This is a genomic window from Salmonella sp. HY31 (assembly GCF_042604575.1).
Taxonomy (GTDB): Bacteria; Pseudomonadota; Gammaproteobacteria; order Enterobacterales; family Enterobacteriaceae; genus Salmonella; species Salmonella diarizonae.
This window is the reverse complement of the sequence record NZ_CP170479.1, coordinates 2010831-2068501: the sequence shown is the minus strand read 5'-3', so window position 1 is coordinate 2068501 and position 57671 is coordinate 2010831. Positions and strand designations below refer to the sequence as shown.

56 protein-coding genes, 1 other RNA gene, 1 pseudogene and 1 other annotated feature (2 of these 59 cut by a window edge) are annotated in these 57671 nt (G+C 50.4%); of the genes and pseudogenes, 20 read left to right on the top strand and 38 right to left on the bottom strand.

Translation table 11 applies throughout. The annotated features are described in order from the left end of the window. The 5 genes in view from sufS to sufA are tightly spaced (at most 16 nt apart) and all read right to left on the bottom strand, a layout consistent with a single transcriptional unit that may run on beyond the window. Positions 1-623, bottom strand: the 5' portion of a protein-coding gene (gene sufS / locus ACE15A_RS09730; protein WP_053508099.1) for a cysteine desulfurase SufS. It extends 598 nt beyond the left edge of the window; the window shows 623 of its 1221 coding nt (coding positions 1-623); it begins with the start codon at positions 621-623; its stop codon lies beyond the left edge, outside the window. Beyond that, a complete protein-coding gene (gene sufD / locus ACE15A_RS09725) occupies positions 620-1891 on the bottom strand; it encodes a Fe-S cluster assembly protein SufD (protein WP_053508100.1) in 1272 nt (423 codons plus the stop codon). Before sufD ends, sufS begins: the two co-directional genes overlap by 4 nt. Continuing rightward, complete coding sequence (sufC, locus tag ACE15A_RS09720; protein ID WP_053508101.1) at positions 1866-2612, bottom strand: Fe-S cluster assembly ATPase SufC; 747 nt, start codon at positions 2610-2612, stop codon at positions 1866-1868. Before sufC ends, sufD begins: the two co-directional genes overlap by 26 nt. A 16-nt stretch (positions 2613-2628) precedes the next feature. Further along, the gene (gene sufB / locus ACE15A_RS09715) at positions 2629-4116 is read right to left on the bottom strand and encodes a Fe-S cluster assembly protein SufB (protein WP_053508102.1); all 1488 of its coding nucleotides are present in this window, start codon (positions 4114-4116) and stop codon (positions 2629-2631) included. A gap of 8 nt (positions 4117-4124) precedes the next feature. Beyond that, on the bottom strand, positions 4125-4493 hold the full coding sequence (gene sufA, locus ACE15A_RS09710; protein WP_023248045.1) for a Fe-S cluster assembly scaffold SufA: 369 nt from the start codon (positions 4491-4493) through the stop codon (positions 4125-4127). Between the two features lie 426 nt (positions 4494-4919). Here sufA and ACE15A_RS09705 point away from each other — a divergent pair, with 426 nt between their 5' ends. Then, positions 4920-6266, top strand: a complete 1347-nt coding sequence (locus ACE15A_RS09705; RefSeq protein ID WP_023248044.1) for an L-cystine transporter — start codon at positions 4920-4922, stop codon at positions 6264-6266. Between the two features lie 287 nt (positions 6267-6553). Here the strand turns inward: ACE15A_RS09705 and ACE15A_RS09700 are convergent, their stop codons facing one another. The 3 genes from ACE15A_RS09700 to ACE15A_RS09690 form a co-directional block, all read right to left on the bottom strand. Continuing rightward, a complete protein-coding gene (locus ACE15A_RS09700) occupies positions 6554-6742 on the bottom strand; it encodes a YdiH family protein (protein ID WP_001537749.1) in 189 nt (62 codons plus the stop codon). A gap of 98 nt (positions 6743-6840) precedes the next feature. Then, positions 6841-7251 (bottom strand): 1,4-dihydroxy-2-naphthoyl-CoA hydrolase, encoded by a 411-nt coding sequence (gene menI / locus ACE15A_RS09695; RefSeq protein WP_053508104.1) that lies wholly within the window; start codon positions 7249-7251, stop codon positions 6841-6843. After that, a complete protein-coding gene (locus ACE15A_RS09690; RefSeq protein WP_129382409.1) occupies positions 7248-10304 on the bottom strand; it encodes an FAD-binding and (Fe-S)-binding domain-containing protein in 3057 nt (1018 codons plus the stop codon). The genes menI and ACE15A_RS09690 overlap by 4 nt, the downstream gene beginning before the upstream one ends. A 264-nt stretch (positions 10305-10568) precedes the next feature. Between ACE15A_RS09690 and ydiK the strand changes: the two genes are divergently transcribed. From ydiK to aroD, 3 genes are all read left to right on the top strand, one after another. Continuing rightward, positions 10569-11687 (top strand): AI-2E family transporter YdiK, encoded by a 1119-nt coding sequence (ydiK, locus tag ACE15A_RS09685; protein ID WP_053508107.1) that lies wholly within the window; start codon positions 10569-10571, stop codon positions 11685-11687. A 182-nt stretch (positions 11688-11869) separates the two neighbouring features. Beyond that, positions 11870-11977: antisense sRNA RprA (gene rprA / locus ACE15A_RS09680), an RNA gene on the top strand. Positions 11978-12038: 61 nt separating this feature from the next. Then, on the top strand, positions 12039-12797 hold the full coding sequence (aroD, locus tag ACE15A_RS09675; protein ID WP_053508108.1) for a type I 3-dehydroquinate dehydratase: 759 nt from the start codon (positions 12039-12041) through the stop codon (positions 12795-12797). Between the two features lie 99 nt (positions 12798-12896). On the opposite strand, the gene ppsA is transcribed toward aroD, so the two are convergent. Beyond that, positions 12897-15275, bottom strand: a complete 2379-nt coding sequence (ppsA, locus tag ACE15A_RS09670) for a phosphoenolpyruvate synthase (protein ID WP_023248039.1) — start codon at positions 15273-15275, stop codon at positions 12897-12899. A gap of 336 nt (positions 15276-15611) precedes the next feature. Between ppsA and ppsR the strand changes: the two genes are divergently transcribed. The 3 genes from ppsR (at position 15612) to hemP (ending at position 17994) form a co-directional block, all read left to right on the top strand. Continuing rightward, positions 15612-16445: a posphoenolpyruvate synthetase regulatory kinase/phosphorylase PpsR gene (gene ppsR / locus ACE15A_RS09665; protein WP_023248038.1), complete on the top strand. Its 834-nt coding sequence runs from the start codon at positions 15612-15614 to the stop codon at positions 16443-16445. A gap of 155 nt (positions 16446-16600) precedes the next feature. Continuing rightward, positions 16601-17647: a 3-deoxy-7-phosphoheptulonate synthase AroH gene (gene aroH / locus ACE15A_RS09660; RefSeq protein ID WP_023248037.1), complete on the top strand. Its 1047-nt coding sequence runs from the start codon at positions 16601-16603 to the stop codon at positions 17645-17647. 155 nt (positions 17648-17802) lie between these two features. Continuing rightward, positions 17803-17994, top strand: coding sequence for a hemin uptake protein HemP (gene hemP / locus ACE15A_RS09655; protein WP_023248036.1), 192 nt, complete (start codon positions 17803-17805; stop codon positions 17992-17994). A 35-nt stretch (positions 17995-18029) separates the two neighbouring features. Here the strand turns inward: hemP and selO are convergent, their stop codons facing one another. From selO to btuC, 6 genes are all read right to left on the bottom strand, one after another. Further along, positions 18030-19472 (bottom strand): protein adenylyltransferase SelO, encoded by a 1443-nt coding sequence (gene selO, locus ACE15A_RS09650; RefSeq protein ID WP_023248035.1) that lies wholly within the window; start codon positions 19470-19472, stop codon positions 18030-18032. A 65-nt stretch (positions 19473-19537) separates the two neighbouring features. Continuing rightward, a complete protein-coding gene (gene ydiV / locus ACE15A_RS09645) occupies positions 19538-20248 on the bottom strand; it encodes an anti-FlhDC factor YdiV (protein ID WP_023248034.1) in 711 nt (236 codons plus the stop codon). Between the two features lie 311 nt (positions 20249-20559). Beyond that, entirely contained in the window at positions 20560-21024 is a 465-nt protein-coding gene (locus ACE15A_RS09640; RefSeq protein WP_023186823.1) for a C40 family peptidase, read from the bottom strand. Positions 21025-21100: 76 nt separating this feature from the next. Further along, positions 21101-21850 carry a vitamin B12 ABC transporter ATP-binding protein BtuD gene (gene btuD / locus ACE15A_RS09635; RefSeq protein ID WP_053508110.1) on the bottom strand — a complete coding sequence of 250 codons (750 nt, stop codon included), beginning with the start codon at positions 21848-21850 and terminating at the stop codon, positions 21101-21103. Then, the gene (locus ACE15A_RS09630) at positions 21850-22401 is read right to left on the bottom strand and encodes a glutathione peroxidase (RefSeq protein WP_023248032.1); all 552 of its coding nucleotides are present in this window, start codon (positions 22399-22401) and stop codon (positions 21850-21852) included. The genes btuD and ACE15A_RS09630 overlap by 1 nt, the downstream gene beginning before the upstream one ends. Before the next feature lie 91 nt (positions 22402-22492). Further along, the gene (btuC, locus tag ACE15A_RS09625; protein WP_023248031.1) at positions 22493-23473 is read right to left on the bottom strand and encodes a vitamin B12 ABC transporter permease BtuC; all 981 of its coding nucleotides are present in this window, start codon (positions 23471-23473) and stop codon (positions 22493-22495) included. A gap of 680 nt (positions 23474-24153) precedes the next feature. On the opposite strand from btuC, the gene ACE15A_RS09620 reads away from it, so the two are divergent. Both ACE15A_RS09620 and ACE15A_RS09615 read left to right on the top strand, forming a co-directional pair. Continuing rightward, a complete protein-coding gene (locus ACE15A_RS09620) occupies positions 24154-25512 on the top strand; it encodes a hypothetical protein (RefSeq protein WP_053508111.1) in 1359 nt (452 codons plus the stop codon). A gap of 14 nt (positions 25513-25526) precedes the next feature. Next, the gene (locus ACE15A_RS09615) at positions 25527-25751 is read left to right on the top strand and encodes a hypothetical protein (protein WP_129382408.1); all 225 of its coding nucleotides are present in this window, start codon (positions 25527-25529) and stop codon (positions 25749-25751) included. Between the two features lie 595 nt (positions 25752-26346). On the opposite strand, the pseudogene ACE15A_RS09610 reads toward ACE15A_RS09615, so the two are convergent. Next, positions 26347-26933: pseudogene (locus tag ACE15A_RS09610) on the bottom strand (phage portal protein); the annotation flags it as partial. Positions 26934-27087: 154 nt separating this feature from the next. Here ACE15A_RS09610 and ACE15A_RS09605 point away from each other — a divergent pair. After that, positions 27088-27228, top strand: coding sequence for a Hok/Gef family protein (locus tag ACE15A_RS09605; protein ID WP_023248028.1), 141 nt, complete (start codon positions 27088-27090; stop codon positions 27226-27228). A gap of 352 nt (positions 27229-27580) precedes the next feature. Here the strand turns inward: ACE15A_RS09605 and ihfA are convergent, their stop codons facing one another. The 9 genes from ihfA to ACE15A_RS09560 all read right to left on the bottom strand — a co-directional run bounded on the left by ihfA (position 27581) and on the right by ACE15A_RS09560 (position 35862). Continuing rightward, positions 27581-27880, bottom strand: coding sequence for an integration host factor subunit alpha (gene ihfA / locus ACE15A_RS09600; protein ID WP_001229266.1), 300 nt, complete (start codon positions 27878-27880; stop codon positions 27581-27583). 4 nt (positions 27881-27884) lie between these two features. Continuing rightward, positions 27885-30272, bottom strand: coding sequence for a phenylalanine--tRNA ligase subunit beta (gene pheT, locus ACE15A_RS09595; protein WP_053509385.1), 2388 nt, complete (start codon positions 30270-30272; stop codon positions 27885-27887). A 15-nt stretch (positions 30273-30287) separates the two neighbouring features. Then, positions 30288-31271 carry a phenylalanine--tRNA ligase subunit alpha gene (gene pheS, locus ACE15A_RS09590; protein ID WP_000018570.1) on the bottom strand — a complete coding sequence of 328 codons (984 nt, stop codon included), beginning with the start codon at positions 31269-31271 and terminating at the stop codon, positions 30288-30290. A 62-nt stretch (positions 31272-31333) separates the two neighbouring features. Then, positions 31334-31458 (bottom strand) — a sequence feature (Phe leader region). Further along, positions 31409-31453, bottom strand: a complete 45-nt coding sequence (pheM, locus tag ACE15A_RS09585) for a pheST operon leader peptide PheM (RefSeq protein ID WP_001386830.1) — start codon at positions 31451-31453, stop codon at positions 31409-31411. Its footprint overlaps the feature before it by 45 nt. Positions 31459-31573: 115 nt before the next feature. Further along, entirely contained in the window at positions 31574-31930 is a 357-nt protein-coding gene (gene rplT, locus ACE15A_RS09580; protein WP_000124850.1) for a 50S ribosomal protein L20, read from the bottom strand. A gap of 50 nt (positions 31931-31980) precedes the next feature. After that, a complete protein-coding gene (gene rpmI / locus ACE15A_RS09575) occupies positions 31981-32178 on the bottom strand; it encodes a 50S ribosomal protein L35 (protein WP_001124225.1) in 198 nt (65 codons plus the stop codon). A 95-nt stretch (positions 32179-32273) separates the two neighbouring features. Then, positions 32274-32816, bottom strand: coding sequence for a translation initiation factor IF-3 (gene infC / locus ACE15A_RS09570; protein ID WP_001574431.1), 543 nt, complete (start codon positions 32814-32816; stop codon positions 32274-32276). A gap of 3 nt (positions 32817-32819) precedes the next feature. Next, positions 32820-34748 carry a threonine--tRNA ligase gene (gene thrS, locus ACE15A_RS09565; RefSeq protein WP_053509387.1) on the bottom strand — a complete coding sequence of 643 codons (1929 nt, stop codon included), beginning with the start codon at positions 34746-34748 and terminating at the stop codon, positions 32820-32822. 259 nt (positions 34749-35007) lie between these two features. Then, positions 35008-35862, bottom strand: a complete 855-nt coding sequence (locus ACE15A_RS09560) for a DNA/RNA non-specific endonuclease (protein ID WP_053509389.1) — start codon at positions 35860-35862, stop codon at positions 35008-35010. Positions 35863-36315: 453 nt separating this feature from the next. Between ACE15A_RS09560 and ACE15A_RS09555 the strand changes: the two genes are divergently transcribed. Continuing rightward, positions 36316-37275 carry a lipid A deacylase LpxR family protein gene (locus ACE15A_RS09555; RefSeq protein WP_023248023.1) on the top strand — a complete coding sequence of 320 codons (960 nt, stop codon included), beginning with the start codon at positions 36316-36318 and terminating at the stop codon, positions 37273-37275. A gap of 48 nt (positions 37276-37323) precedes the next feature. Here ACE15A_RS09555 and ACE15A_RS09550 read toward each other — a convergent pair whose 3' ends face one another. Next, positions 37324-38082 (bottom strand): YdiY family protein, encoded by a 759-nt coding sequence (locus tag ACE15A_RS09550; protein ID WP_023248022.1) that lies wholly within the window; start codon positions 38080-38082, stop codon positions 37324-37326. 288 nt (positions 38083-38370) lie between these two features. Here ACE15A_RS09550 and pfkB point away from each other — a divergent pair, with 288 nt between their 5' ends. The 3 genes from pfkB to ACE15A_RS09535 all read left to right on the top strand — a co-directional run bounded on the left by pfkB (position 38371) and on the right by ACE15A_RS09535 (position 40657). Next, entirely contained in the window at positions 38371-39303 is a 933-nt protein-coding gene (gene pfkB / locus ACE15A_RS09545; protein ID WP_053509391.1) for a 6-phosphofructokinase II, read from the top strand. 96 nt (positions 39304-39399) lie between these two features. Further along, positions 39400-39690 carry a type V toxin-antitoxin system endoribonuclease antitoxin GhoS gene (ghoS, locus tag ACE15A_RS09540; protein ID WP_053509393.1) on the top strand — a complete coding sequence of 97 codons (291 nt, stop codon included), beginning with the start codon at positions 39400-39402 and terminating at the stop codon, positions 39688-39690. 106 nt (positions 39691-39796) lie between these two features. Beyond that, complete coding sequence (locus tag ACE15A_RS09535; protein ID WP_053509395.1) at positions 39797-40657, top strand: fructosamine kinase family protein; 861 nt, start codon at positions 39797-39799, stop codon at positions 40655-40657. 57 nt (positions 40658-40714) lie between these two features. Here ACE15A_RS09535 and ACE15A_RS09530 read toward each other — a convergent pair whose 3' ends face one another. Continuing rightward, the gene (locus ACE15A_RS09530) at positions 40715-41251 is read right to left on the bottom strand and encodes a YniB family protein (RefSeq protein WP_000222158.1); all 537 of its coding nucleotides are present in this window, start codon (positions 41249-41251) and stop codon (positions 40715-40717) included. A gap of 148 nt (positions 41252-41399) precedes the next feature. Here ACE15A_RS09530 and hxpB point away from each other — a divergent pair, with 148 nt between their 5' ends. From hxpB to tcyP, 3 genes are all read left to right on the top strand, one after another. Continuing rightward, positions 41400-42068, top strand: a complete 669-nt coding sequence (gene hxpB / locus ACE15A_RS09525; protein ID WP_053509397.1) for a hexitol phosphatase HxpB — start codon at positions 41400-41402, stop codon at positions 42066-42068. Between the two features lie 137 nt (positions 42069-42205). Beyond that, positions 42206-42805 (top strand): metal-dependent hydrolase, encoded by a 600-nt coding sequence (locus ACE15A_RS09520; RefSeq protein WP_024149668.1) that lies wholly within the window; start codon positions 42206-42208, stop codon positions 42803-42805. A gap of 136 nt (positions 42806-42941) precedes the next feature. Then, positions 42942-44333: a cystine/sulfocysteine:cation symporter gene (tcyP, locus tag ACE15A_RS09515; RefSeq protein ID WP_001010654.1), complete on the top strand. Its 1392-nt coding sequence runs from the start codon at positions 42942-42944 to the stop codon at positions 44331-44333. 102 nt (positions 44334-44435) lie between these two features. On the opposite strand, the gene cedA is transcribed toward tcyP, so the two are convergent. After that, complete coding sequence (gene cedA, locus ACE15A_RS09510; protein ID WP_053509399.1) at positions 44436-44678, bottom strand: cell division activator CedA; 243 nt, start codon at positions 44676-44678, stop codon at positions 44436-44438. A 217-nt stretch (positions 44679-44895) separates the two neighbouring features. On the opposite strand from cedA, the gene katE reads away from it, so the two are divergent. After that, positions 44896-47148, top strand: a complete 2253-nt coding sequence (katE, locus tag ACE15A_RS09505) for a catalase HPII (RefSeq protein WP_053509401.1) — start codon at positions 44896-44898, stop codon at positions 47146-47148. A gap of 43 nt (positions 47149-47191) precedes the next feature. Here katE and chbG read toward each other — a convergent pair whose 3' ends face one another. The 7 genes from chbG to osmE form a co-directional block, all read right to left on the bottom strand. Next, positions 47192-47950: a chitin disaccharide deacetylase gene (gene chbG, locus ACE15A_RS09500; protein WP_064055914.1), complete on the bottom strand. Its 759-nt coding sequence runs from the start codon at positions 47948-47950 to the stop codon at positions 47192-47194. A 12-nt stretch (positions 47951-47962) separates the two neighbouring features. Beyond that, the gene (locus ACE15A_RS09495; RefSeq protein ID WP_053509405.1) at positions 47963-49318 is read right to left on the bottom strand and encodes a 6-phospho-beta-glucosidase; all 1356 of its coding nucleotides are present in this window, start codon (positions 49316-49318) and stop codon (positions 47963-47965) included. 124 nt (positions 49319-49442) lie between these two features. After that, entirely contained in the window at positions 49443-50285 is an 843-nt protein-coding gene (chbR, locus tag ACE15A_RS09490) for a transcriptional regulator ChbR (RefSeq protein ID WP_023248012.1), read from the bottom strand. Between the two features lie 10 nt (positions 50286-50295). Next, on the bottom strand, positions 50296-50643 hold the full coding sequence (gene chbA / locus ACE15A_RS09485; protein WP_000459884.1) for a PTS N,N'-diacetylchitobiose transporter subunit IIA: 348 nt from the start codon (positions 50641-50643) through the stop codon (positions 50296-50298). A 50-nt stretch (positions 50644-50693) separates the two neighbouring features. Beyond that, a complete protein-coding gene (gene chbC / locus ACE15A_RS09480) occupies positions 50694-52052 on the bottom strand; it encodes a PTS N,N'-diacetylchitobiose transporter subunit IIC (protein ID WP_053529803.1) in 1359 nt (452 codons plus the stop codon). Positions 52053-52134: 82 nt separating this feature from the next. Next, the gene (chbB, locus tag ACE15A_RS09475; protein WP_000412161.1) at positions 52135-52455 is read right to left on the bottom strand and encodes a PTS N,N'-diacetylchitobiose transporter subunit IIB; all 321 of its coding nucleotides are present in this window, start codon (positions 52453-52455) and stop codon (positions 52135-52137) included. 300 nt (positions 52456-52755) lie between these two features. Further along, the gene (gene osmE, locus ACE15A_RS09470) at positions 52756-53097 is read right to left on the bottom strand and encodes an osmotically-inducible lipoprotein OsmE (protein WP_001039301.1); all 342 of its coding nucleotides are present in this window, start codon (positions 53095-53097) and stop codon (positions 52756-52758) included. A gap of 216 nt (positions 53098-53313) precedes the next feature. Between osmE and nadE the strand changes: the two genes are divergently transcribed. Further along, positions 53314-54141 (top strand): ammonia-dependent NAD(+) synthetase, encoded by an 828-nt coding sequence (gene nadE, locus ACE15A_RS09465; RefSeq protein ID WP_023248010.1) that lies wholly within the window; start codon positions 53314-53316, stop codon positions 54139-54141. Positions 54142-54261: 120 nt separating this feature from the next. Continuing rightward, positions 54262-55143, top strand: a complete 882-nt coding sequence (gene cho, locus ACE15A_RS09460; RefSeq protein ID WP_053509407.1) for an excinuclease Cho — start codon at positions 54262-54264, stop codon at positions 55141-55143. Between the two features lie 74 nt (positions 55144-55217). Here the strand turns inward: cho and spy are convergent, their stop codons facing one another. From spy to astB, 3 genes are all read right to left on the bottom strand, one after another. Further along, positions 55218-55703, bottom strand: coding sequence for an ATP-independent periplasmic protein-refolding chaperone Spy (gene spy / locus ACE15A_RS09455; protein WP_053509412.1), 486 nt, complete (start codon positions 55701-55703; stop codon positions 55218-55220). Between the two features lie 335 nt (positions 55704-56038). Continuing rightward, positions 56039-57007: a succinylglutamate desuccinylase gene (gene astE, locus ACE15A_RS09450; protein ID WP_023248008.1), complete on the bottom strand. Its 969-nt coding sequence runs from the start codon at positions 57005-57007 to the stop codon at positions 56039-56041. Next, positions 57000-57671, bottom strand: partial view of an N-succinylarginine dihydrolase gene (gene astB, locus ACE15A_RS09445; RefSeq protein WP_053509414.1) — the final stretch only. 672 nt of this gene lie beyond the right edge of the window; the window shows 672 of its 1344 coding nt (coding positions 673-1344); its start codon lies off the right edge, out of view; it ends in the stop codon at positions 57000-57002. Before astB ends, astE begins: the two co-directional genes overlap by 8 nt.

The window sequence follows — 57671 nt, the reverse complement described above, 5'->3', positions numbered from 1 at the left end:
TGATGCATCACAGCCTGTGCGCCATCCACCAGCACTTTCGCCCCATGCTGGCGCGCCAGCGCAATCATGTCCGGCAGCGGGTTTTCCGTCCCCAGCACGTTGGAAACATGGGTAATGGCCAACAGCCGGGTTCGGTCATCGAACAGCGTTGCTAAAATCTCCAGCCGTAGCGTACCGTCAGGATTCAATGGGATCACGCGCAGTTCAGCGCCTTTGCGCTCGCACAGCATCTGCCAGGGAACGATGTTAGCGTGATGCTCCATCTCGCTGATAATAATGTTATCCCCGGCGCGAATATTTTCCGTTCCCCAACTGTTGGCGACAAGGTTAATGCCCTCCGTCGTACCGCGCACGAAAACCAGTTCTTCTGCGGAGCGGGCGTTAATAAACCGCGACGCCTGCTTACGCACATTCTCCATGCTTTCGGTCGCCTGCGCGCTTAACGTATGGATACCACGATGTACCGCAGCGTAGCCGTGACGGTAGAAGGCAGATTCAGCGTCAATCACCTGATTGGGTTTTTGGGCGCTGGCTGCGCTGTCCAGGTAAGCCAGCGGCAGGCCGTTAATTTCACGTTGCAATATGGGAAAATCCGCCCGTACCTTTTCAACAGAAAATGTCATGCTAAGCCTCCGGGCAGTCGCTGGCCAATTCGCGCCAGTACCTGCTGTTTAAGGGCGCTATCATGGATAGCTTCCGTTAACTCTGCGGCAAACGCGTAAAGAATCATGTGCCGCGCCTCCTGCTGCCTGATGCCGCGTGATTGCAGATAAAACATCTGCTCATCGTCAATACGCCCGATCGTCGCGCCGTGGCTGCACTTCACGTCATCGGCATAGATCTCTAATTGCGGTTTGGTATCGACTTCGGCCAGTTTCCCTAATAGCAGGTTATTATTGGTCATCTGACCATCGGTTTTAATGGCGTGTTGTGCCACGTTGATCAGACCATTAAAGACCGCGCGTCCTTTGTCGCTGACGATGGTCTTGTGCAACTGGCGGCTGTTACAGTAGCCTTTGTTATGTTCCAGCCATGTCCGCGTATCGCAGACTTCATTTTTTACCGGCATCGCCAGGCTATTAAGTCGAAGCGTCGCGTTTTCGCCATTCAGTTGTGTGCTGGTGTGGTGACGTAGTACTGCGGCGCCCAGCAGAAAACTGTGGCTAAACGCCGAGGCGTCTGTCGCCAGCAGAAGATCGTTATGCGCAAAGTGATAGCTGGACGCATTTTCAAACGCCAGTTTGATATGGCGCAGTTGCGCATTCCCTGCAACTTTCATCGTCAGACGCGCGCCGGTAAAATGTTTTGCCTCTGTAAGGCTGACATAATGCTCAATAACCGTCGCCTCCGCGCCCTCCGCCAGCGCCAGATGGTGGCGATAATGCGCAGTGTTTAGCTCGTCGCCAGCCACGCCCTGGGTGATATGCATTAACAGTAGCGGTCTGGTCGGACGCTGATTTTGCCGTACCTGTATATACGTAACACATTGCGCCAGGCTTTCCGTCAGATGCAGAAAAACCTCGGGCTGTACCGGCGCGGCAAGCGTCTGGCGCTCATCCATGACGCTAACGTCAAATCCGCTGTTTTGCGTGCTATCACTGAGCTCTGGCATAAACCGCCCGTCGACAAACACCAGCCGCACGGCATCGATTTGCAACGCCAACGCATCACGCTGTACGGCGCTGATAGTCGCAAACTGCTGGATAAACTGGCTATGAGTTAAGCCCTCCAGCGGTGTGTATTTCCAGTCTTCATGTTTACGCGTTGGCAATCCCAGACGCAACATCTGTTGTAAATGTTGTCTTGCCTGCTCAGTTCGACTTTCTCCTTTCTCTTCAAAGAGATGCTGCCATTGTTGTAGCGCTTTACTGCTGTTCGGTAAGCCAGCCATAACCCTGCTCCTCCAGTTGTTTGACCAGAGTAAAATCGCCGGATCGGACAATTCGCCCCTGATAGAGGACATGGACGTAATCGGGCTTGATGTAGTCCAGTATGCGCTGATAGTGGGTCACGATAATAAAAGCGCGTTTATCGTCGCGTAGCGCGTTGACGCCTTCCGCCACAATTTTCAACGCATCGATGTCCAGTCCGGAGTCAGACTCATCAAGGATGCACAGTTCCGGCTCCAGCACCGCCATTTGCAAAATATCATTGCGCTTTTTCTCCCCGCCGGAAAAACCGACGTTTACCGAACGGGTCAGTAAATCTTCCGGCATTTTCAGCAATGCGATCTTTTCTTCCATCAGATCCTGAAAATCAAAGCGATCCAACGACGCCTGCCCTCGGTAGACGCGCACGGCATTCAGCGCGGTTTGCAGGAAAAACTGGTTACTGACGCCGGGGATTTCTACCGGGTACTGGAAGGCCATAAAAATCCCTTCGCCCGCCCGTTCTTCCGGCGACAGTTCAAGCAGATCTTTACCTTTGAACGTAACCGAGCCGCCAGTGACCTCATAATCTTCACGTCCCGCCAGAGTAGCGGAGAGCGTGCTTTTTCCGGAACCGTTCGGCCCCATAATGGCGTGAACTTCGCCGGGGCGAATCTCCAGATTCAGGCCACGCAAAATTGCTTTTTCTTCCACACTGACCTGTAACTCTTTGATGCTTAACATGGGTTTTCCTTAATCATTAACCGACGCTGTGCTCAAGACTAATCGCCAGCAGTTTTTGCGCTTCAACGGCAAACTCCAGCGGCAGTTCCGAGAAAACGTCTTTACAGAAACCGTTGACGATCATCGAAATAGCGTCTTCTTCGCTGATGCCGCGTTGCAGGCAATAGAAAAGCTGATCTTCACCGATGCGTGATGTTGTCGCCTCGTGCTCTAGCTGCGCGCTGTTATTACGGCATTCAACATACGGGAACGTATGCGCGCCGCAGTCCGCGCCAATCAACATGGAGTCGCATTGTGTGAAATTTCGGGCGTTGGTCGCCGTCGGCATAATTTTTACCAGCCCACGGTAGCTGTTCTGGCTGTGCCCGGCGGAAATGCCTTTTGAGATAATGGTCGAGCGCGTGTTTTTACCGATATGGATCATTTTGGTGCCGGTGTCAGCCTGCTGATGTCCGCTGGTCAGCGCCACGGAATAGAACTCGCCGATAGAATTATCACCGCGCAGAATACAGCTCGGGTATTTCCAGGTAATCGCCGAACCGGTTTCCGACTGAGTCCAGGACATCTTGCTGTTTTCCCCTTCGCACAACGCACGCTTGGTCACAAAGTTCAGAATGCCGCCCGTGTTGTTGTCGCCCGGGAACCAGTTTTGTACGGTGGAGTATTTTACTTCAGCGTCTTTATGGATGATGACTTCCACTACCGCGGCGTGGAGTTGATAACTGTCGCGTACGGGCGCGGAGCATCCTTCGATATAACTCACATAGCTGCCTTCATCTGCCACCAGAATCGTGCGCTCAAACTGACCGGTTTTCTCGGCGTTAATGCGAAAATAAGTGGATAGCTCCATTGGGCAACGCACGCCTTTGGGAACATAGATAAACGTCCCATCGGAAGCGACCGCCGCATTCAGCGCGGCAAAAAAGTTATCGTTCCCCGGAACGACGGTGCCAAGATATTTCCTGACCAGGTCAGGGTGATCGTGTATCGCTTCACCAAAAGAACAGAAAATAATGCCCTGCTCCGCCAGTTTTTCACGGTATGTGGTCGCCACGGAGACAGAGTCAAAAATCGCATCTACGGCGACCTCTTTCCCTTCGCGAACGGGAACGCCAAGCTGCTCGAAGGCGTCTTCAACCTCTTTACTCAGAAAAGTATTCGCGCCTGTTTGCTGTACGGCTCCCGGCTGGGAAACGCAGCTATCGTCGCAGTTTCCGCATGATGGCGCAGAGTAATAGCTGTAGTCCTGATAGTTCAGTTTATCGTAGTGCGCCTTCAGCCAGTGCGGTTCATCCATTTCCAGCCAGGCTCTATAGGCATTGAGACGAAATTCCAGCATCCACTCAGGTTCGTTACGCTTTGCGGAAATCGCACGCACCACCTCTTCGCTGATGCCTTTTGCCAGTTCATCAGTGGGTAATTGCGTGAAAAATCCTTCTTTGTAATTAAGGCGTCCGCCTGTCCAGATGCCGACCTCTTCCGTTGCTTCAGTATTACGAGACATAGTACCGCCTATACCCCAAAACTTTCGCCGCAGCCGCATTCATTCTGGGCTTTGGGGTTATGAAATTTAAATAACTGGTTCAGCCCTTCCTGTACGTAATCCACTTCTGTTCCGTCAATAAAAGGCATCGCCTGTAACGGCGCGAAGAGCTTTGCACCTTCGACTTCAAAAACCAGATCGTCTTTATCCGGTTCCCGAACGGTATCCAGAACATAGCCGAATCCGGCACATCCCGTCTGTTTTACGCTTAACCGCACGCCCAACATGCCCGGCTGCTTTGCCGCCAGTTCACGTATGTGCGTCGCCGCCGCTGGCGTTAACGTCAGCCCTTGCCAGGGGAAGTCCTCCGGGTTAAACGTTCCTGAATGCAATTCCATAGGGTTACCTCGCGTTCTTAATCACCAGGATATAACAGCATGTTAGTGATAATGATTATCACTTCAACCCCTTAACCACAGGGGCTTTCCGACAAACGGTCAGATTGAGCGCCTTTTATTAAGCATAGACCCTGTCCGCCAGGCCATAAGACAGACAAAAATTCATTTAATATGTTGATATTTAATGAGTTAAAAGATATTGACCGTTCTGACAGGTCAAAAACGAAAAGATGTATAGAAAATGACTATTTAATTAATAGGCTGTCGACGTTGTTGGGCTGCGAGGTCAGAACCCCATTTTTTGTATGGATACCTGGCGTTCCACTCTTTATAATCCGCAACGGTTCTATAACTCAGTTTGGGCTATAGGTTTATGTTAACTCTTTCCGGCATTTCAGGTGCTGAATGAGGCAAGAGGCTTAAAATATGGTTGTCACGCTCGCGTATATCGCACTTTTTTTGGTTTTCTCGTGGGTCATCTTCAGAATTAATCAAAAAAGCGACTCCCTGTCGAAAAGCGTTTTTATCGCTATCTTTTTAGGGGCTGTTATTGGTTTATCCCTGCATTTTATTTCAGCAAATCACACTAAAACTATTATCGAATGGTACAGCATCGTCGGCAATGGTTACGTCAACCTGTTAAAACTGGTCGCTATACCGCTAATTTTTATTTCTATTATTTCTGCCATCAATAAACTGGAAAATAGCGCCGGCATCGGAAAAATGTCGCTGACGATCGTCGGGTGCATGTTATGCCTGGTGATGATTGCCGGTTTTATCGGATTACTGACCGCTCATATACTGGGACTTGACGCCAGCGCTTTTGTGCACATGCCGTCAACATTGACCACCGAAGAAGTCAACAAAACTGCCGCCGTGTCGATTCCCCAGTTGATAACATCGCTGATCCCGACGAATATTTTTCTTGATCTTACGGGGGCCAGAAGTGTTTCCGTTATCGGAATCGTTATCTTCACGCTAATAGCGGGGATCGCCCTGTTAAAAGTCAAAAAAGAGGCGCCGCAAGAAGGTCAGAAATTAAGCGCAGGCATTAACGCTATTCAGATCTGGGTGATGAAGATGGTACGTATCGTTATTGCATTAACGCCCTATGGCGTCATGGCATTAATGACTACCGTATTTTCATCATACCGCCTTGAACAATTCGCCAGCTTACTTGGTTTTATCGGCGCCTGTTATATTGCGATTTTAATGATGTTTATCGTGCACGCCATTTTGCTGGTCCTCAGCGGTAATAATCCAGCACGTTATTTCAGAATGGTCTGGCCTGTCTTAACCTTTGCGTTTGTTTCCCGCAGCAGCGCAGCCTCTATTCCGCTGGCCATTTCCGCTCAGGAAAAATTTGGCGTACAAAGCACCATTGCCAATATTTCCGCTTCGTTTGGCTCCAGTATGGGACAAAATGGCTGTGCCGGGATTTATCCGGCTATTATGGTGGCGATGATTGCGCCCACCATCGGCATTGATCCGCTCTCGCTGCATTTTCTGGTCGCGATGTTGCCCGCTATTGCGCTGGGGTCCATTGGCGTAGCCGGCGTCGGCGGCGGCGGTACGTTCGCGGCGCTGATTGTCCTGTCGACGTTGAATTTTCCCGTTGCGCTGGTCGGTATTTTTATTGCCATCGAACCTATCGTTGATATGGCCCGCACGGCACTGAACGTTAACGGATCGATGATGTCAGGTGTGCTGGCTAACCGTATTTTGAACAATAACACGGCTGACGACATGCCAGCGGTTATTGATAGACCTTAGTTTTTTGCGCGCCCGGGAAAAGAAAAACCCTTAAGTCTGTTCAATACAGGCTTAAGGGTTCCGGCCCCATCCGGCGCTTATCTCCGGCACTCTTAATGGCTTAGCTCTTGAAGGGGCATAAGAATAATCTCATAAAGAGAGCACGCCTTTTTAGCACAAATGGCGATCTGTGTTTTTTTAAACAAAATCAAGGGGATTGCATATTACCAGATGAAATTGTCTGGTGAGATTGCCTGGCAACATAGCCGGATGGCGGCGAACGCCTTATCCGGCCTACACAGACTTTATTAATGCACGCCCAACCGCCAGGCGAAATAGATCTCTTCTTTCAGTTCGGTTGCAGAGAGGGTGAGGAGATCGGCAAACTCTAACTCCAGCTGTTTTAAACGTTTCAGATACTGCGCGGGAGAAAGTTCGGTTTTATCACGGCGTAAGAATTCAATCGCCAGTTGGGTTGGGTCTAAATCAGTAGACATATCATCCTCGCTTATGTGTAAACGTGCACAGTATATCACCTTTTTCTGCGCACATTTTGACCAAAAGCAATATGCATCACACTTTTACGGTGACAACGTCACACAATCGCTGTAGTAAGACGCGAAGAACAGCACAGACGTCCCTGTTCATCAAAGATGTCTATCTGCCAGACCTGATGGCGAGCCCCGATATGCAACGCTTTACAGACGCCCCGCACGCGCCCCTGACGTGTCGACCGTACATGGTTGGCATTCACCTCCAGACCCACCACCTTTTGCTCCCCCTGCGTACACAGATAGCCTGCGACCGAACCGATACTTTCCGCCAGTACCACAGACGCTCCGCCATGCAGCAAGCCGAACGGTTGTTTGGTGCGATGATCGACGGGCATTGTCGCTTCCAGCGTATCATCCCCAATATGCTCAAAGTGGATATCAAGCAGGCCAACCATATTCCCTTCCCCCATCGCATTTAGCGCATCGAGGGTCACTTCTCGTTTCCAGATCATCCCATAATCTCCAGTAATGCCTGCAACGGGTGACGCACGCCCGTACCTTCAATGCGTTTGACCTGGCTTCGGCAGGAATAACCGGTTGCCAGGCAACGGTTTCGCGGTAGACGTTGCATCGCCTGATGCCAGGATAGCTCATAAATTCCCAGCGAATTTTGATGATTGGTTACTTCATGTCCATAAGTACCCGCCATACCGCAACAGCCTACGCTGACATTTTCCATCTTCGCGCCAAAATGGGCGAAGATGGCGGCCCACTGCGCAGGCGCGCCGGGTAAAGCCGTGACTTCCGTACAATGGCCAAAAAAGTACCACGGTTCGCCGCTCACCTTGACGGACAGTCTTGTATTTATTTCCTGCGCCAACCATTCATTCACCAGCAACACATGAAAATCGCCGCGCTGTTCGCCCAGCGCCAGTTTGTATTCGTCGCGATAACATAGCACCAGCGCCGGTTCGACGCCCACCATCGGCATCCCCAACGCGGCGATCCGATTAAGAAATTCAGAGGTTTTTTTCGCCGTTTTCGCAAAGCGATTAAGAAAACCTTTAATATGCTGCGCCTTACCATTCGGCGAGAACGGCAACAATACCGGTCTCCTGCCCAGTTTTTCCGCCAGGCGGATAAAATCCGCCACGACCCGAGCATCGTAGTAGCTGGTAAACGGGTCCTGAACCACCAGTACCGTTTTCGCTTTTTGCTCAGCGCTCATGCGCTCCAGTTGTTCAAGCGTCATATTGGCGGACGGATGGCCCACCAGTTGCTGTTGCAACGAAGGGGCGGAAAGCAGCGGTAAGTCCACCATACCGATATGTTTTTTCGCCAGATTACGAACCATCGGTTGGTTAATAAAAAAGTTAAAGGTCTTTGGCGCACGCGCCATCAGCGGCGCATAGGTCTCGACCGTCGCCACCAGATGATCGCGTACCGGACGCAGATAACGCGTATGGTAAAGCTGTAAGAAACGTGAACGAAACTCCGGAACATCGATTTTAATCGGACACTGGGTCGAGCAGGCTTTACACGCCAGACAGCCGGACATGGCCTCTTTAACTTCATGGGAAAAGTCATACTCGCCTTTGCGTCTGTGCCAACTATTCCGGGTACGGGCAATCAGCGTGCGCAAGCTGGCGCGTTTTTCCGGCAGATCCTTTTCCAGCTTCAACGGATCGACGCCGCGATCGGCCAATAGACGGAGCCATTCCCGCACCAGCGTCGCCCGCCCTTTCGGCGAGTGGATTCGGTTAAGGCTAATTTTCATCGACGGGCACATCGGGCTTTTCGCATCGAAATTAAAACACAGGCCGTTACCATTACACTCCATAGCGCCGCGCCAGGTCTGCCGTACCGCCAGCGGGATTTGACGATCCCAGGTGCCGCGTTTTACCGCATCCACCTTCATCATCGGCGCCTCTATCCCCTGCGGCGGACAAATTTTACCCGGGTTAAGTCGATTGTGCGGATCAAAAGCCGCTTTTATTTTGCGCAGCTCGCCATACAGGACTTCCCCGAAAAAGGCCGGGCTGTATTCCGCACGGAAGCCTTTTCCATGCTCGCCCCACAACAGCCCGCCGTATCTGGCGGTCAGCGCGACGACCTCATCGGAGATCTGTTTCATCAACAGTTCCTGCTGCGGATCGCACATATCCAGCGCCGGACGCACATGCAGCACCCCGGCATCCACGTGACCGAACATGCCGTAACTTAATCCATGACCATCCAGCAGGGCGCGAAATTCGGCGATGTAATCGGCCAGATGTTCAGGCGGCACGCAGGTATCTTCCGCAAAAGGAATCGGTTTAGCAGCACCTTTCGCATTACCCAGCAGCCCTACCGCTTTTTTACGCATCGCGTAAATACGCTCAATACCCGTCAAATCGGTACAAAGTTGCCAGCCGATCACACCCGCTTCCGCACGCGCCATCAGGCCATCCAGCCGGTGGCACAGCGCCTCGATCTGTCCGTCAATAAGCGCTTCATCGTCACCCGCGAATTCCACGATATTCAGGCCAAGCATCTCTTTATCCGGCACATCGGTAATCAATTCGCTAACGGAGTGCCAGACAATATCTTCCCGCGCGAGGTTAAGGACTTTAGAATCGACCGTCTCGACGGATAAGGCGCGCGCGTCAACCATAAAAGGGGCATTACGCAGCGCGGAATCAAAGGAGTCGTATTTTACATTCACCAGACGGCGGACTTTGGGTATCGGGGTAATATCCAGCCGGGCTTCAGTAATAAACGCCAGCGTCCCTTCCGACCCTGTTAAGATGCGGGTGAGATCGAAGCGGGTCATGTCATCGTTAAAGACGTGGCGTAAATCGTAGCCTGTCAGGAAGCGATTGAGCTTTGGAAAGCTATCGAGGATAAGTTGACGATTTTCCAGGCAGGACTGATAGACGGTCTGATAGATGCGGCCTGGCGTCGTCGTGTTTTCACCCAGCGTCTGGGCAAGCTCTACGGGCATCGATTGCGTGTCAAGGATATCGCCCCCCAACAATACGGCCCGTATGCCTAAGACGTGATCTGACGTTTTTCCATAGACCAGCGAGCCCTGACCGGAAGCATCGGTATTAATCATACCGCCCAGCGTTGCGCGATTACTGGTGGAAAGCTCCGGCGCAAAAAAATAGCCATACGGCTTTAGCGCCTGATTAAGCTGATCTTTTATAACTCCCGCCTCTACCCGCACCCATCCCTCTTCAGGATTAATTTCAATAATGCGGTTCATATAGCGGGACATATCAACAATAATGCCCTGGTTTAGCGCCTGGCCATTAGTGCCAGTACCGCCGCCTCGCGGGGTAAATATCAGCGACGTAAAGCGCGGCTCCGCCGCCAGACGGGCAAGAAGCGCGACATCCGCCGTAGAACGAGGAAACACAACAGCATCGGGAAGAAGCTGGTAGATACTGTTATCGGTCGACATTGTCAGACGGTCGGCATAGCTGGTTGCCGTATCGCCCGTAAACCCTTGCTGCTCCAGCGCCTGCAAAAAATTGAGCACCAGCTGAACGACGCCGGGTGCCTGAGAAATTTGTGGAATCATTATACTGACCCTTTCCTGCGGTCTATGTTGTGAACGGTGGCGCCCAACCCGGCGAGCGCGAGCGGTCTACGCACAGGAAGGGATGCTTAATCGTTTGCGTGTTGCGTTATTTGTTGTATCACATTTTTTTCCTGTGCGCCCAACAGAATTACATGCAGAATCGGCCTGTTAAAAACCGCTGAAATTGCTCATCATTATAGGGTGTGGTTTGCATGTTCACGTCGCGCCAACGTTCTGGCGCAAAGACAAAGGTGAAAAGTATTTATGGTAAATGTTCGTCAGCCCAGGGATATTGCGCAAGTGCTGCTATCGGTGCTGTTTTTAGCCATCATGATTGTGGCCTGTTTGTGGATAGTACAGCCTTTTATTTTAGGGTTTGCATGGGCAGGTACGATTGTTATCGCGACCTGGCCCGTTTTGCTGAAATTACAAAAAATATTGTGGGGCCGCCGCTCGCTTGCCGTACTGGTCATGACGTTGCTGTTAGTGCTGCTCTTCGTTATTCCCGTCGCCTTGCTGGTTAACAGCATTGTCGATGGTAGCGGCCCGCTCATCCATGCAGTGACTGGCGGCGATATGACGCTACCCGATCTTGCATGGTTAAATAATATTCCGTTGGTTGGCGCCAAACTGTATGCCGGATGGCATAGTCTGCTGGATATGGGCGGTAGCGCTATTATGGCGAAAGTGCGTCCTTATATCGGCACAACCACGACCTGGTTTGTCGGTCAGGCGGCGCATATAGGACGCTTTATGATGCACTGCGCCCTGATGCTGTTGTTTAGCGCCCTGCTTTACTGGCGCGGCGAACAAGTGGCGATGGGAATACGCCATTTTGCCTGTCGTCTCGCGGCTAAACGCGGCGATGCGGCGGTTCTGCTGGCTGCCCAGGCGATCCGTGCCGTGGCGCTTGGCGTGGTTGTCACCGCGCTGGTACAGGCAGTACTTGGCGGCGTCGGGCTGGCGATTTCCGGCGTGCCTTACGCTACCCTGTTGACGGTAGTGATGATCCTTTCGTGTCTGGTTCAATTAGGGCCGTTGCCGGTACTGATTCCAGCCATTATCTGGCTTTACTGGACAGGCGACACCACCTGGGGCACCGTACTGCTGGTATGGAGCGCCGTCGTCGGCACTCTGGATAACGTGATTCGCCCGGTACTCATCCGCATGGGCGCCGATTTACCGCTGCTTCTGATCCTTTCCGGAGTGATCGGCGGCCTGATTGCATTCGGCATGATTGGTCTGTTTATTGGACCGGTGCTTCTGGCCGTGACCTGGCGTTTGTTCTCCGCGTGGGTAAATGAAATTCCGGTGCCAACGAATGAACCAGAGGAGATCCTTGAAGAGCTGGATGAAATCGAGGAAGCCAACAAACAGTCATAATCCAGTCGGGCGGCATCGCCGCCCGATGCTTTAGCGACGTTTATCAATTCAACGCACTCCCCATTTTGATTCGCCTGTCTGCTCCCCACCACATCTCATTTCTGTCTCAAATTCGTTACAGTTTTTAAACTATTGAGACGAATCTGATCGACGCAAAAAGTGCTCATGCCTACTATTAGCACACGGTTATAAATCAACGCATTGATTTATAAGCATGGAAATCCCCTGAGTGAAACAACGAATTGCTGTGTGTAGTCTTTGCCCGTCTCCCACGATGGGCTTTTTTTTTACTTCAAGCGGCCAGCCTCACCGTTCATAATGGCGAGAAGAAAAAAAACCGACAGGACACGCATGAAAACCGTCACCGTAAAAAATCTTATCATTGGCGAAGGGATGCCCAAAATTATCGTGTCGTTGATGGGGAGAGACATCAACAGCGTGAAAGCGGAAGCGCTGGCCTACCGCGAAGCCACATTCGATATTCTGGAGTGGCGCGTGGATCACTTTATGGATATCGCATCGACTCAATCCGTTCTTACCGCTGCGCGTGCTATCCGCGATGCGATGCCTGACATTCCGTTACTGTTTACTTTCCGCAGCGCCAAAGAAGGCGGCGAGCAGACGATAACCACTCAGCATTATCTCGCGCTTAATCGTGCCGCAATCGACAGCGGCCTGGTCGATATGATCGATCTTGAGCTATTTACCGGTGATGCTGACGTTAAAGCCACTGTCGATTATGCCCACGCGCATAATGTTTATGTCGTGATGTCTAACCACGATTTTCACCAGACGCCGTCCGCAGAGGAAATGGTTCGGCGGCTACGTAAAATGCAAGCGCTCGGCGCGGATATTCCCAAGATTGCCGTTATGCCGCAAAGCAAGCATGATGTATTAACGTTACTCACTGCCACGCTGGAGATGCAGCAACGCTACGCCGACCGTCCGGTAATTACTATGTCGATGGCGAAAGAGGGTGTCATTTCACGTCTGGCAGGGGAAGTGTTTGGCTCTGCCGCCACGTTTGGCGCGGTGAAGCAGGCTTCGGCGCCGGGGCAAATCGCCGTTAATGATCTACGCAGCGTATTAATGATTCTGCACAACGCCTGACCCGGCATAATGCCGGCGTCGAGCGGCATACGCCCTATCCGGCCTACACAACATGTTTCTTGTGCAGGCCGGATAAGCATAGCGTTATCTGGCCGCGGTTTACTTCTTCAGTTCCGCCAGACTCAGCCAAGTCTGAACCACGGTATCCGGGTTCAGCGACAGGCTGTCGATCCCCTCTTCCATCAGCCAGGCTGCAAAGTCTTCATGGTCAGACGGCCCCTGACCGCAAATTCCAACATATTTGCCCTGTTTTTTTGCCGCGCGAATCGCCATCGACAGCAGCGCTTTCACCGCGTCATTACGCTCGTCAAACAGTTCGGAAACCACGCCGGAATCGCGATCCAACCCCAGCGCCAGTTGTGTCATGTCGTTAGAACCAATCGAGAATCCATCAAAATATTCGAGGAACTGTTCAGCCAGCAAGGCATTGGACGGAATCTCGCACATCATGATGATCTTCAACCCATTCTCGCCGCGTTTGAGCCCCTGACGCGCCAGCTCTTCGACGACCGCTTTCGCCTGGTCGACCGTCCGCACGAACGGGATCATGATTTCGACGTTGGTAAGGCCCATATCGTTGCGCACGCGTTTCACCGCTTCACATTCCAGCGCAAAACAATCGCGGAAACTTTCTGCGACGTAACGACCCGCGCCGCGGAAGCCCAGCATCGGGTTTTCTTCATGCGGCTCATAGCGTTCGCCGCCGACCAGGTTGGCGTATTCGTTGGACTTAAAGTCAGACAGGCGAACGATGACGCGTTTCGGGTAGAAGGCCGCGCCTAACGTCGCGATCCCTTCCGTCAGTCGACCAACGTAAAATTCACGCGGCGAGTCAAACCCCTTCATCATCTCACGAATGTCGTTTTGCAGCGCGGCATCCTGGTCGTCAAACTCCAGCAGCGCGCGCGGGTGAACGCCAATCATACGGTTAATGATGAATTCCAGTCGCGCCAGACCTACACCTTCATTCGGCAGGCAGGCAAAGTCAAATGCCCTGTCCGGGTTGCCAACGTTCATCATTACCTTCAGCGGTAGCTCTGGCATGGTATCTACGCTGGAGCTTTTTACGCTGAAATCCAACATGTCAGCATAAACATAACCGGTATCACCTTCCGCGCAGGAGACGGTCACTTTTTCGCCATCTTTCATGCGTTCGGTGGCGTCGCCACAGCCGACTACCGCCGGAATGCCCAATTCGCGGGCGATAATCGCCGCGTGACAGGTTCGCCCGCCACGGTTAGTGACAATCGCCGCCGCTTTTTTCATGATCGGTTCCCAGTCCGGGTCGGTCATGTCGGTGACAAGGACATCACCAGGCTCAATACGGTTCATTTCGCCGATATCATGAATAACTTTCACCGTACCCGCGCCGATACGATGACCAATGGCGCGACCTTCGGCAATGATTTTCCCCTGCGCATGTAGCGTATAACGCTCCATCACCTGGCCGCGAGAGCGCACGGTTTCCGGACGTGCCTGCACAATAAAGAGCTTACCGGTATGACCGTCTTTCGCCCATTCGATATCCATCGGACGACCATAGTGCTGCTCAATCTGCACCGCCTGTTTCGCCAGTTCCTGCACTTCTCCGTTGGTGAGCGAGAAAATGTCGCGCTGTTCCTGCGGCACATCTTCAATCTTCACTTGCTTGCCGTGTTCCTGAGTGGCGGCGTAAACCATGCGGATTTTTTTCGACCCCATGGTGCGCCGCACGATGGCCGGACGGCCTGCCGCCAGGGTTGGCTTATGCACATAAAATTCATCCGGGTTAACCGCGCCCTGCACCACCATTTCACCCAAACCCCATGCCGAGGTGATAAAGACCACCTGGTCAAAGCCGGATTCGGTATCGATAGAGAACATCACCCCTGACGAGGCGAGATCGGAGCGAACCATTCGCTGCACGCCAGCGGAAAGCGCTACGCCGCGATGATCATATCCCTGGTGAACGCGATAAGAGATGGCACGATCGTTAAACAGAGAAGCAAATACGTGTTTCACTGCTACCAGTACCGCATCGAAGCCCTGAACGTTAAGAAACGTTTCTTGCTGACCCGCAAACGAAGCATCTGGCATATCTTCCGCCGTAGCGGAGGAGCGTACGGCAAAAGAGGCATTTTCATCATCCGACGAAAGTTGCGCATAGGCATCGCGGATGGCGTTTTCCAGCGTCGGCTGGAAAGGAGTGTCGATAATCCACTGGCGGATCTGCGCGCCCGCTTTCGCCAACTGGGAGACATCATCAATATCCGTCTTATCCAGCAGTTCATAAATGCGCTGGTTTACGCCGCTTTGATCCAAAAACTGGTTAAACGCATCAGCAGTGGTTGCAAAACCATTCGGTACGGATACGCCCATGCCGGAAAGGTTAGTAATCATTTCACCCAGGGAGGCATTTTTGCCCCCAACTCTGTCTACATCATTCATGCCGAGTTGGTTATACCAAAGCACCAGCGGTGACGAGCCATTGTTGGACATCGAACAATCCTTTTGTGATAAATGAACGAGTTTAAGAAACACATAATTGCGTATTTATCCTGGCATACTTAAACCCGCGAAAAAAACGGTGAATCGTTCAAGCAAATTTATTTTTTCATTTTTTCAGATTGTTTACGTATTTGCGCAAACCCACGCATGGCGCGGCATTCCCTTAATAACCCTCGGTATAAACTGCGTTTCCAGGAAATGAAACGCACTTTTCATTAATTATAAAAAGCATATGTCATTTTATAAAATAAGCGACAAATTATACGTTTCCCGTTACTTTTAATTTATGCTTTCAGATAATTATGTTTACTCTTCAGGATGAACAGAATGGATAATGTTGTTGATCGCCATGTTTTCTATATTTCTGATGGTACCGCCATCACCGCCGAGGTTCTGGGTCACGCGGTTATGTCGCAGTTTCCGGTGACGATCAGCAGCATCACGCTGCCATTCGTGGAAAACGAAAGTCGCGCCCGCGCCGTCAAAGACCAAATTGACGCCATTTATCAACAAACCGGCGTTCGCCCGCTGGTGTTTTACTCGATTGTTTTACCTGAAATTCGCGCCATCATCTTACAGAGCGAAGGGTTCTGCCAGGATATCGTCCAGGCGCTGGTGGCGCCGCTTCAGCAGGAGATGAAACTGGACCCGACGCCGATCGCTCATCGTACTCATGGGCTTAATCCGGGTAATCTGAACAAGTATGACGCCCGTATTGCCGCTATCGATTATACCCTGGCGCATGATGATGGCATTTCGTTGCGCAACCTCGATCAAGCCCAGGTGATTTTACTTGGCGTTTCGCGCTGTGGAAAAACGCCCACCAGCCTCTATCTGGCGATGCAATTTGGTATTCGCGCGGCTAACTACCCTTTTATCGCCGATGACATGGATAATCTGACGCTGCCGACATCGTTAAAACCTTTGCAACATAAACTGTTCGGACTGACGATTAACCCTGAACGCCTGGCGGCTATTCGCGAAGAACGCCGTGAAAACAGTCGCTACGCCTCGTTGCGTCAGTGCCGCATGGAAGTGGCGGAAGTCGAAGCGCTGTATCGCAAAAATCAGATCCCCTGCCTGAACAGTACCAATTATTCCGTTGAAGAGATAGCCACCAAAATTCTCGACATTATGGGGCTTAATCGCAGAATGTACTAATAAACTAGTTCAATGGATTGTTTTTTGTTATCATGCCGTTCTGCCTACGGGGTGTGACACGCCTCGCACTTGAAATCAGCAGGGATTGGTTTATCGTGATGCCCATCACTTCCCGGTAGTCCTGCCGTTGAAGCAACAAATTTCTGAGACTTGTAATGAACAGAACCGACGAACTCCGTACTGCGCGTATCGACAGCCTGGTGACACCGACCGAACTCGCGCAGCGGTATCCTGTATCTACCTCCGTCGCCAGTCACGTCACCGACTCCCGACGCCGGATAGAAAAAATTTTAAATGGTGAAGATCCACGGCTACTGGTCATTATTGGCCCCTGTTCGATTCACGATCTGAATGCTGCCATGGAATACGCAACGCAGCTCCAGGCGCAACGCCAAAAGCATCAGGCACGTCTGGAGATCGTAATGCGCACCTATTTTGAAAAACCGCGCACCGTAGTGGGATGGAAAGGCCTGATTTCCGATCCCGACTTGAATGGAAGTTACCGCGTCAATCATGGGCTTGAACTGGCGCGTCGCTTGCTATTGCAGGTGAACGAACTGGGAGTACCGACCGCCACAGAATTTCTTGATATGGTCACCGGGCAGTTTATTGCCGATCTGATCAGTTGGGGAGCGATTGGCGCGCGTACCACCGAAAGCCAGATCCATCGGGAAATGGCCTCTGCGCTCTCTTGCCCGGTCGGCTTTAAAAATGGTACGGATGGCAACACTCGCATTGCCGTTGACGCCATTCGCGCCTCCCGCGCCAGCCATATGTTTCTCTCGCCGGATAAAGACGGACAGATGACTATCTACCAGACGAGTGGAAATCCGTATGGGCACATCATCATGCGCGGCGGTAAAAAACCGAACTACCACGCTGAAGATATTGCCGCCGCCTGCGATACGTTGCATGAATTTGATCTGCCGGAACATCTGGTCGTCGACTTCAGCCACGGCAACTGTCAAAAACAGCATCGCCGCCAGTTGGACGTATGTGATGATATTTGCCAGCAGATTCGTAATGGTTCCACGGGGATTGCCGGGATTATGGCAGAGAGTTTTTTGCGGGAAGGCACGCAAAAAATTATCAGCGGCCAACCATTAGTGTATGGTCAGTCCATTACCGATCCCTGCCTGAACTGGGAAGATACGGAAGTTCTGTTGGAAAAGCTCGCCGCTGCGGTAGACAGCCGCTTTTAATACCCCGCCCATCCTGCCGGGATGGGCATTTCTTCGACGCTTTGCCTGCCCTTTTCTCTACGCGCGTACGCTTCCCTCACAGAATTAGCACTTGCTGTTACCGCATTAATTATTGATAATAATAATCATTGTGAGTTTGATTATTGATAAACATCATGCCGCGTATGGATAACACCGAATTGCCCCACCCTAAGGAAATAGCCAATGAAACGCTTCTCCCTGCCGCTGAACGGCGCGTCAACAGTCAGGCGCTATTAGGTCCGGACGGCAAAGTCATTATCGATCACAACGGTCAGGAGTATCTGTTGCGCAAAACTCAGGCCGGCAAGCTACTGTTAACCAAATAACGCTCCCGCCAGCAGACTATTCTGCTGGCGTCAGGCTAACTTGAACAACTGACCTCCAGCCGCTTTCCCCACTCCGGCGGTCGGCTGGCATAGTCATCATCTCGATCGGTAAAAGGCTGTCGTAAAACTTCATGCAACCGATGCAGTTCCGCCATGTCTCCCTGTTCAGCCGCATCTATCGCGCGTTGCGCCAGCCAGTTGCGCAATACTACCGCGGGATTCACGCTTTGCATCTGCTGTTGACGCAGCGCGTCATCCACCGCCTCTGTGCGCAATCGCGCCCGGTAGCGGTCGAACCAGGCATCGAACGCCGCGCGATCGATAAACGTATCCCGCAACGGCGATGAGGCGCTCTGTTGCTCCGTATGGCTTAACATCCGAAATGTACGGGTATAATCACTCCCTTCGCGCGCCATCAGGCTAAACAATTCATTCAGTAAAACGTTATCGTCTTTTTGCCCGGTAAAGAAGCCCAGCTTCTGTCGCATTCGCTGCCCGTAGTGCGTTAACAACGCATCCTGGTAGCGATCCAGCGCTCTGTTTAAAGCGTCGATCTCAATAAAAGGGGTTAACGTCTGCGCCAGACGTTGTAAATTCCACAGCGCCACCGCCGGTTGATTATCGAAGCGGTAACGTCCCTGATGATCGGAATGGTTACCAATGAAGCCAGGATCGTAGTCGTCGAGAAAACCAAAGGGACCATAGTCGATAGTCAGCCCCAGAATCGACATGTTATCCGTATTCATAACGCCGTGCGCAAAACCGACGGTTTGCCACTCGGCGATGAGTCTTCCGGTACGCGCCGCCACCTCTTCAAACCACAAATCATACTTTTCCGGCGCATCCTGCCATTGCGGCCAGTAATGACGAAGAGCGAAATCGGCCAGTTGCTGAACTTTTTCCGGCTCACGGCGGTAGTAGAAATGTTCGAAATGACCAAAACGCATATGACTTTGCGCCAATCGCATTAACATCGCGCCCGCTTCCTGCGTCTCTCGCTGAACAGGCGTATCGCTGGTTACGATAGATAACGCGCGTGTAGTGGGGATACCCAGATAATGCATGGCTTCGCTGGCAAGGCTTTCTCGTATGGTTGAACGCAGGACGGCACGTCCATCCCCCATTCGCGAATAGGGTGTTAATCCGGCGCCTTTCAGATGCCAGTCGAGGGCCGAGCCATCCGCCAGGAGCTGTTCGCCCAGCAAAATACCGCGTCCATCACCGAGTTGCCCGGCCCAGACGCCGAACTGATGCCCGCTATATACCTGCGCGACAGGCGACATGCCGGGCAATAAGATTTCACCGCCCCAAACGCCAGCGCCGTTTGTAACGTCAAATAGCGAAGCGGGAATGGCTAACTGCTGCGCCAGTTTGTCATTATACCAAATCAGACGCGCATTTTTTAACGGTGTGGGTAAAAGCGCGGTATACGTTGCTGGCAGTTCATCGCGCCAACGGGCAGTAAAAGACAGGGTCATAGGGCCTCCTGTCTCCAGTGTAGACTGGTTGATCACCGGTTAAACACCGGCAAACAGAAAGGTTATCACTGAACGAGTTTAATTAGCTGGCTTACCGGCACCGGAGGCCATAGTCCTCCCTGAAATGCGCTAAATCCCAATGGCGCAGCGCGTGCAAACATCGCCTCATTATCAATGCCGGCAATCATCAGAGATTCGCAGCTAGAGGAGATCTGTGCAACTATAGCGTGCATGAACGGTTCGAATGAGATCATTTCAGCACGCTGCTGAATAAAATTTTTATCCAACATGACTCGCTTGAAAAGCCCATCGAAAATAGCTTTAGTTGACGCTTCTCCTGCCCCAAAATTTGCCAGCATTAATGGGAAATGCATTGCCAGATTGGCTAACGTTTCATTCTCTTTACCCTGGTTTAATCCAGGATAATTCTCATTTATAGCCAATTCAAGAAACGGAAAACGCGCCGCCCTGGAAAAAAGTTCGCTATCTAATAATAATAAGCCACTAATTGCGGGGGGTAAATTAAGCCATGCAATAAGTTTATGCTGAATAAAAAAGTGTTGGCACGTTTCTAACAGTGCAAGTTTTTCAACAAACAGACAGTATTGTTCCTCCACCGAAAGGCGTGGCACTACCAACTCAGTCGGCATCCGCACAGCACCGTCTTCAGTAGCAAACGTCGCAATAATTTCTAAGCCAGCAAGCCGAGCGTTTTTATCCATTGCAGGAAGGAAAAAGAGTTCGGAATGGTAAAGCTCATCAAGTGAAGCAATCATTACGCCAGTCCCATAGTTAGGGCGTTATTCGCCATCCAGTCACTACGGACGGAAACAGACGTAACTTCAGATACTAATTGAAGCGTCATCATTTTTCTTTTTACCGGTAAACCGGTTCCTTTTTTAACTTACTCTGATTATAAACCAATATCCAACGTTGTACTTTTAACAGGGCGTGAACATGCCCATTTTTAATAGAAGTATGTTTGTAAATGCTACGGTTATATCATTATATAGGATGACAGCAGACGTCATAAGTTCAACCAGCGATATGCTAAAAATAGACCATAAAAATTATGTCGTCTGCGAGATTAAATTCGTCGTGCCTGCCAGAAGCTTTTCCGCCAGTACACATTATCCAGCGATGAACGCATCACGCCACGGCTGGTAGAGGCATGAATAAACTCATTATTTGTATCGTAAATACCAACGTGTAAACCACTTTCGCCTGAACCGGTTTTAAAGAAAACCAAATCTCCGGGAAGCAATTCATCTTTATCGATTCTGGTGCCAATTTTTGATTGTTCACGCGTATCGCGCGGCAACTGCAAATCAAACTTGTCGCGCATAGTGACGACCACAAAACCGGAACAGTCCACGCCTCTGCGACTCATACCACCATAGCGATATGGCGTGCCGCGCCAGGACTGCAACTGATCGTTAAGACCTGCAATGACGGTAATCGAGTCTGATAACCTGGCATTTGGTGCCGGTGCCTGATGAGTACTGCATCCTGCCAGGAATAATGCTGTGATAACAAGAAGCCAAAAACGCATGCCGCAACAATCCTCTGTTTTTATTCTGGTATTAATTTAGCGTCGAAATTACCTGCTTTTCAAGAAACGATTTCACTTAAGTGGCCGATATGAGTATTTGATGCCCCTCGACGTCGAGTCGTCGAAAACACATTCCGTAAGCTTGCGCCAGATAAGAGGGGGTGAGCACCTCCTCCCGGCGGCCGCAGGCAATGAGTTTACCGCGCTTTAGTAACCAGGCTTTATGCGCATGGCGCAGCGTGTGGTTCAGATCATGACTGCTCATTACAATCGCGATTCCAGCCTGACACAATTGATGCAATACCCGGTCCAGAGCGTTTTGTTGCGCAACATCAAGGCTATTCATCGGCTCATCAAGTAACAATAACTGGCCGACCGGATTAGCGTCGGGATGAATTTGTAGTACGACAGCAGCAAGGCGAACACGCTGCCACTCGCCGCCGGAAAGCTGATTGACGCTTCGCCCCAGTTTGTCGCCCAATCCAAGCATATCGGCCACCTCGTTAAGCTGCCCGGTTCGCATTTTGTCAGGTTGATGCAATGTCAGGTAATGCCAGACTGGCATGGCGAACGGCGGATTTTGCTGTTGCGCAAGATAAGCACGGTGTTGGGCAAGCTTTGCCGCCGCCCATGTATCCAGCAACGCTCCGCCAAATCTAATACTCCCCTCACCGGAGGTTAACCCCGCCATACGCGCCAGCAGAGTACTTTTCCCGGCACCGTTCGGCCCAACAAGGTGAAGAATCTCTCCTGCGCTTACTTCGCCGGAAAGCGGCCCCAGGCGGGTGCTCTCGGCGACATCCTTTAATTGCATCAATTGAGACATTATTTTGCCAACGCGATTTTTATACTTTCCATCACAATGGGATCTTCAGGCGTCATATCCGGTGAGAAACGCTGTACCACCTGACCATCCCGGCCTACCAAAAATTTTTCAAAATTCCACAGAATATCATCCGGATAGAGTGGCGTACGCCCTTTGCTCACCATCCGTTCGTAAAAACCACTCTTCTCCGGCGCAACGGCCGTTGGCGCAGCGGCTATCAGTTTTTGATACAGAGGATGGCGTGTTTCGCCATTCACATCGATTTTGCTGAACATCGGGAATGTTACGCCCCAGGTGCTGGCGCAGTAGGTTTTAATCTCTTCTTCGCTGCCTGGCTCCTGCCCCATAAACTGGTTGCAGGGGAAGCCCAACACAACAAACCCCTGATCTGCCCACGCTTTCTGGATATTTTCCAACTGTTCATATTGTGGCGTCAAACCGCATCTGGAGGCGACATTCACAATGAGCAGCACTTTTCCGGCGTATTTTTCAAGCGTAGTGGCCTCTCCATCAATCGTCGTAACGTGAGTATTAAGAAGCGAGTTTTGCATGGTGTCTCCCTGATGTCGGTAAAATAGTGGGTTTCATCGTTAGCCTTTAATCATAGACTGCGAATGATGAAAACAGTTGTTTACCAATGCGCTAACGCGCGGATTTGAGCAACAGCCAGATAAACACCGGCGCGCCCAACGTGGCGGTGACAACTCCGATAGGCAGTTCAGCCGACGCCAGCGCCAGCCGGGCGACCACATCAGCTAATAGCAGGGCGATAGCCCCGGCCAGCGCACAGCCGGGAAGTAAAACCCGATGATCGGTTAAACCGCATAAACGCAGGATATGCGGAATAACCAGGCCAATAAATCCAATCGCCCCCGCCATCGCCACGCTAACGCCCACCATCCAGCCGGTAGCGACGACCAACAAATTGCGCCAGAACCACAGCGGCAGGCCGAGCTGACGGGCCGAGGTTTCCCCTAGCACCAGCATATTCATCGGTTGCGACTGGCAACATATCCAGATCAGCACCGGGATGAGCGCAATCATCAGCCAGCTCTGCTGCCAGTCAACGCCGCCAAATCCTCCCATCATCCAGTACATTAATTGCCGCAGATCGAAAGAGGTGGAAAAATAGATAGCCCATGTCATCAGAGCGCTACAGATAATGCCCAGCGCGACGCCCGCCAACAGCAAGCGGCTGGTAGAGAGATGGCGGCGCGCAAAACGCAGCAGAATTAACGTAATAGTGAGCGCGCCGGCTATGGCGCACAGCCCCAGCGACCATCCTGGCAGTTGCCCCTGCCCCAACAAGACGGCGGCAATAAGCCCAACACCAGCCCCATTCGAAACGCCGAGCAGGCCCGGTTCGGCAAGCGGGTTTTCAAACAGCGCCTGCATCACGGCGCCAGATAGCGCCAGCGCAGCGCCAACCAGTAGTACCGCAAGCGTACGGGGAAGACGAATTTGCCAGACAAACAGTTCTCCCCGGGCGCTTAACCAGTCACCTGGAGCAATCCACTGTTCGCCTGCGCATAAGCTCAGCAGTGTAGCCAGTAGCACCAGCAGTGACAGGCTCAGAAGCCAGCGAAGGTTTCGTCGCTGTTGTTGGCGGGCAAAAGTCAGCATGTTATCCATTTAGCTGAAAAGAGGTAGCGTGATTTTACGGTGGGTATTCCCTACTTGAAAGAAAAAAGGCCGTAATGCTGCCATATTAGTCCCGGTAAAATCAATAATTTACATTTAAAACAACCACTTACTTAAACAACAAACCACACATAAACACGGATTGTACTATAGAAGCGGTCACTTTGTGGATCAATGCGAAACATATTTTGCTATCAGAAAAGCAACAACAGTGGTCACAATGACGGAACCTACAGGAATAATAATCGCACTCCATTTCCATTTTGTATTGTCATCAACTCTATCGAACCGCCTGTTCACGTCCTCCGCAATCCGCTCGCAGCGCTTGTCCATTTGTGGACTGACCCTACTACAGTCAGTATCCAGCTTTCAGGAGAAAATTCACAGCATAAAAATCTTCAGTAAATTTCAATCCTGCAAATCGTGGCAGGTAACAATAATGCCTCGATATTATTAAACATCTCTTTTTATATGTTATTTAAGCATTATTTAGTTAATCCAGATGATAATACCAATTAGCTCATAATCGTAATAGTTTGTTTGATCATTGAAGTTTTCAAATGCTTTGCTCGCTCAATCAAGACAAGGTTTCATGATGGCAACTCAAAATTTTGTAAGATGATTAACCATGTGTTTTAACGCGTTCACTCAGGAGGTATAAAATGACAACAACACTTAATAACAATATAAAAGAATATTTCATAAAAAATAATTGTACATATGAATTGCAACCCGACGTTACTTTTCCAGTAACAATTCCTGCAAACCAGGACATTCTTATCAAGGTTGCCGGCAATGACACTACCCTTGTTGACGAAGAGCGGTGGAGTTCTCACGAAAAAACTTTACTCCCCTCGCTTATAACAAGTATAGGAAATAATGCAAAAGTTAAAATAGAAATAACACAATGTTCAAATGTCATCATTAACAAAAGATTATCGTTAGGTTCCTCCATTAATCAAAATGGAAGCAAGTCACAAGCTGCCCTTATTGATTCAGTCATTACTGGAACCATAGGACGTAATGTAACTTTAAAAATATTAATTGTAGACTCGGCCAATATCATACTCAATGCGCAAGATAGCAGCTTAATTATTAATGACGCCGAGCTAATTAAAGAAATAATTAATATAGATGATGGGGACAACCCTCTTGATAATTTTAAACTAGATGTAGAATTAATAAATTGCGCTAACATTCATTGTCCAGAAGATAATAAGGAGTGTGGAGTTGTTTCTATAAATGATGGTCAGTTAATAGACGAAATACTTGATTGTGGGGAAATAAAAAACAAGAGTAATATAAATATCAAAATAAAAGACAGTGCAAACGCACATGTCAACTCTATAAATATAGTTGAAGGAGAGTTAGTGGATGAGTTAATAGATTGTTTATCCATTGCAGATAGCTCTGTTGAAATCAAAATATCATCATCTGTATCAACATCTGCAAATACAATTTCTATTACAGAAGGGGAGTTGCTCGATGAAACAATGGACGTTAAAAACCATATCAGAAACAGTAAAATTGATGCAACAATCACCAATTCCGCAAATGCTTTCTACTCGGCGACAATGACTATTACAGGAGGGGAATTAATAGATGAGATAATAGACACTAATGAGATAACAAATTCAAAAATTGAAATAAAATTAACCACTAGTGGCTGTGCATCATACATTGGAAATAACGCAGGTCACACTTTTACCTTAACAAATGGTGAGTTGATCGATGAGATTATCGACTGTTCCAATAATATTAGTGATAATAACCCTATATCAATCACTGTAGAAAACAGCGCCAATCTAATAACACAAAACTCTTCAAACCACGTTCCAGTCTTGAATATAACTAATAGTCAACTATTGGATGAGTTAGTCGACTGCCCAAATATCAACAATAACTCTATAACTGTTGAAATATCATCTTCAGGAAACATTGCATTAGCGAATTCAATTTTAAATTCTTCTAATATGAATTTAATAGAACGTATAATTGATACAGAAAACACTACGAAATGACTAAGGAGATTGAAATGGCTATTAGCATCGGAAACACTGTAACTACGAATGTTTGTAAGAGTTTTAATTTACTCTGCATTTTTTCTGTCCCGTTAGGAGAACTAATAAATACAAATAATTTATTTGATAGTAATTTTTTAAAAAACAACAATATCTACCCCACAATTTCTTCCTCAGGTGAACCCCCCATTTCAGATGATTTTATCCAAGCCAAACCATGCTTCCCGCTATCGACCTAAGCAGACGGAGAAACCACGTAAAAACAATAAATTAGCAATAAGAAGTAATATGATAAATATCAGAAAGGAAGCCATTGACAATGAAAATAATAATTCAAATAATACTTCCACCAACTTTTATTTTTTCGTTCGTCAATGGTTCCTCTTTATGAATACACAGGATCGGTTCACTGATCCGCTCGCCGCAAGCCCAGATTAGCGAACCACGCAGCGGTGAGTCTGCCAGGGCGAGGAAGCGGAATTACTGATGACCTGAACATTTACGCGCCGCAACCTGAATAAAAGCGTTTGCCGCGCGCAGGTGACGGGGGAACAGCCTACGCAACGGCGGCTGGAAGGCAACCCGTCGAAAACATAGCTAAATCGCCGTGTGAGCGCCTTTGTGTACGACGAACTGGCTCGCATTCGATTGCTAAGGCGTGCACCTGTCTGCGTGATGCTGAGGCGTTATTTTTAAAGAGAGATTAAGTGAAGGCGTGGCCGCTAACGTGCTGAGATCCGGCAGGTTAATAAGCAGAAAGCAGGCAGGGATAGTGAAAAAAATTGATGCTGTATAGTGTGGCAGGTCATGGTCAGCGATAACCTACCAGAGGTATCAGGCGCTGTTCTGTTCCAGTAGTGCGTAAGGGTTAAACCGTACCACCTCTTCGCCAGGCCAGTCATTGATATATTTGAGGGCTTCCATTGCCGGATTAAGTTCATTGATAGCGAAGACGCGCACTGCTTTTTCAATGTCGCCAAACATCCCTTCTCGCCCGGCATAGCACCCAGCAATTGCGGCGGTACGCGATGAAAGGTCGGCACATCATCACGCGAAGACGCTTTGATATTCATAAACTCATCTTTGGCGGTGATTTGCTGGAATGGCAGGATCTACACCCCGTCTTTGCCCCCGCCAGTGATCGGGATCAGCAGGTTTTTAAACGCGCCGCCACCCCGCGATTCCGTTAACGTTTTTTTCAGCGCTTCCATGCTCTCGCGGTTAACGGCGGCTGTTCCGATGTGGCTAATGCAGCCCGCGTGTGAGCCGTTGTCATAGTAGTATTTGCGAAACTGATCCGCAGAACGTGAGAGACTGGCCGACAGCAACGCCCCGATATATTCAAGCATTCCGTAGATCTCCTGACTGATATCGGGATTAATGATGTGGCAGACCTCCCCGCACCGGAAGGCATAAACATCCCTACCGGATTCAGTGTACCAAGTCGCGGGTGCCTTCGATGCTGGTCGGAGGTCCACTGGAAAGGCCCCGGAAACATTACTGTTAACCGAGGCCCTAACCGTCTACCCTAAGCAAGTGATAGGTTAGTGCCTCTCCGAAAAACGAGCAAGCGCCATGCTGCAAAAACCGTTACTGGTCATCACAATTTTTGTGGTGATAGTCCTCACATTCTCCATGCTGCATGGATCGTTATGTGAAGTGCGTATGAAGTTTTGGGGAGCGGAGTTTGCGGCGTTCTTACAATGTAAGCAGTAAGGAAACCGCGACGGGGGTGCAATCCCTCGTCATTCGGTTGTTTAAGGTGACAATCATAAGGCACCCTTTCTCTACCGGGTATGTACGAAGTCAAAAAGTCGAAGCCCACGACGTCAAACCGTGGGCTTTTTTTGTATTCTGAATTTAAAAACGTGGTCACCTTGAGGATTATTCAAGCAAAAAAAATTAAGAATCAATAAGTTACATGAATAAAAAAGGCCGCAATGCGGCCTTTTTAGTTATACGCGTCATCTTTCAGGCTGACAGATACGCTGTCATCCCGCTGATCTACTTTCGGAATGGCAGCGTATCTGCCGCAATGCACCCTGATGGATGTTATGCCTGGATCTGATTACTCTTCTTTGGGCGAAGCGTTTTCGACCCGGCTCTTTAACTTCTGTCCGGGTCTGAAGGTCACCACGCGCCGTGCTGTAATAGGAATATCTTCACCCGTTTTCGGGTTACGCCCCGGACGTTGATTTTTATCACGCAGATCGAAGTTACCAAAACCAGAGAGTTTCACCTGCTCACCGTTTTCCAGAGCACGACGGATCTCTTCGAAAAACAGTTCAACCAGTTCTTTGGCATCCCGCTTGCTAAGCCCAAGCTTATCAAACAGATATTCTGACATTTCAGCTTTTGTAAGCGCCATAGGTTCAATCCCTCAATGATGCCTGGAATCGCTCTTTTAATGCCTCTACACATTTGGCGACGGTAGCGGCAATCTCCTCTTCTTCGAGTGTACGGTTGGTATCCTGAAGGATCAGGCTGATAGCGAGGCTCTTATAACCCTCCGCAACACCCTTACCGCGGTACACGTCAAACAAGTTTACGCCAACTACCTGATTTACGCCAACTTTCTTACATTCGGATAAAATATCCGCTGCGGGAACGTTTTCTGCAACAACAACCGCTATATCGCGACGGTTAGCCGGGAAGCGTGAAATCTCCCGCGCCTGAGGCACGATACGGTCTGCCAGCTTATTCCATTCCAGTTCAAACACCAGCGTACGACCATTCAGATCCAGTTTACGTTCCAGTTCAGGGTGAACAACCCCAATAAAACCAATACGTTCATCTTTCAGATAAATCGCCGCAGACTGTCCCGGATGCAGCGCCGGATTCATCTCCGCCTTGAACTGGATCTCACCCAGTTTGCCGGTTAAATCCAATACAGCCTCCAGATCGCCTTTCAAATCATAGAAATCAACGGTCTCTTTTGCCAGGTTCCAGTGCTCATCATAGCGGTTGCCACAAATCACGCCAGCCAGCATCAGATCCTGCCGAATACCCAGATTGGCTTGTGTATCCGGAACGAAACGTAAACCGGTTTCGAAAATACGCACGCGATTCTGCTGACGGTTCTGGTTATAAACCACCGTCGCCAGCAATCCACTCCACAGCGACAGACGCATCGCCGACATCTCAACGGAGATAGGGTTTGGCAACAGCAGCGCTTCTGCACCTGGGTGGATGAGCTGTTGTACTTTAGGATCGACAAAGCTATAGGTAATCACTTCCTGATAGCCTTTGTCGTTCAGCATCGTTTTAACCCGCTTCAACGACAGAGAGGCTTCACGGTGCGTACCCATGATTAAACCCGCCTGGATTGGCTCGTCCGGAATATTGTTATAGCCGTAGACGCGGGCGACCTCTTCCACCAGATCTTCTTCAATCTCCATATCGAAACGCCAGCTCGGCGCCACGGCTTTCCACTCGTCCTGACCTTCGGTCACTTCACAGTCCAAACGACGCAGAATATCACTGACCTGCTCATCCGCAATATGATGTCCGATCAGGCGATCCAGTTTACTGCGACGCAGCGTAATGGTGGCGCGTTTCGGCAACGTTGCTTCGTTGCTCACATCAATTATCGGACCCGCATCACCGCCGCAGATATCAAGGAGCAGACGAGTGGCGCGCTCTATCGCTTTATATTGCAGCGCCGGGTCCACCCCGCGCTCGTAGCGATGAGACGCATCGGTATGCAGACCGTGGCGGCGAGCGCGACCGGTGATAAACAGCGGATTAAAGTACGCGCACTCCAGCAGCACATTTTGCGTTTCGCCGTTCACGCCGGAATGTTCGCCGCCAAAAATACCGGCTATCCCCAGCGCCTTATGGTGATCGGCGATCACCAGCGTATCCGCATTTAACGTCGCTTCGCTACCGTCCAGCAGGACGACGGTTTCACCCTCTTTTGCCATCCGCACGACAATACCGCCATCAATGCGATCTTTATCGAAAGCATGCATTGGCTGACCCAGTTCGAGTAGCACATAGTTAGTGACGTCAACCACCGCATCGATGGAGCGAATACCGCAGCGACGCAGTTTCTCTTTCATCCACAGCGGCGTCGGCGCGTTAACATTGATGCCTTTTACCACCCGGCCAAGATAGCGTGGACACGCATCAGCGGCCTCTACCGTAATCGGCAGCGTATCGCTGATGGTTGCCGTAACCGGCGCCATTTCCGGCTCCTGGAGCGGCGCTTTGTTCAGTACAGCCACATCGCGCGCGACGCCGATGATGCCTAAGCAATCCGCACGGTTCGGCGTGACGCTAATTTCGATGGTATTGTCGTCAAGCTTCAGGTATTCACGAATATCGGTACCTGGCGGCGCATCCGCCGGCAGTTCGATAATGCCGCTGTGATCGTCGGAAATCCCCAGTTCGGAGAAGGAGCACAGCATCCCTTCAGACGGTTCGCCGCGCAGTTTCGCCGCTTTAATTTTGAAATCGCCCGGCAAGATGGCGCCAATGGTGGCCACCGCTACTTTCAGCCCCTGACGACAGTTTGGCGCGCCGCAGACGATATCCAACAGGCGTTCGCCGCCGACGTTGACTTTCGTTACACGCAATTTGTCAGCGTTCGGGTGCTGGGCGCACTCAACCACTTCCCCAACCACAACGCCATTGAAGCTTCCCGCGACCGGCTCAACGCCGTCTACTTCCAGGCCAGCCATCGTAATCTGGTTGGCCAGCGCATCGCTATCAATTGCCGGGTTAACCCACTCGCGTAACCACAGTTCGCTGAATTTCATTGTTTTATCCTGCCTTTATTTAAACTGTTTGAGGAAACGCAGATCGTTTTCGAAGAATGAACGCAGGTCGGTGACGCCGTAACGCAACATAGTCAGGCGCTCCATCCCCATACCAAAAGCGAAGCCGGAATAGATTTCCGGATCGATACCGACATTACGCAGCACATTCGGATGCACCATCCCGCACCCCAGCACTTCCAGCCATTTGCCGTTTTTACCCATCACATCCACTTCTGCAGAAGGTTCGGTAAACGGAAAATAAGAGGGGCGGAAGCGAATCTGCAGATCTTCCTCAAAGAAATTACGCAGGAAGTCGTGCAGCGTACCTTTGAGGTTGGTGAAGCTGATGTTGGTATCAACAATCAGGCCTTCCATCTGATGGAACATCGGAGTATGCGTCTGGTCGTAGTCATTACGGTATACGCGGCCCGGCGCAATAATACGGATCGGCGGTTGCTGCGCTTTCATCGTCCGGATCTGGACGCCGGATGTCTGGGTCCGCAGCAGACGGGTCGCGTCAAACCAGAAAGTATCATGATCGGCGCGGGCCGGATGATGACCCGGAATGTTTAACGCATCGAAGTTATGGTAGTCATCTTCGATTTCCGGGCCCGTCGCCACGGTAAAACCAAGCTCGCCGAAGAAGCTTTCAATACGGTCAATGGTACGCGTGACCGGATGCAGACCGCCGTTCTCAATACGGCGCCCCGGCAGGGAGATATCGATGGTTTCAGCGGCCAGACGGGCATTAAGCGCTGCGCTTTCCAGCTCGGCTTTACGCGCGTTAAGAGCCTGTTGTACCTGCTCTTTCGCTGCGTTAATGACTGCCCCGGCTGCCGGACGTTCTTCCGGCGGCAGATCGCGTAGGGTCGTCATCTGAAGGGTTAAATGCCCTTTTTTGCCCAAATATTCGACGCGTACATTGTCTAACGCGGCAACATCTGACGCCTGGTTAATGGCGGCCGCTGCATTGGCAACCAGCTCTGCGAGATGTGACATGGTTTTCCTCATTGTGTCGGTGAAGACACCGGTTCATTGGACGTAATCTCTCAATTTCAGGTACAAAAAAAGCCTCCATCAGGAGGCTTTTTTTGCGCTGTTTTTCGTTTCGTTTTTCACGCGCTAGCCTCCTGAGATCAGGTGCTAAAGTAAAAAAAGAAACGGAAAATAGCAGCGTTCATGCTTGCGTTACCTTATGTGGTAAGACCGGATATCCTTTATTGAAAAGGGTTACAGGTCAATTGTCAACTCACTGAACAGTAAATAAAAGAGAGGGAGCCAGGCTCCCTCTTTTCACTGGCTTATGCCAGAGCTGCTTTTGCTTTTTCAACCAGCGCGGTGAACGCGACTTTGTCGAATACGGCGATATCAGCCAGGATCTTACGGTCGATTTCAACAGAGGCTTTTTTCAGGCCGTTGATGAATTTGCTGTAAGAAATACCGTTCTGACGTGCTGCTGCGTTGATACGCGCAATCCACAGTTGACGGAACTGACGCTTACGTTGACGACGGTCACGGTAAGCATACTGACCAGCTTTGATAACTGCCTGGAAGGCAACGCGGTATACGCGAGAACGCGCACCGTAGTAGCCTTTGGCTTGTTTCAAAATTTTCTTGTGACGTGCGCGTGCAATTACACCACGTTTTACGCGAGCCATATGTGCTCTCCTGTATCTATTCTAATTAAAAAGTTAAAAACGTTAACGGCTTATGCGTACGGCAGGCACGCGATAACCAGGCCCAGATCGCCTTTAGAAACCATGGCTTTCGGACGCAGGTGACGTTTACGTTTAGTCGCTTTTTTGGTCAGAATGTGACGCAGGTTAGCGTGCTTGTGCTTAAAACCACCTTTACCGGTTTTTTTGAAGCGCTTAGCAGCACCGCGTACGGTCTTAATTTTTGGCATTTTAATAACTTCCACTTCGCATTGTTAATAAACGAAACATAGGCGAACAAAACCTGTGAAGCCCGAAGGCTTCACAGAATTGTTACTTGAAGGCCTTACTGTTTCTTCTTAGGAGCAAGCACCATGATCATCTGGCGGCCTTCGATCTTCGTCGGGAAGGATTCGACCACTGCCAGTTCTTGCAAATCGTCTTTCACGCGATTAAGCACTTCCATACCGATTTGCTGGTGGGCCATCTCACGACCGCGGAAACGCAGCGTGATTTTGGCCTTATCGCCCTCTTCGAGAAAGCGAATCAGGCTGCGGAGTTTTACCTGATAGTCGCCTTCATCTGTCCCAGGACGGAATTTAATTTCCTTCACCTGGATAACTTTTTGCTTTTTCTTCTGTTCCTTAGAAGACTTACTCTTTTCATAGAGGAATTTGCCGTAATCCATTATACGACAAACCGGCGGCTCGGCGTTAGGGCTGATTTCGACTAAGTCTACTCCGGCTTCTTCAGCTTTTTCCAGAGCTTCTCTCAGACTCACAATACCAAGCTGCTCGCCTTCCAGACCTGTTAAGCGAACTTCTTGCGCGCGAATTTCGCTATTAATACGATTCGGACGCGCCGTTTGAACTCGTTTTCCGCCTTTAATACTTTATTCCTCCAGTTGTTGAAGACTGCGGCTGCGAATCTCTTGTTGCAGCTTCTCAATCACGTCATTTACGTCCAGACTGCCCAGGTCTTTACCGCGGCGGGTGCGAACGGCAACTTTGCCTGCTTCCACCTCTTTATCACCACAGACCAACATATAAGGGACACGACGTAAAGTGTGCTCGCGGATTTTAAAGCCAATCTTCTCATTTCTCAAGTCTGCTTTTACACGAATGCCTGCATTTTGTAGTTTCTGCGTCAATTCGTTAACATATTCAGACTGCGAATCGGTAATATTCATCACCACTACCTGAACCGGCGCAAGCCAGGTCGGGAAGAAACCAGCGAACTCTTCGGTCAGGATACCGATGAAGCGTTCCATCGACCCAAGAATCGCACGGTGAATCATTACCGGCACCTTACGCTCGTTGTCTTCGCCTACATAGGAAGCGCTCAGACGAGACGGTAAGGAGAAGTCCAGCTGTACTGTACCGCACTGCCATGCACGATCGAGGCAGTCATATAGGGTAAATTCAATTTTCGGACCGTAGAATGCACCTTCACCCAGTTGATACTCAAACGGGATATTATTTTCTTCCAGCGCAACCGCCAGATCCGCCTCAGCACGATCCCACATCTCATCGCTGCCAATACGTTTATCAGGACGAGTGGAAAGCTTGACGACGATCTTCTCGAAGCCAAAAGTACTGTACATATCGTAGACCATACGAATACAAGCGTTAACTTCATCGCGGATCTGCTCTTCTGTACAGAAGATATGCGCATCATCCTGCGTAAAGCCGCGCACGCGCATCAGACCATGCAGAGCGCCTGATGGCTCGTTACGGTGGCAGCTACCGAATTCCGCCATACGCAGCGGCAAATCACGATAGGATTTCAGACCCTGGTTAAAGATCTGAACATGGCCCGGGCAGTTCATCGGCTTGATGCAATATTCGCGGTTTTCTGAAGACGTGGTGAACATCGCATCTTTATAGTTGTCCCAGTGCCCGGTTTTTTCCCACAACACACGGTCCATCATGAACGGGCCTTTAACTTCCTGATACTGGTACTCTTTGAGTTTAGAACGAACAAAGACCTCCAGCTCGCGGAAGATAGTCCAGCCGTCGTTATGCCAGAACACCATGCCCGGCGCTTCTTCCTGCATATGATACAGGTCGAGCTGCTTACCAATTTTACGGTGGTCGCGTTTTGCGGCCTCTTCCAGGCGCTGCAGATAGGCGTTCAGGGCTTTTTTATCTGCCCATGCCGTACCGTAAATACGTTGCAACATCTTATTATTGCTGTCGCCACGCCAGTATGCGCCGGCGGTTTTCATCAGTTTAAAGTGATGGCAGAAACGCATATTCGGCACGTGCGGACCACGACACATGTCGACATATTCTTCATGATGGTACAAGCCAGGCTTATCATCATGGGCGATATTTTCATCAAGAATAGCCACTTTGTAAGTCTCGCCGCGCTTCACGAAGGTTTCGCGCGCGTCGTGCCAGCTCACCTTTTTCTTGATAACGTCGTAATTTTTCTCGGCGAGCTCATGCATCCGCTTTTCGAGCGCTTCGACATCTTCCTGGGTTAGCGTGCGGTCAAGATCAACGTCATAGTAAAAACCGTTGTCAACAACCGGGCCGATCGCCATTTTCGTGTGCGGCCAGAGTTGCTTGATGGCATGACCTAACAGATGCGCGCAAGAGTGACGAATGATCTCAAGACCCTCTTCATCTTTTGCGGTGATGATGGAAAGCGTCGCATCATTTTCAATCAAATCGGAAGCATCAACCAGCTCGCCGTTCACACGGCCCGCAATGGTGGCTTTCGCCAGGCCAGGACCAATGTCCAGCGCAACATCCATCGGGCTTACAGGGCGGTCATAATGGCGTTGGCTGCCATCAGGAAGAGTAATAACAGGCATGTTATATCCTTATTTGCAGTGGTGACCCATACGCAAGATCACATACAAAGAGAAAATTAATTTATTGACAGTGAGTTGTGTATCCATCTAACCAACAATTGCTAAATTGGCGCACAACCTTCGGCACAGACGAAAATCGATATTTTCGTCCGGCATGACGATGGTAACATTAATAAAAGGGAGATTGCATCACTCTGTATCAAATCAAGGTCTTTGACAGGATTTCCCCGTTATCTTTCTACGTTCCGCATAGCGCTTCTCATCGACAACCTAACTTCTGCGCCAGGTTCCCCTTTGTTGTTTTCACCTCGCTGGCTACCGCTTCAGGCAAGGCAGACCACAACGTCAGCACTGGCTTCGTTTTACGTTCGATAGTGTCCACGGTAACCTGATAGTCGCAAAAACTTGCTGAACGGGGCGTATTCTGATCCATGATAAACGCGGCATAATTTCCTTCACTTTTTGACGGCGCCGTTCCGGTAAATAGAACCTTCCAGTACCCGCTGGGAATTTCTACCGTAGCATCTTCTGGCAATGTAGCGATATGCCGTTCAAAAAGAGGACCGGTCACCACATGTACTACGGATATATCACCCTGTTTGGCAAGTTCGCGCACCCGGTTTTCCAGTGAAGCCCATGCCCCCTGGTTCAGGGCGGATTTCTGCGGCGTAATATTCGATAAATAATTTAACGACGGCCAGTCAGATACGCCGCCCAATCCCGCCAACGGCGCCTGATGTCCCCTATCGACTTTTAATAGTGCATGGGCATTTTTATAGGCGGAAGGTGCCAACGTATCCGAGGGCGATAAATCGGGATCTTGCGCCCAGTTTCGCGGGCGACCGCTTGCCTGGCTGGTTTTTGTCACGCTATAGGCAACCCAGTTGGCAAATTTCGTGGCGCTATTATTATTGAGCGTATACGCATAGCGGTAGATTGTTTGTTGACTTCCTCCTTGAGGGCAACCAACGCTACAGTTATCAGGTTGCTGAGCGAGTATTTTACGATGGGGTAACTCGGGTGCCGATGTTGTATCCTGGGGGTGATACGATGTTGCACATGCGCTTAATAAAATTACGGGCAGTAATTTTAATAGGTTAATGGTTTTATACACTCTGCATTCCTTAATAATAACCACCCTAATAAGTAAGGAGGTAAGAATTTGGTTATATTAACCTACCAGTCGTTAAGTGACCTCATCATTAAGGACAACTCTACCACAGCAAAAATTAATAACAGGTAAACATTAAAATCATAAAAGAAAATGAGCTTAAAAGAATACAACATGATATTCATGTTGATACCGAAGGGCATCATATTATATGCATAATCGTGAAACCAACCGTTGTTCGCACTCAGATAGTGAATGAGAAAATGGGTATTCAATAACATCTGGCGCAGATTTTTTAACACCATTTTTCAACATTAAGACAACGTATCCTCTCAATGACTCGCTGCTGGCAGGAGTTTAGTTATATTAGCGGTTTAATAAGCACTGCGCATCATGCCGCTGTGCTTATTGCTTTGTGAAAATAAGATTATTCACTTTCATATTCAGGGGTAAAAAGTGAACAAATACAGCTATTGCGCAACGATGCTTGCCGCCATACTCAGTACGACCACAATGGCTAATGCCAGTAGCCTTGCTATTTCAGTGGCGAATGATGATGCAGGTATATTTCAACCATCCTTAAATGCCCTTTATGGGCGCCAGGCTGCAGACCGGGGTGATTATACCGTCGGGCTATTTTTAGGTTACAGCCACGATCTCACAGACGCCAGTCAGCTCTCTTTTCATATCGCCCAAGATATTTATTCTCCGTCAGGCGCTAACAAGAGAAAACCCGAAGCCGTCAAAGGCGACCGTGCCTTCAGCGCATTTCTTCATACCGGACTGGAGTGGAATTCATTAGCCACGAATTGGCTACGTTATCGTTTTGGTACCGATATCGGTGTTATTGGTCCTGACGCAGGCGGTCAGGAAGTTCAGAATCGAGCGCACCGAATAATAGGCGCAGAAAAATATCCCGCCTGGCAGGATCAAATTGAAAACCGTTATGGTTATACGGCAAAAGGAATGGTGTCCCTTACACCAAGTATTGATATTCTTGGCGTCAATGTGGGCCTCTATCCAGAGATATCTGCTGTCGGCGGCAATCTCTTCCAGTATTTGGGTTACGGCGCAACCGTTGCGCTGGGAAATGATAAGACCTTCAACTCTGATAATGGGTTTGGGTTACTGTCCCGCCGAGGGTTAATGCATAGTCAAAAAGAGGGATTGATATATAAGGTATTTGCTGGCGTTGAGCGCAGGGAAGTTGATAAAAACTACACGTTACAGGGGAAAACGCTGCAAACAAAAATGGAAACGGTGGACATTAATAAAACCGTGGATGAATATCGCGTCGGTGCTACCATCGGCTATTCTCCCGTCGCATTCTCTCTTTCTTTAAACAAAGTCACGTCGGAATTTCGCACCGGAGACGACTATTCTTATATAAACGGCGACATCACCTTCTTCTTCTGAGACGTCGCTACGGAATAACCGGGTTACACAACGTAACCCGGAGCAAGATTACATCTTATAGCCCAGCGTTACCGTAGTGCGACGATCGGTATGTTCAGGCGCTGATTCAGGCGGCTGCGAGTTCCACGTCAAATTATACCCCACCTTTAAGCCAAAATGTTCGTTAATGGCGACATTGAGGGCCGTTTCCGAATTTAGTGTGGTGTCTTCTGCGCCAAATACTGACACCCCCTGCGTAAACTTAGCATTGTCAGTTAACTGCCAGGCATAGCTGCCGGAAGCATAACCCAGCGGCTGCGTTTCAGTGGTATCGTCCGTATGTTCGTCATAGCGAACCCCCGGACCGAATTCAAAACGAAAGCTGTGCACTGGACCATTAAGGAACTGCCGCCCGTAACCGGCGGTCAGTACGTCGCGCTGACGATAACCGTTGAAACGGTCTGTCAGCCAACTGGCCTGGCCAAAGGCATAATCATAATCCGTCATATTAAAACGGTTACGCGCGCCTACCGCATATTTTTCTGAAGAGCGTTCATCATTAGAGGAGGTATTGCTGGCATTGCCCCATAATGACCAGGCGGTACGTTGTCCGTACCAGGTCATCGCTGTGTCAGCCGTTAAGGAAGAACTTTTGGTATTGCCTGACTGGGCAAGGTAACCCGCATTCAGATTACCTTCAAAAGGTTTCTTCGCGGTAGAGGGATCATCCATGACAGTAAAAACGGAATCATCGGCGGCAGCATACAGAGACGCGAACACGCCACCCGCCAGCATAACTGCAGCGGGTACTGTCTTCAAAAGCTTCATTTATAAAGAGTCCGTACAACTAAAAAAGAGACCACGACGGTCCCGGAAACTTTCATAGGGATCAATGACAAACGCCCCTGGAAAGGTAACGAATTATAAGAAGCCCCGAATAACATAGCAATCAATTACTATTTCATTTTTTGAATAAGAACCCTCCCAAAGCATTAATTTATTTATATATCTTTATACCGTACTTTTTTAAATAAAGATTCGGAAAATCATATCGTTAATTCCTTCACTTTCCGGGGATTAAGTGCCAGACTGAAATCAGCCTAACAGGAGGTAACGATGGTACGTATCTATACGTTGACGCTTGCGCCCTCTCTCGATAGCGCAACAATCACGCCGCAAATTTATCCCGAAGGTAAACTGCGGTGCTCCGCGCCGGTATTCGAACCCGGCGGCGGCGGTATTAATGTCGCCCGCGCCATTGCGCATCTTGGCGGCACCGCGACCGCGATTTTTCCGGCCGGTGGCGCTACCGGCGAACATCTGGTCGCACTACTGGCTGACGAAAATGTCCCCGTTGTTACCGTCGATGCGAAAGACTGGACGCGTCAGAACCTGCACGTCCACGTCGAGTCCAGCGGCGAGCAATATCGTTTTGTTATGCCCGGCGCCACGCTGGACGATGACGAATTTCGTCAGCTTGAAGAACAGGTGCTGGAAATTGAATCCGGGGCAATCCTGGTTATCAGCGGCAGCCTTCCGCCCGGCGTTAAGGTCGAGAAACTCACACAACTGATTTCCGCCGCGCAAAAGCAAGGTATTCGCTGCATTATTGATAGCTCTGGCGACGCGCTCACTGCCGCGCTGGCGCTTGGCGATATCGAACTGGTGAAACCTAACCTGAAAGAATTGAGCGCGTTGGTCAATCGTGATCTGACGCAGCCTGATGATGTGCGTAAAGCGGCCAGGGAATTAGTGCAAAGCGGCAAAGCGCGCCGGGTAGTTGTTTCTCTGGGGCCGCAAGGGGCGCTGGGTGTAGACAGCAAGAATTGCATCCAGGTTGTTCCTCCCCCGGTGAAAAGTCAAAGTACCGTCGGCGCAGGTGATAGTATGGTGGGTGCTATGACGTTAAAACTGGCGCAAGACGCGTCGCTGGAAGAGATGGTGCGCTTTGGCGTGGCGGCAGGCAGCGCCGCTACGCTCAATCAGGGTACGCGTCTGTGTTCTCGTGACGATACCCAAAAAATATACGCCTATCTTTCCGCGCAATAATCGCCTCCCCCTCGCCGAGGGGGAAATCGGAAAATCGGTTGACGGGCGGCGTATCCGCCTCTGTTAAAAACACATTTACTTCCAACGAGGTGAACGATGGCCAGTGGCGATATTACCCGTTATGTGATTACCGTAACCTTCCATGAAGATTCCCTGACCGAGATTAACGAACTCAATAACCATCTGACGCGAAGCGGTTTTTTGCTGACGTTAACGGACGGTGCAGGAAATGTGCATGAACTCGGCACCAATACGTTCGGCTTTATTAGCACTCAGAGCGCTGATGAAATCAAAGCGCTTGTCGCCGGACTGGCGAAAAGCGCGTTAGATAAGGATGTCGACATTACCATAGCGACCTGGGAGGAGTGGAGTAAAAACGCACAATAAGTGCCATTCCCGCCGCGGCACGTCCGCGATGTGCGTTAGTTCGTATTTTTTAACCGCATTTTTGCGCTAACCTTATGATCTGGCAGACAACGTGGGGAGAGACATTATGTGGCAAGCTATCAGTCGTCTTTTAAGCGAGCAAGTCGGTGAAGGCGAAATCGAACTGCGTAATGAACTGCCTGGCGGAGAAGTTCATGCCGCATGGCATTTACGTTATGCAGGCCATGATTTTTTCGTGAAGTGCGATGAACGAGAAATGCTTCGCGGTTTTACCGCTGAAGCCGATCAGCTGGAGCTACTCTCCCGCAGTAAAACCGTTGTTGTGCCTAAGGTATGGGCGGTAGGTTCGGATCGGGATTACAGCTTTTTAGTCATGGACTATCTCCCGCCCCGCCCGCTGGACGCTCATAATGCGTTTATTCTTGGGCAACAGCTGGCGCGCCTGCACCAATGGAGCGATCAACCACAATTCGGTCTCGATTTTGACAACGCGCTCTCTACCACGCCGCAGCCGAATACCTGGCAACGCCGTTGGTCGACTTTTTTCGCCGAACAGCGCATTGGCTGGCAGCTTGAACTCGCCGCGGAAAAAGGCATTACCTTTGGTAATATTGACGCCATTGTTGAACATGTTCAGCAACGTCTGGCGTCGCATCAACCACAGCCTTCTCTTTTGCATGGCGATCTATGGTCAGCGAACTGCGCGCTTGGCCCTGACGGGCCCTATATCTTTGATCCAGCCTGCTATTGGGGCGACAGAGAATGTGATCTGGCGATGCTGCCGCTGCATACCGATCAGCCACCGCAGATTTATGACGGCTATCAGTCCGTTTCGCCGTTACCGCTGGATTTTCTCGACAGGCAGCCGATTTACCAGCTCTACACCCTGCTTAATCGGGCAAGGCTGTTTGGCGGTCAACAACTGGTCATTGCGCAAAAAGCGATGGATCGGTTGCTTGCGGTATAGGTACGGATCTATGCCGGATACGCTTCGCATACCACACGCTATCCGGCATTTTTCAGATTACATGAAACCTAATAAAGAAAAGAAAAAGTAGCCGAGCACGATAATAATGACTGGCAAAATATAGAGCGGGAAAAACTGTAAAAAGATGGTATGGTGCGGCACCACGATACGTGACTCTATCTGCTCACGCGTTAACCCTTCCGCGCCTTTTGCTTTTTCCAGAATCAACTGATCTTCCACGCCTTCACGTAAAAAACGCGACTGGCGGCTCATTCTGGCGCCGGAATCCTGCATCGCCAGCCCGACAAAAATCAGAATAAAAATGAGCCAGAAACCGATATTCAGGCTTCCCTGAAAATTCGGCGTCGGCGAGTTGTACCAAAAAACATTCAGAAACGGCGTATTCACGCGCATCATGTCTATCATTACGTGGGTAAAATCCAGCATTACCGCATTTATCCCCTCCTGCTTTTCACTGTGCGCATACATAAATTTAAGGACTGAGATGAGCGTGGAAAGCAGTGCCGGAATAAAAATAACCCACCCTACAACTCTTTTTAGGATTGCAATGCGTCCAGCTTGTTGATACGTCATGAGTTCCCCTTGATAAAGACGCGTCGTTTTGGCCTAAGTCTACCTGTTGATTCCCATTTTCGCCTGATCTTTAAGGGCGATATACTAAGAACATAGTCATAATGAACGCTTAATCCGTTATTTTTTAATCTCAACAGGAGAGGTTGTGATGTCAACCCCGCGTCAAATTCTTGCGGCAATTTTCGATATGGATGGACTACTGATCGATTCCGAACCGCTCTGGGATCGCGCTGAACTGGATGTGATAGCAAGTTTAGGCGTAGATATTACTCGACGCCATGAGCTGCCCGACACGCTTGGGCTACGCATTGATATGGTTGTGGACCTCTGGTTTGCGCAGCAACCGTGGAACGGCCCCGATCGCCAGGAAGTGACAAACCGTGTTATTGCCCGCGCGATTACGCTTATCGAAGAGACACGCCCTCTTTTGCCGGGCGTGCGTGAGGCCGTGGCGCTGTGCAAAGCGCAGGGGCTATTAGTAGGGCTGGCCTCGGCATCGCCGCTACATATGCTGGAAAAAGTGCTCACCATGTTTGAACTACGCGACAGTTTTGACGCGCTGGCTTCTGCGGAAAAATTGCCCTACAGCAAACCGCACCCGCAGGTCTATCTGGATTGTGCGGCCAAATTAGGCGTTGATCCATTAACCTGCGTGGCGCTGGAGGATTCGGTGAATGGTTTAATCGCGGCTAAGGCGGCACGAATGCGCGCCATTGTAGTGCCAGCAGAAGAAAACCAGCATGATCCGCGCTTTGCGCTGGCGAATGTCAAACTTAACTCGCTGACGGGGCTGACGGCGGCGCATCTACTCGGTTAAGATGTTTCCGAAACGAAGTCAACCGTCGATTAGCCGCTGAGCCAAGTGGCAAGCGGCTTTGACAGAGACAAAGAGTTACAACGTCACCACTTCCGCCTACTGTATAAAAACCCTATACTGTATGAATTGACAGTTTGGTGGGTTTTATCATGACGGCGGAAGGACATCTTCTTTTTTCTATAGCCAGCGCGGTTTTCGCCAAGAATGCCGAGTTAACGCCTGTCCTTGCGCAGGGCGACTGGTGGCATATTATTCCTTCGGCTATTTTGACCTGCCTGCTGCCGGATATCGACCACCCCAAATCTTTTCTGGGTCAGCGCCTGAAATGGGTATCGAAACCGATCGCCCGAGCATTCGGTCACCGGGGGTTTACCCATAGCCTGCTGGCGGTCTTTGCCCTACTGGCGACCTTTTATCTCAAGGTACCGGATACGTGGATTATCCCGGCGGATGCGCTGCAAGGCATGGTACTCGGCTATTTAAGCCATATCGTCGCGGATATGCTCACGCCCGCGGGCGTTCCCTTACTGTGGCCGTGCCGCTGGCGTTTCCGCCTGCCTATTCTGGCGCCGCGCAAAGGCAATCAACTGGAGCGATTTTTATGTATGGCGTTGTTTGCCTGGGCAGTGTGGATGCCGCAGTCGATTCCGGAAAACAGCGCCATACGCTGGTCTTCGCAGATGATCACTATCCTGCAAATGCAGTTCAATCGTTTTATAAATCACCAGATTGATTAGTAAAACAACGTAAAAGTCATTTTTGGCATAAACCATTCCATTTGAATATAAGAGCCAGCTCACAGTTCTGCTAATCTTGCGCCAACAGAATCGCTAAAACAGATCGCTTCATAATAAAAAAATCAGGAGAACGGGGATGAATTTTCCATTAATCGCGAACATTGCGGTGTTCGTCATTCTGCTGTTTGTACTGGCGCAGGCCCGTCATAAACAGTGGAGTCTGGCTAAAAAAGTACTTGTCGGCCTTGTGATGGGCGTGATCTTTGGTCTGGCCCTGCACACCATTTATGGCGCTGACAGTCAGGTGTTAAAAGACTCAATTCAGTGGTTCAATATTGTCGGCAACGGTTATGTGCAATTGCTGCAAATGATTGTGATGCCGCTGGTATTCGCCTCTATTTTAAGCGCCGTGGCACGACTGCATAATGCCTCTCAATTGGGGAAAATCAGTTTTCTGACTATCGGCACGCTGCTATTTACTACCCTTATCGCGGCGCTGGTGGGCGTGCTGGTAACCAATCTGTTCGGACTGACGGCGGAAGGTCTGGTTCAGGGCGGCGCGGAAACCGCGCGTCTGAATGCCATTGAGACGAGTTATGTCGGCAAAGTGGCCGATCTCAGCGTGCCGCAACTGGTGCTCTCTTTTGTGCCGAAAAACCCGTTTGCGGATCTGACTGGCGCAAACCCTACGTCTATTATCAGCGTGGTGATTTTCGCCGCGTTTCTGGGCGTTGCCGCGCTCAAACTGCTGAAAGATGATGCGCCAAAAGGCGAGCGCGTGCTTGTTGCTATCGATACCCTGCAAAGCTGGGTGATGAAGCTGGTGCGTCTGGTGATGCAACTTACGCCTTACGGCGTACTGGCGCTGATGACTAAAGTGGTTGCCGGCTCTAACCTGCAGGACATCATTAAGCTTGGAAGCTTCGTGGTAGCGTCATATCTTGGTCTGGCGATAATGTTTGTGGTTCACGGCATACTATTGGGCGTGAACGGGATTAGCCCGCTGAAATATTTCCGCAAGGTATGGCCGGTGCTGACATTTGCCTTTACCAGCCGCTCCAGCGCCGCCTCCATTCCCCTAAATGTCGAAGCGCAAACCCGCCGCCTGGGCGTGCCGGAGTCCATCGCCAGCTTTGCTGCCTCTTTTGGCGCAACCATCGGTCAAAACGGTTGCGCCGGTCTTTATCCTGCGATGCTGGCGGTAATGGTTGCGCCGACGGTCGGCATCAACCCCTTAGACCCCGTATGGATAGCCACGCTGGTGGGTATCGTTACCGTAAGTTCGGCGGGTGTTGCCGGCGTTGGCGGCGGCGCGACCTTCGCCGCGCTGATTGTGCTGCCTGCCATGGGCTTACCGGTCACGCTGGTCGCGCTGTTAATCTCCGTCGAACCGTTGATTGATATGGGCCGTACCGCACTGAACGTGAGCGGCTCAATGACCGCTGGTACGCTGACCAGCCAGTGGTTGAAGCAGACCGATAAAACCATCCTCGATAGCGAAGAAGACGCCGAACTGGCGCATCGATAATACATTATCGGCAGTTCACATCGTTTGAGACACGACGCTCAACAACTCAAAATGTCTGTCACTAAAAACGCCGGTCTCCAGTACCGGCGTTTTTGTTTTTTCTTAGTCAGCGATTTCGTTTTCCTGGCGAACCTGATTCGCCCAACGCTGCGCCGATTCTGGCACACTAAAGGCGGGCGACCGTTGAAATGACTCCCCCATCAGAACAAAGGCAACATACTTACCGCGCAGTATCCAGACGTCGCGAAACGTATCCATTTTTATCGCATGTTCCGGCGGCGCGGGTTCAACACGCGGAATATAGCTAATAATCGGGCGATTTTGCTGGCGAAGAGGTTTCATCATTAATGCTTCACTAAAAGAGGCTAAGGCTAAAAATCAGAAAAACACTATTTTAGCCGATCTTCGCCCCCGACGTCCTGCCCCACGCGTGCGATTTCCCCGTTGCGCCTTTTTCTGCCGTTCCGCTCTCCCCCGGCATAATTGCTGAAATGTTCTATAGTTAGAGTGATTTTGACTACTACCACGCCCATTTCAGTGATGAAAGCAGGAGACGAGTTCAATGTCGCATAATGAGAAATCCTCCCATCAGTCCCCCGTGCATGATACCCGTGAATCACAGCCTGGTCTGGATTCCCTGGCGCCATCAGACGGTTCACATCGCCCCACGCCAGAACCGACGACGCCGGGCGCACAACCAACGGCCCCCGGCAGCTTAAAAGCGCCCGAGACCGCGAATGATAAGCTCACCGCCCTCGACGCCTTTCGTAAAGGCAGCGAAAATTATGCGCTAACCACCAATCAGGGCGTGCGCATCGCCGACGATCAAAATTCTCTTCGCGCCGGCAGCCGTGGCCCTACGCTGCTGGAAGATTTTATCCTGCGCGAGAAAATTACCCATTTTGACCATGAGCGTATCCCGGAGAGGATCGTTCACGCCCGCGGCTCTGCAGCACACGGCTATTTTCAGCCATATAAAGACCTGAGCGACATCACGAAAGCCGCGTTTCTGTGCGATCCACAGAAAATTACCCCGGTCTTTGTTCGCTTTTCGACAGTACAGGGCGGTGCAGGGTCTGCTGATACCGTACGTGATATCCGCGGTTTTGCGACCAAATTTTATACCGAAGAGGGAATTTTCGATCTCGTCGGCAATAACACTCCGATCTTTTTTATCCAGGATGCGCATAAGTTTCCGGATTTTGTGCACGCCGTTAAGCCCGAACCACATTGGGCTATTCCGCAAGGGCAGAGCGCGCATGACACCTTCTGGGACTATGTTTCCTTACAGCCTGAGACGCTGCACAACGTCATGTGGGCAATGTCGGATCGCGGCATTCCACGCAGTTATCGAACGATGGAAGGGTTCGGCATTCACACCTTCCGCCTGATCAATGCGCAAGGGAAAGCGACCTTTGTCCGTTTCCACTGGAAACCGTTGGCAGGTAAAGCCTCGCTGGTGTGGGATGAGTCACAAAAACTGACCGGTCGAGATCCGGATTTTCACCGCCGGGATCTGTGGGAGGCCATCGAAGCGGGCGATTTCCCGGAATACGAGCTGGGCCTACAACTTATTGCAGAAGAGGATGAATTTAAATTCGATTTTGATCTGCTCGATCCGACCAAACTGATCCCGGAAGAGTTGGTGCCAGTACAACGCGTCGGCAAAATGGTGTTAAACCGTAATCCGGATAACTTTTTCGCTGAAAACGAACAGGCGGCATTTCATCCGGGACATATCGTTCCCGGCATTGATTTTACCAACGACCCGCTGTTACAGGGGCGTCTGTTCTCTTATACCGACACGCAAATCAGCCGCCTGGGCGGGCCAAACTTCCACGAAATTCCGATTAACCGCCCCACCTGCCCCTACCATAACTTCCAGCGTGACGGTATGCACCGGATGGATATCGACACCAATCCGGCGAACTATGAACCGAACTCCATTAATGACAACTGGCCGCGCGAAACGCCACCGGCGCCAAAACGCGGCGGCTTCGAATCATACCAGGAACGCGTGGATGGAAATAAAATCCGCGAGCGCAGCCCCTCTTTCGGTGAATATTACGCGCACCCACGCCTGTTCTGGCTCAGTCAGACGCCGATAGAGCAGCAGCATATTATTGACGCGTTCAGCTTTGAACTGGGTAAAGTCGCCCGCGCGTATATTCGGGAGCGGGTGGTCGATCAGTTAGCGCATATTGATGTCACGCTGGCTCAGGGCGTCGCGCATAATCTCGGTTTTGAGCTCACCCATGAGCAAACGCAAATTGCCCCGCCTCCTGATGTCAACGGTCTGAAAAAAGATCCGGCGCTCAGCCTGTATGCGGTGCCAGACGGCGATGTTAAAGGCCGCGTGGTCGCTATTCTGCTGAACGACAAGGTTAACGCCGCCGATCTGCTTACCATTTTGCAGGCCTTAAAAGCCAAAGGCGTCCACGCAAAACTGCTCTATTCACGGATGGGTGAAGTAACGGCTGATGACGGTTCAACCTTAACCATTGCAGCAACCTTTGCCGGCGCGCCGTCGCTAACGGTCGATGCGGTAATAGTACCGTGCGGCAATATTGCCGATATCGAGAGTTGCGGCGATGCCCGATACTACCTTCTGGAAGCCTACAAACATCTGAAGCCCATCGCACTGGCAGGCGATGCCCGACGGTTTAAGGCGCTATTAGACATTGATAATCAGGGAGAAGAAGGACTTATTGAGGCAGATAACGTTGACCACCACTTTATGGACACCCTGCTAACGCTGATGGCGGCACACCGTGTCTGGTCGCGTGCCGGGAAAATTAACGCGATTCCTGCATAAACGGCAAAAAATGCGGCGCATTCTTGCGCCGCAAACTCAGGAGCTAAATATCAAGAAAACTGCCAGGACGATATCCACGTTCCGCAATCGCTACCTTGAGTGACGCAGACGTCAATACATCCAGTTCAGTTAAGCGGGGGTAACAATAGGCACTCTGGCGAATAATGTTGTCAACAAACGCCGGATGACACATCACCTCCAAAGAGGTTTCTCCTCGGTGCGCCGAAGCATCCAGAATGCGTAAAAAGCATGCTTCGGCGATCTCCTCGCCGTAAAACTCACTACTAAATCCTTGAGTACTGCGCAAATCCGACGGCAGATCGTCTGCGTTCAACACCGTCTGGCGGTCGATACGCAACGCAATCCCGCGCTGCGCCGCAAAGCGGGCGACGATGGGGAAAATTTGCGGGAACATATGCACGTGATGGTGGCTGTCGAGATGCGTTGGCTCGCGGCCAAATACTTCGATGAAACGCTGATACTGACACGCCAGTTCATGCGCAATTTCATCCAGCGGAAGCGTATCCTCCTCCGCCATTTGCCAGATCCATTTCCCCAACAGGCCATCTCGCGTCAGGCCCGGCATCTCTGAAACCGGTTTGCCTAACGTCAAAACAAAATGCATTCCCACCCCCAGCGCGGGTAGCTCGCGGCTAAGCTGCGCCGCATGGTCAATAGCCTCGCCATTGACCAGCGCAGTCGTGGAGGTCACAACGCCGTTGCGATATGCTTCAACAATGCCGTAATTTTGCCCTTTACTCAGGCCAAAATCATCTGCATTCACAATCAACACGCGTTCCATAGCCTACCTCTGTCAGAGTTGCTTATCTTTAAGCGCTTCGATGCAAGCAGCAAAATTAGGCAACCATTTTTCATGCGCCAGAATGAGCTCACGCGCCAGGACTTCTGCGTCGCGGTCGGAATGCACCAGCGGACTCAGGTTAAGCGCCAGCAGCACATCATTGAAGTTTCCGCTCAGCGCCGCATTACTGGCTGCGATCTCAAACCCTTTAATGGTATGGATAAGCCCCAGCACTTTTTCGTCAAAACGGGTGATACGCGGGTGCGGCGCCGCGCCATTGCGTCCCAGAATGCAGGTCATTTCCACCGCCCAGTCCGCCGGGATATTCTCTACATGCCCATGATGTGGAATATTAACGTAATGCTCCGTCTGCTTGTCATTATAAATAGCGTTAATGACTTCACAAGCAGCATCGGAATAATAAGCGCCGCCGCGCTGCTCAAGCTCTTTCGGTTTCACGTTTAGCTCAGGATTTTTGTACAAATCGAAGAGTTGTTTCTCCACTTTTTGCACTACCTGAGCGCGCGCACCACCTTTGTAGTATTCGCCCATTTCAATAGCCAACATCTCTTTTTGCTTGAAGTAATACAGCAAATAAGAGCACGGCAGCATGTTCAGCGAGCGAATCAATCCTTCACTAAACGGCAGATCAAAGATATTTTTTACGGTTGACGCTTTCAACTGACCGGACGCCACGCCATCCAGTAATTCTGCGAACCGTGAGGTGCCATTTACCAGCACATCTTTAATAAAGACCATATGGTTTAAACCAAACAGGTCAATGGAAAGATCGTCATTCTCATTCAGCGCCAGCACGTCATGAATAAACATTTTCATGCCGACAGGAATATTACATACGCCGATGAATTTTTTAAAGTTGGTATGGCGATAAACCGCTTCCGTCACCATCCCCGCCGGATTAGTAAAGTTAATGACCCACGCATTCGGACATAACTCTTCAACATCTTTAATGATGCCAAAAATAACCGGAATGGTACGCAGCCCTTTAAATAAACCGCCAGCGCCGTTGGTTTCCTGCCCCAGATAGCCGTGGCTAAGCGGGATACGCTCGTCCAGCTCACGGGCTTTAAGTTGACCAACGCGTAGCTGGGTAGTGACAAAATTAGCGTCTTTCAGCGCTTCCCGGCGATCCAGCGTTTTATACAGTTTTAGCGGAACGCCTGCTTTATCAATCATTCGCTGGCAGAGGTCATAAATAATGTCCAGCTTCTCTTTCCCATCTTCAACGTCAACCAGCCATAATTCAGTGACAGGTAATTCATGGTAGCGTTTAATAAAGCCTTCAAGTAATTCAGGGGTGTAGCTGCTCCCGCCACCAATAGTGACGACTTTTAATTTCTGGCTCATAATATCTCCCTTCAGTGCATGGCACTGATATGTATTACGCTATGCCCGCTCATAAGAAATAGCGTGACGTTCCTCGCGCTATTGGGGCAAGCGTGAAATGTGGTTAATCGAGCAATGCAAACCGTTATTCATTAATTTCCGTCAATCGTTTCCGATAACTATTCGGCGTGAATGAGGTCATTTTCTTAAACGTTTTAATAAACAGGCTTGGACTACTATACCCAGCCTCATAAGCAATATCCGTAACCGAATAGTTGGTCATTTCCAACTGTTTCTTGGCAAAGTTAATGCGAATCTCATTAATGATCTGCATCGGCGTTTTGCTGTAATAACGTCGGGTGGCGCGCGTCAGATACTCCTGGGATTTTGCCGACAGGCGTACCATATTTTCCAGCGCATTTTCGCCAAACTGCGTTTTATCATGCATTATCTCAACGGTTGTTTTCAGCCATTGTGGAATATCATCATAAACCTGCTCTTCGCGGTAATGGCGTAAGCGGTTTATAATATAAAATGTCACCACTTCGATAAATTCGTCGAGCCCATTGCCGCGAAAATTCAGCGATGCAATCACCGTTTCAATATAGGTTAGGAAGGTACTATTCACCCTATATACCTGCGATGCCACAAAACAAAACGGCAGTAACGGAAGATAATGCTGTTCAAAAAAACGTTTACTAATTCCTACGTTCAGGATACGCGTTGCGCCAAACTCATAGAAACTTTGGTGATTCGATCCCACCGGGATAAAAACAAAATCTCCACGTTCCAGCAGCACACGCTTTCCGTTGATTTCCTGGTAATAGCGTCCGGTTAATACCAGGGTAAATTCATAGTAGTCGTGCTGATGCAGCCCGGTGACGCTTTCCGTCTTGTTATAGATAAACACATGGAAATTTTTGCCATTGAAGAGCTGCTGCTCATAAACCGTTTTGATTTCCGTCGCGTTAACCTGTAACTGCATCATCCGCCCCCTGTTATTTCAGTTTCTCATGGAGCTCAATCAACTCGGCAATCAGTTCACGAGCCAGCATTGATGTCATCAAATGATCCTGAGCGTGAACCAGGACCAGACTGACTTTCATTTTACCTTCGCCCTGATCGCCTTCAATGAGTTTTGTCTGCACAAGATGCGCTTCATTGAGCGCCATACGCGACTGGTCCATCATCGCTTTCGCCGCCTCAAAATCGCCTTCTTTCGCTTTTCTGAGCGCGCCATATGCGAGGCTGCGCGCCTGGCCAGAATTGATGATAAGCCCCATAACGACTTCTTCGAGTTCCTCAGCCGCTGTCTGGCTATCTACAACATTTTCAAGATCAAACATAGTCTTTCCTCTGATTTAGCCCGGCATGGCATCCCATGCCGGCGCGGAGTTTAGAATTTCAGTGCGTTAGCGATATCTTCTTCGCTTTCTTCCTGCTCGATGGCGTTCTGCGCTTTGTTGGCAACCACCACGAAGGGGAGATAAATCAGGGTTGCGATCGCCAGGTTAAATAGCGCGACCAGTAATGCGGCGACGCTGCCGTTGGTGTTAAAGAACGCCCCCAGCCCGGTTGGCATGGTCCACGGCGCAATATTGGTAATCGGCGGAATAATACCCAAATAGTAAGCCATCAGCGTAATCGCCGCCAGAATCGGCTGTACCAGAATAAAGGGGATAAACATCACCGGGTTCATAATAATCGGCAGGCCAAACAGGATGGGTTCGTTAATCTGGAAGATACCCGACGGCAGCGCCAGTTTTGCCACCTGGCGATAGTCCGCGCGACGAGATGCGAGGAAGATAGCGATGATCAGACCCAGCGTTGCGCCGCTACCACCGAGGAAGATATAAGAATCCAGCATCGGCTTCGCCCACACATGGAACGTTTTACCCGCTTCCAACGCCGCATCGACGGAGCCAAACTGCTGGTAAATAGAGATGTTTTCCAGCGCCCAGGGTGTCATGATGCCGCTGTCCAGCGCGGTCAGCGCCAGCGAACCATGAATACCAAAGAACCACAGCAGCGGTACAAAAATGACATATGCCCACCCTACCACGCTACCCAGCGATGCCAGCGGCGTAGAGATAGTGTCCATAATAATCTGATGGAAGTTAGAACCGTAATTAGCCAGCGCCCAGGAAATAATCCCCATAATAGAGAGAATAATAAAGCCGGGAATTAATGCTGAGAATGAACGAGACACCGAAGCCGGTACGCTGTCCGGTAGTTTAATCACCCAGTTGCGCCGGACAACAAACGTAAACATCTCCGCGACCACCAGACCAATAATAATACCGGAGATAATATTCGCGCCGCCCAGCCAGTTAGCGCCTACGGCATAGGCCTCGCCTACGCTATACGGCGTTACGGTCATAAATGCCGCCACGGAGAGCAACCCGGCGGCCAGTGCGTCAACCTTACGCTCTTCCGCCAGCGCCATGCCGATAAAAAATGGCGCCATGAGCGACATAATGCCCAATGTGCCGTTATAGACGTTCCCGCCGATGCCTTTCAACCCATTCAGCGTTTCAATGGTTGAGGCATCAAGCCGAATGCCCATGGAATAAAAAAACGACCCCTCCCCAAAGCTCAGGAAAACGTTATTAATTAATACAAACATCGCCCCCGCAAGGGTTAATGGCATTAAACGAATAAAGCCGTTCTTGATTGCATTAACGTGTGGCTGCTTTCCTATTTTTACAGCAAAAGGAAGGAGTACCTTTTCAAGTGAAGCAATGACGTTACTCATAGAAAAATACCCTTAAATACCGCAATAAAATATTGCGGTTAGTGTATGAAATAACTCTTTGACGGGAAAAATTAAAAAATAATTAATTCGCGGCGGCTTTTTTAATTGCCGCTACCGCAGCTTTAAGCACGCCTAAACCATCTACCTTGCCGTACAACATTGAATCAATGACTTCTACCGGTTTACCGGGTAATAAACGCTGAATTTCGGGGAGCATATAAGCAATTTGCGGGCCTAATAACACAACATCCGCTGCCGGGCCTTTTTCACCGGCCAGGGTTTCAGGGAATGCTTCAATAATAACCGGCACTTCATATTTTTCAGCCTGGGCGCGCATTTTCGATACCAGTAATGACGTTGACATGCCCGCAGAACAAAACAGATAAATGTGTTTCTTTTCCATAAAAACCTTCCTCATGTGCGATTATCTGTCAACCAGATACTCCGCAAGCCTCAACCTGCATCCATACTCTGGGCGACTTGCGTAACCGGATTTACTTTTTTAGGTGGCTGAAATGAGTATACGGGATCGGACCGCCGGATGGTATTTCCTTGACCCACTAAATTGTCTCTCATTGACCTGGCGTTATGACCCCCCTCACATTTCGGGCAAATAATTCGCGATAATAAATAAGGTTATTGCCGACACAAAAAAACCGGCTCGTTGGCCGGTTTCCTTGAATGTTCAGGCAATGTACAGTTGTTACTGCTTCGGCGCCTGTGGGTCAGTATCGTACTCCGCACAGGTCTGATAGCCGGAGTTAATCACGTGCCCAGTATCATCCAGCGCAACAAAGTAGGTTTCCGCTTTACCATCACGTTGACCCAGGATGTAGGTCTGACAGGTACCGCGCGCATGAATCATGCTCACTTCAGATGACGGTTTGCCCGCAATCTGCGCAACCTGCGCCCTGCTCATGCCTTTTTTAACGTCTTTAACGACAGGCTCAACAAATTGGTCTTTTGTACGATCATACGCCGTACAGCCTGCCAGCATAGTCATTACCGCCGCTGCGCTTAAAATTCCTGCTACGTTCTTGTTCATTTTCCGTCCTCTTGTTTATCAGCGTGTTATGTAAGCCTGGAATACATCAGAACATTTTTCAAGCCGCGGCTCGCCACAAAAAGTCTTTCGGAAAATTCTCTACGCAGATACATGTTGGTTTAAACACCGCTTAGCCCGTCAAACCTTGTCGTTTCAGCGGCAAAGAGTTAGCTTTAACAGAGTAATGATTCATTTTTTAATGTCGAAGGGGGTTAAATGACTCTGCAGCAAGAGATAATCCAGGCGCTTGGCGCGAAACCGCATATCAACCCTGAAGAAGAAATTCGCCGCAGCGTGGATTTTCTTAAAGCGTACCTGAAAACCTATCCCTTTTTGAAATCGCTGGTGTTAGGCATCAGCGGCGGGCAGGATTCGACGCTGGCCGGTAAACTCAGCCAGATGGCTATCGCCGAATTGCGGGAAGAGACCGGCGATAACGCGCTGCAGTTTATCGCCGTTCGTCTGCCTTATGGCGTACAGGCCGATGAGCAGGATTGCCAGGACGCCATTGCTTTTATTCAGCCGGACAGAGTACTCACCGTCAATATTAAAGGCGCCGTCCTCGCCAGCGAGCAGGCGCTGCGCGAAGCGGGAATTGAGCTGAGCGATTTTGTTCGCGGCAATGAAAAAGCCCGTGAGCGAATGAAAGCGCAATATAGCATCGCCGGTATGACTCACGGCGTCGTGGTGGGCACCGACCATGCGGCGGAAGCGGTAACCGGGTTCTTCACCAAATATGGCGATGGCGGTACCGATATTAACCCACTTCATCGCCTTAACAAACGCCAGGGCAAACAGCTTCTCGCAGCGCTGGGCTGTCCTGAGCATCTGTATAAAAAAGTCCCCACCGCCGATTTGGAAGATGACCGCCCCTCACTGCCTGATGAAGCCGCGCTGGGCGTAACGTATGACAATATTGACGATTATCTGGAAGGTAAAACGCTGGACTCCGCCATCGCTAAAACTATCGAAGGCTGGTATGTAAAAACTGAACATAAGCGCCGTTTACCGATTACGGTATTCGACGACTTCTGGAAAAAGTAAGCGTACTTCTACTGTTGTGCCGGATATCGCTCGTCTATCCGGCCTCCTCTCTTCCCAGCCTCTTTTTTAATCACACATCCGCTGTTATACTGGATGAATAACCAGTTAACGGAGAGCACTGTGGTACGGCGTCAATCAGCCCCCCGTCTTGAGTTTGAAGCGGCGGCCATTTACGAATATCCAGAACATTTACGTCCTTTCCTCAGCGAGTTGCCAGCCTTACCAGGCGTCTATATATTTCATAGCGAAAGCGATACGCTGCCACTTTATATCGGTAAAAGCGTGAATATTCGCAGCCGGGTACTTTCACATCTGCGAACGCCTGACGAGGCCGCTATGCTGCGACAGTCGCGGCGGATAAGTTGGATCTGCACCGCTGGGGAAATGGGCGCTTTGCTGCTGGAGGCACGGCTGATCAAAGAGCAACAGCCGCTGTTTAACAAGCGGTTACGTCGTAATCGCCAGCTTTGCTCTCTACAGTTGAGCGAACAAAAGATTGAGGTCGTTTCCGCCCGCAGCGTCGATTTTTCCCATGAGCCAAACCTGTTTGGCCTCTTCGCCAACCGTCGGGCGGCGCTGCAAAGATTACAGAACCTCGCCGATGAACAAAAATTGTGTTACGGCCTGCTGGGGCTTGAACCGGTAAGCCGTGGGCGCGCCTGTTTTCGTTTCGCTCTGAAGCGCTGCGCTGGCGCGTGTTGCGGACAAGAAAGCCCGCAGACGCATTTTCTTCGTCTGCAGGCATCACTGGAACGGTTACGTGTGGTTTGCTGGCCCTGGAAAGGCGCTATCGCGTTAAAAGAGAGTCGCCCACAAATGACCCAGTTCCACATTATCAACAACTGGTTATGGCTGGGGGCGGTACCCTCGCTGGATGAGGCCGCCACACTAGTGCGCGCACCTGCGGGCTTTGATCAGGACGGCTATAAAATTCTCTGTAAGCCATTAATGTCAGGTCAATATGAGATCATTGAACTGAACACCGGCTATCGCCTGTCATAAAGAAAACCGCCGATCCTGTCCACCTCAACGACTGTGTTGTCGACAAGACCGGCGGTCTTAAATTATGCGGAAAGTTATTCTGCCGCAGCAGGCATTTTACCTTCTTGCGCTGGGCGTTCTGTCAGACGCTTCTCAAAATTATCGTTATATTGCTTTTTCTGCTCCGGCGTCAGAACGTTATAAATTTTATTCTGGGTTTCCATATGCGCCAGCATATTAGCCTTGCGCTGCGCTTCCATTTTCGTAATTTGCGCTTCGGCTTTGGCTTTATCGAAGGTATCGCTGGCAATAATATCATGCATGGCGCGACGCTCTTCCAGCGGTGGACGTTTCATTTGCTCGCGCTGCGCTTTCATAATGTCGCGAATTTGTTGCTTCTGCGCGTCCGTCAGGTTCAGGTTTTTAAACATCATATCGTGATGTGGGCCAAACTTACCTTTATGCTGCATCATTGGCTTCGCATCCGCTGGCGCGGCGGTGGTAGTCTCAGCGGCATGAGCCAGATTCGCAGCACCCATCGCCAGGGTAGAGGCAACAAACAGAGCAGTCAGTTTACGCATATTTCCATCCTTCCTTTCAGTTATTTTTACGGCATATTTAAAACAGCGCCGTGTTGTCGTGATTAACTTTAACCGTCTTAGCGTCAATTAGTCATAACAACGGTAAAACAATGAAAGTATAAAAAACACCTTTTCGCCAATTGTGAAGAAAAAAAGAATAAATTGCGCAGAGTTGAAAGAGAAATATACAACAGCATGATATAGCAGAAATTATGCAGAACTATAACGCAGCAACGCTTATTAATAAAGCAATTCTCCAGGAATAATCCGTAATAGCATGAAACTGTGTCCCAAATCATCCCTGTAACCCTAACGTGAGCTTACAGGGACATTTATCAGGGAAGCCTTTCCAGCATTAATCCGGCCCGCAATCCGCAGGCGACGGAGGGGTTAGGAAAGAGAACATATTCAACGTCATGCGTCACCGTCACGCGCTTATCCCCCTCCTCGGCCAGCAACGTTCCCTTTGTAAAGGCAGTAAAATTCAGCGTTTGCGCATCCATATAAAGCGCGAAATTGTCGCTGTGACGCGTGATTTGCGACACCACCCGATAGCGTAGCGGCGGCGAAGACGAGGTTGACGTTTCGAGACCGCTCAGCAGCGCCGACAACGCCTGCGAGGTTACGCTGAACTGCGTCAGATCGTTTTGCCCAAACGGCAGCGCCTTCCCCAACTCCAGCGTACAGGAAAGCGCGCCGAAATGTTCAGAGCTAAAGTGCGTAAATGTACCGCCGGGCGTCTGATGAAATACCAACGCCTCCAGCCCTGCCGCGCCCAGCCACGCCAGAAAATCCGCCTCCCACGGGCGGTCGCGCTGCGGCAGTACACCAAAACGCAAATGATGCGAGCCACGAATGGCGGTATGCAGATCCAGATGCCAGCGTACCCGCGCCTGGCCATATGAAAAGAAGGTCTCCAGACTTAGCTCTAGCTCACGCGCTCGCCGCGTTTCATCGCTTTCGGCAAAGGACTGCCAGCGCCCGCCGAACATACGGTTCATATCACTGTGGCAATAGCGTGTTCCCGCGGCCAGCGCCTGCGGATTGCCGAGTACCACCAGCACTCGCCACGTTAAAGTCAAGCTGCCGGCACACAGTGCCGACAGCAGCTTATCCAGCATCTCTACCGGCGCGGTTTCATTGCCGTGTATACCCGCAGAAAGAATTAACGCGCGGTCGACCGGCGCATCGGGCGTGAGTTCAAGCAGACCATGGCCTAACCAGCGCCAGCGAAAACCCGCGCCCTGCCCCTGCGTCACCCGTGGCGTCGTTCCGCTTAGCGTCAACGCCAGAAAGTTATCCATCAGCCGCCCCCGTTTGCTGGAAAGGATAAACCGACCCCAAATCCAGCAGTCGCGTTAACACATCCAGCGCCTCCCGGCCTTCTCGCAGTAATAACGGATCGGCAAGATCGGCGCAGGTCAGGCGATCGCGATAATAACGATCCGCCCACGCGTTGAGGGCCGTAAACAGGGCGTCATTCATCATTACCGCTGGATTCACCGCCCGTCGTTCTTCTTCTGTTAACACCACGCGTAATCGCAGACAGGCCGGACCACCGCCGTTGGCCATACTTTCTCGTAAATCAAATACCTGCATCGCGCTGATGGGGTTATCCTCCGCCACCAGCTTATTCAGATAGCGCCAGACGCCGACATGGTCCTGACATTCCTGCGGCAACACCAGCAGCATTGAGCCGTCGTCACGACTTAGCAACTGACTATTAAACAGGTAGGTCGCCACAGCATCTGATACAGAAACCTCGCCGGCGGGTACCTCTATCGCCATAAAACCGTCAACGCGCGTACGCAACTGATTAATGAGCATTTCCTGTCGGGCAAACGCCGTTTCGTGACAAAACAATACCTGTCGATTCGAGACGGCGATGACATCATTATGGAATACGCCTCGATCGATGACCTCCGGGTTTTGCTGAGCGAAGATAACCTGTTGCGGATTCACCTGATT

Excerpts from the sequence above, each read along its gene's own strand:
- sufD (WP_053508100.1), bottom strand. The coding sequence starts at position 1,891 with ATGGCTGGCTTACCGAACAGCAGTAAAGCGCTACAACAATGGCAGCAT.
- sufC (WP_053508101.1), bottom strand. The coding sequence starts at position 2,612 with ATGTTAAGCATCAAAGAGTTACAGGTCAGTGTGGAAGAAAAAGCAATT.
- sufB (WP_053508102.1), bottom strand. The coding sequence starts at position 4,116 with ATGTCTCGTAATACTGAAGCAACGGAAGAGGTCGGCATCTGGACAGGC.
- sufA (WP_023248045.1), bottom strand. The coding sequence starts at position 4,493 with ATGGAATTGCATTCAGGAACGTTTAACCCGGAGGACTTCCCCTGGCAA.
- ACE15A_RS09705 (WP_023248044.1), top strand. The coding sequence starts at position 4,920 with ATGGTTGTCACGCTCGCGTATATCGCACTTTTTTTGGTTTTCTCGTGG.
- ACE15A_RS09700 (WP_001537749.1), bottom strand. The coding sequence starts at position 6,742 with ATGTCTACTGATTTAGACCCAACCCAACTGGCGATTGAATTCTTACGC.
- menI (WP_053508104.1), bottom strand. The coding sequence starts at position 7,251 with ATGATCTGGAAACGAGAAGTGACCCTCGATGCGCTAAATGCGATGGGG.
- ACE15A_RS09690 (WP_129382409.1), bottom strand. The coding sequence starts at position 10,304 with ATGATTCCACAAATTTCTCAGGCACCCGGCGTCGTTCAGCTGGTGCTC.
- ydiK (WP_053508107.1), top strand. The coding sequence starts at position 10,569 with ATGGTAAATGTTCGTCAGCCCAGGGATATTGCGCAAGTGCTGCTATCG.
- aroD (WP_053508108.1), top strand. The coding sequence starts at position 12,039 with ATGAAAACCGTCACCGTAAAAAATCTTATCATTGGCGAAGGGATGCCC.
- ppsA (WP_023248039.1), bottom strand. The coding sequence starts at position 15,275 with ATGTCCAACAATGGCTCGTCACCGCTGGTGCTTTGGTATAACCAACTC.
- ppsR (WP_023248038.1), top strand. The coding sequence starts at position 15,612 with ATGGATAATGTTGTTGATCGCCATGTTTTCTATATTTCTGATGGTACC.
- aroH (WP_023248037.1), top strand. The coding sequence starts at position 16,601 with ATGAACAGAACCGACGAACTCCGTACTGCGCGTATCGACAGCCTGGTG.
- hemP (WP_023248036.1), top strand. The coding sequence starts at position 17,803 with ATGCCGCGTATGGATAACACCGAATTGCCCCACCCTAAGGAAATAGCC.
- selO (WP_023248035.1), bottom strand. The coding sequence starts at position 19,472 with ATGACCCTGTCTTTTACTGCCCGTTGGCGCGATGAACTGCCAGCAACG.
- ydiV (WP_023248034.1), bottom strand. The coding sequence starts at position 20,248 with ATGATTGCTTCACTTGATGAGCTTTACCATTCCGAACTCTTTTTCCTT.
- ACE15A_RS09640 (WP_023186823.1), bottom strand. The coding sequence starts at position 21,024 with ATGCGTTTTTGGCTTCTTGTTATCACAGCATTATTCCTGGCAGGATGC.
- btuD (WP_053508110.1), bottom strand. The coding sequence starts at position 21,850 with ATGTCTCAATTGATGCAATTAAAGGATGTCGCCGAGAGCACCCGCCTG.
- ACE15A_RS09630 (WP_023248032.1), bottom strand. The coding sequence starts at position 22,401 with ATGCAAAACTCGCTTCTTAATACTCACGTTACGACGATTGATGGAGAG.
- btuC (WP_023248031.1), bottom strand. The coding sequence starts at position 23,473 with ATGCTGACTTTTGCCCGCCAACAACAGCGACGAAACCTTCGCTGGCTT.
- ACE15A_RS09620 (WP_053508111.1), top strand. The coding sequence starts at position 24,154 with ATGACAACAACACTTAATAACAATATAAAAGAATATTTCATAAAAAAT.
- ACE15A_RS09615 (WP_129382408.1), top strand. The coding sequence starts at position 25,527 with ATGGCTATTAGCATCGGAAACACTGTAACTACGAATGTTTGTAAGAGT.
- ACE15A_RS09605 (WP_023248028.1), top strand. The coding sequence starts at position 27,088 with ATGCTGCAAAAACCGTTACTGGTCATCACAATTTTTGTGGTGATAGTC.
- ihfA (WP_001229266.1), bottom strand. The coding sequence starts at position 27,880 with ATGGCGCTTACAAAAGCTGAAATGTCAGAATATCTGTTTGATAAGCTT.
- pheT (WP_053509385.1), bottom strand. The coding sequence starts at position 30,272 with ATGAAATTCAGCGAACTGTGGTTACGCGAGTGGGTTAACCCGGCAATT.
- pheS (WP_000018570.1), bottom strand. The coding sequence starts at position 31,271 with ATGTCACATCTCGCAGAGCTGGTTGCCAATGCAGCGGCCGCCATTAAC.
- rplT (WP_000124850.1), bottom strand. The coding sequence starts at position 31,930 with ATGGCTCGCGTAAAACGTGGTGTAATTGCACGCGCACGTCACAAGAAA.
- rpmI (WP_001124225.1), bottom strand. The coding sequence starts at position 32,178 with ATGCCAAAAATTAAGACCGTACGCGGTGCTGCTAAGCGCTTCAAAAAA.
- thrS (WP_053509387.1), bottom strand. The coding sequence starts at position 34,748 with ATGCCTGTTATTACTCTTCCTGATGGCAGCCAACGCCATTATGACCGC.
- ACE15A_RS09550 (WP_023248022.1), bottom strand. The coding sequence starts at position 38,082 with ATGAAGCTTTTGAAGACAGTACCCGCTGCAGTTATGCTGGCGGGTGGC.
- pfkB (WP_053509391.1), top strand. The coding sequence starts at position 38,371 with ATGGTACGTATCTATACGTTGACGCTTGCGCCCTCTCTCGATAGCGCA.
- ghoS (WP_053509393.1), top strand. The coding sequence starts at position 39,400 with ATGGCCAGTGGCGATATTACCCGTTATGTGATTACCGTAACCTTCCAT.
- ACE15A_RS09535 (WP_053509395.1), top strand. The coding sequence starts at position 39,797 with ATGTGGCAAGCTATCAGTCGTCTTTTAAGCGAGCAAGTCGGTGAAGGC.
- ACE15A_RS09530 (WP_000222158.1), bottom strand. The coding sequence starts at position 41,251 with ATGACGTATCAACAAGCTGGACGCATTGCAATCCTAAAAAGAGTTGTA.
- hxpB (WP_053509397.1), top strand. The coding sequence starts at position 41,400 with ATGTCAACCCCGCGTCAAATTCTTGCGGCAATTTTCGATATGGATGGA.
- tcyP (WP_001010654.1), top strand. The coding sequence starts at position 42,942 with ATGAATTTTCCATTAATCGCGAACATTGCGGTGTTCGTCATTCTGCTG.
- cedA (WP_053509399.1), bottom strand. The coding sequence starts at position 44,678 with ATGATGAAACCTCTTCGCCAGCAAAATCGCCCGATTATTAGCTATATT.
- katE (WP_053509401.1), top strand. The coding sequence starts at position 44,896 with ATGTCGCATAATGAGAAATCCTCCCATCAGTCCCCCGTGCATGATACC.
- chbG (WP_064055914.1), bottom strand. The coding sequence starts at position 47,950 with ATGGAACGCGTGTTGATTGTGAATGCAGATGATTTTGGCCTGAGTAAA.
- ACE15A_RS09495 (WP_053509405.1), bottom strand. The coding sequence starts at position 49,318 with ATGAGCCAGAAATTAAAAGTCGTCACTATTGGTGGCGGGAGCAGCTAC.
- chbR (WP_023248012.1), bottom strand. The coding sequence starts at position 50,285 with ATGATGCAGTTACAGGTTAACGCGACGGAAATCAAAACGGTTTATGAG.
- chbA (WP_000459884.1), bottom strand. The coding sequence starts at position 50,643 with ATGTTTGATCTTGAAAATGTTGTAGATAGCCAGACAGCGGCTGAGGAA.
- chbC (WP_053529803.1), bottom strand. The coding sequence starts at position 52,052 with ATGAGTAACGTCATTGCTTCACTTGAAAAGGTACTCCTTCCTTTTGCT.
- chbB (WP_000412161.1), bottom strand. The coding sequence starts at position 52,455 with ATGGAAAAGAAACACATTTATCTGTTTTGTTCTGCGGGCATGTCAACG.
- osmE (WP_001039301.1), bottom strand. The coding sequence starts at position 53,097 with ATGAACAAGAACGTAGCAGGAATTTTAAGCGCAGCGGCGGTAATGACT.
- nadE (WP_023248010.1), top strand. The coding sequence starts at position 53,314 with ATGACTCTGCAGCAAGAGATAATCCAGGCGCTTGGCGCGAAACCGCAT.
- spy (WP_053509412.1), bottom strand. The coding sequence starts at position 55,703 with ATGCGTAAACTGACTGCTCTGTTTGTTGCCTCTACCCTGGCGATGGGT.
- astE (WP_023248008.1), bottom strand. The coding sequence starts at position 57,007 with ATGGATAACTTTCTGGCGTTGACGCTAAGCGGAACGACGCCACGGGTG.